Raw genomic sequence first — 44,241 nt, 5'->3', positions numbered from 1 at the left:
CCCCGCAAACGAACTTCAAAAGCGTTTGCACCCCGGGGGCGGTAAAAAGATAACAAGACTGCTTGCGTCCACTATGTGGTTCCCAAACAACAAACCAAACCGGTTCGTTGCCCAGGGAACACCACACAACTACATAACAACACCACAGCACCCGCAAGGGGAGCCCAAATTGTTGTAACCACAAGATTTCCCACCCCCCAAGCATCACAGGGGTGCGGAGCAAGGGTTACGGCGGTCATAGCGTGGGGGAAACGCCCGGTCCCATTCCGAACCCGGAAGCTAAGACCCACAGCGCCGATGGTACTGCACCCGGGAGGGTGTGGGAGAGTAGGTCACCGCCGGACAACCATTACGAGCAGGGCCCTGACAAACGACGTCAGGGCCCTGCCGCATTTAACAAACAAAACACCAAGGCGCCACGGCAGCCGGCCCACCAGATCCCGCCCCTGGTGGTGGCGATCCGCCATCACCTCCCGCACCAAACGCCGCAACCCGCCACCACCTCCCGCACCAAACGCCGCAACCCGGCATCACCTCCGGCAGCACGCACCGCCGTCGAACACCCCGCCACACACCCGCCCATTCGCCAAACCCACAGCAGCTGATGGGGCGTTCGACCGAAGGCTGCGGGAGGTGATGGCGCGCCCCAAGAAAATCCACAGCAGCTGATGGGGCGTTGCCAGGAAACTCGCAGGAGGTGATGGGGCGTCCGCTATGGGCTCAATGAGGGCCGAAAACCCCCAAGAATCTGGTGATTAACCTCAAAAAGTCGCGGAAACACGCGGAATTTGCGGAACGGGAGGGCCCAAGCTGGTAAGTTTTCGAACAGTGGCTTGTGCGCACGCCGCGTTCAGGCTCCAGAATCATGACCGTCCAGGAGGACATAAATGGCTAAGAACCGTAGTGAACTTGTTGCAGAGGTAGCGGGCAAGGCCGGCACCAGCCAGGCAGCCGTCAACTCCGTCCTCGACGCACTGTTCGAGGTTTTCGAGACTTCTGTCGCCGCGGGCGAGAAGATCACCATCCCGGGTTGGCTCGCCGTCGAGCGCACCGACCGTGCAGCACGCACCGGCCGCAACCCCCAGACCGGCGAGACCATCCAGATCGCCGCCGGCCACAGCGTCAAGCTGACCGCCGGCTCCAAGCTGAAGGCTGCGGTCTCCAACAAGAAGTAAAGCCTTTCCCCGGCATCAGGCCGGTGTGGCTAAAGGGGCGGCAACCACCTGGTTGCCGCCCCTTTCGCTTTAAGCCGATTCGCGGCCCGGGCAAGGGTATCGGACAATGGATAGGTGCCTTCTGCCGCAAAACCCCAATCCACAGCAACCCAGCCAACTCCCGGCAAGGGAGTCCCTGGGCAGGCCGGCAACGCCTTGGGCCTCACGGCGCCATGGCAGCTGGCAGGACTGGCGGCACTCTTCCTCGGCCTGGTAGCCGCTCTCGTTTTTTCCGGCGCGGCCGTTGCCCGTGAGGTCTCGGATCCCGGCGCCCTGGTCCGCTGGGGTTTGCCCATCAGCAAAGCCATTCACAACGTCTCGGTGGCCACGGTCATCGGCGGCCTGATCTTCGCCGTCGGCATCCTGCCCAAAACCCTTGGGCTACGCAGTAGGGACCGGGACGCTGACCGCGATGATGAGGCCCCCGAACATCCGGCGTTCACCCGTGCGATGGCGGTTGCAGCAGTTGCGGGGGCCGTCTGGACCCTGTCCGCAATCGCCGTCCTGGTGCTCACCTATTCGGACGTAGCCGGGCAAGCGGTGTCGGGCGACGCCCAGTTCACGCAAGCCCTGGTCTACTTCATGACGGACATCGAAACGGGCCGGGCCTGGCTCGCCGTCACCATCATTGCCGCTGTGGTGACCACCGCCCTGTTCGGCGTCAGGTCGCTTGGCGGTTTGGCGCTAACCCTGATCCTGGCACTCATCGGTTTGGTCCCGACGGCCCTGATCGGGCACTCCTCGAGCTCCTCGGACCACGAAGGCGCCATCAACTCCCTGGGGCTGCACCTGGTGGGCGTCAGTACCTGGGTGGGTGGCATCATCATGCTGGCGCTGCTGTCCGGGATCCTGGCAGGGGGCAAAGCCGGCGCCACTGCGGACATCACCGAATCGATACTTCGCCGGTTCTCCTCGCTGGCTGGCTTCGCCTTCGTGCTCGTCTTCGCCTCCGGCATTATCAACGCCAGCATCCGCATCACCAACTGGGGCGACCTCTTCGGATCCTCCTACGGCCAGCTGATCCTGGCCAAGTCCGCTGCAACGCTGGTCCTGGGCGGGATCGGCCTGATGCACCGGCAGTGGGTGATCCCGCAGCTGAACCGCAAGGGCGCCACCATGTCCTCGCGAAGGGTCCTCTGGCAGCTGGTCCTGGCTGAATTCCTGCTGATGGGTGCGACCTCCGGTGTGGCCGTGGCACTCGGCCGCTCGGCACCGCCCCAGCCCACCACGTTTGCCCCCGACGCAACACCGGCTTTTATCCTTACCGGCTACGAACTCCCACCGGAGCTAACGCCCGCGCGCTGGCTCACCGAGTGGCGGCTGGACTGGCTCTGGATCGCCGTGGCGCTGTTCGGGTTCGTCTCCTACTTTCTGGGTGTAGCAAAGATCTACCGCCGGGGCGACAAATGGCAGTGGTTCCGATCCGTGAACTGGGTGATCGGCCTGCTGGTGCTCACGTACATCACCTCCGGCCCGCCGTCGGTCTATGGCCGCATTCTGTTCTCCGCGCACATGGTGGACCATATGGCGCTGACCATGGTGGCCCCCATTTTCCTGGTCCTCGGCGCACCGGTGACCCTTGCCCTGCGCGCCTTGCCTCCTCGCGGAGATGGTTCCCGCGGTCCCAGGGAGTGGCTGCTGGTGTTTGTGCACTCCAGGTTCTCCCAGGTAGTAACGCATCCGCTTTTCGCCGCTGCCAACTTCGCCGGTTCCATCGTCCTTTTCTACTACTCGGACCTGTTCGGATTCGCCATGCGCGAGCACGTGGGGCATGAACTGATGATCGTGCACTTCCTGCTCACGGGATACATCTTCATCCTGAGCATGATCGGATCCGACCCGCTGCCCCGCCGGGCGCCGTACCCCATGCGCCTGCTCCTGCTGCTGGCCACCATGGGCTTCCACGCCTTCTTCGGAGTCGCCATCATGGGCGGAACCAACCTGCTGGCCGCCGACTACTTCGGCAACCTTGGCCGGGTCTGGGGACAGTCGGCCCTGCTGGACCAGCAGACCGGCGGTGCGGTGGCCTGGGGCATCGGCGAAGTGCCCACGCTCCTGGTGGCCATCGGCGTGGCCATCATGTGGTCAAGGTCAGACCAGCGGGAGACCAAACGCGTGGACCGGGCGGCGGACAGGAATAACGACGCCGATCTCACCGCTTACAACGATATGTTTGCCAAATTGGCTGAACGCGACGCCAGGCTGGCCGAACGAAACAAGCTGGAAGGACGCTGATGAGCGAAACCGTACGCACCCACCTCCGGGTCCGAGCCTCCGAACTGGTGGGCCGTAACTGGTTGAACACCGGAGGGAAGTCGCTGGACCTCGAAGCCCTTCGCGGCAAGATTGTGCTGCTGGACTTCTGGACCTTCTGCTGCATCAACTGCCTTCACGTCCTGGACGAACTGCGGCCGCTGGAGGAGCAGTACTCCGACGTCCTGGTCACTGTGGGCGTCCATTCGCCCAAGTTCGAGCACGAGGCAGACCCAGTGGCCCTGGCGGCCGCCGTGGAGCGCTACGAGATCCACCACCCGGTCCTGGACGACCCGGAGCTGGACACCTGGAAGGCTTACACCGCCCGCGCCTGGCCTACCCTTGTGGTCATCGACCCTGAGGGCTACATCGTGGCGCACCTTTCCGGTGAAGGCCACGCGGACGGACTCGCGGTGCTGATCCCCGAGCTCATCGCCGAACACGAAGCCAAGGGGACGCTGCACCGGGGCTCAGGCCCGTACGTGGCTCCTGAGCCCACCTCGGGAACGCTGCGTTTCCCCGGTAAGGCACTCTTCCTGCCCGCCGGGCGCGGCTCCGCCGCCTCAGATGCAACGTCCGACGCCGACGCAGCGGCGGGTGCCGCCGCCAACGAGGCAGCGTCCAACGGCGCAGCAAGCCAAGGCTCCTGGCTTGTGACCGACACAGGACACCACCGACTGGTGGAACTGGGAACCGACTTCCAGACTGTCCTGGGCACCTACGGCTCCGGCACCAAGGGTTACGCTGACGGCCCCGCAGCCGGTGAGGCGGCCGTCGCCCAGTTCAACGAGCCCCAGGGCCTGGTCCTGCTCCCGGAGGACGTGGCAGCCAAGGTGGGTTACGACGTCGTGATTGCGGATTCCGTGAACCACCGGCTCCGCGGGCTCTCACTGCAGCACGGGAAGGCGACCACCCTCGTGGGCAACGGCATCCAGCGCCTGCTGGAGACCGGCCCGGCCCGCGTTGACGAGGATGCAGCCGGATTCACCGGCCGCTTGAGCGAGCACCCGCTTGAGGTCTCCCTGAGCTCGCCGTGGGACCTCGTCTGGTCCAGCAAGCTCAACGCCGTGGTGATCGCCATGGCCGGTACGCACCAGATCTTCAGCTTCGACCCGCTGACCGGGGCCGTGGCCATTGCCGCCGGTAACGGACTTGAAGGCCTGCTGGACGGTCCGGCCCACGAGGCCTGGTTCGCCCAGCCCTCCGGCCTCGCCGAAGACGCGGCCGGCAACATCTGGGTGGCTGACTCCGAGACGTCCGCGCTCCGCAAGCTCGTGATTGACGATGACGGCGCCATCACCGTTGAATCGGCGGTCGGCAAGGGGCTGTTCGACTTCGGTTTCCGCGATGGCGCCGCGGCGGACGCCCGGCTCCAGCACCCGCTGGGTGTGACGGTGCTGCCGGACGGTTCTGTGGCAATCGCCGATACCTACAACGGTGCTGTCCGCCGCTACGACCCCACCGCCGGGACCGTCTCGACGCTGGCACGCGGGCTCCTGGAGCCCTCGGACGTGATTGTGGACCACACGCAGTCTGCCGGCTCCGAGCCGCTGCTGGTTGTGGTGGAGGCCAATCAGCACCAGCTGGTGTACGTGCCCATTCCCAAGGAAGCCCAGCAGGTGGACGAGGGTGCCTCGCAGACGCACCGGCCGAAGAGCCCGGTGGCACCTGGCCCGCTCGAGCTGACCGTGCGCTTTACTGCCCCCACCGGGCAGAAGCTGGATGACCGCTGGGGCGATCCCACCCAGCTGAAGATCTCCTCCACTCCGCCTGAGCTGCTGGTGTCCGGCGGCGGAACGTCAGTGGGACTGCTGCGGACCCTTGAGTTGTCCGCAGACGTGCCCGAGGGCGTCCTGCATATCACCGCCCGCGCGGCGGCCTGTGACGGTCCTGAGACCGAGGACGGGGAAATCCCGGACCACGCGGCCTGTCACCTCTACCAGCAGGACTGGGGCATTCCGGTGGTACTGCAGGGCGACGGGGACACCGAGCTGGTCCTGGACCTGCGCGGCATGGACTGACCAGCCGCCGTCGTGTTTTGACCGCACAAAGGGCTGCCGCCCGTGACGTAAGAGTCACGGGCGGCAGCCCTTTTCGCGTTGGGCCCGTAGCCGGACCGGCCAGGAACCGACCCTAGAAGCTCAGCATCGGCGTGACTTTGATGGTGTCCCCGGAGACGTCCAGGCGGGTGGTGAAGCTGAAGTCCACCTCTTCGTCCAGCGGGTACCAGGCGCCGGTGAACAGGTTCTGCTGGAGCGCCTCCACCTTCGCCTTGCCGTCCAGTGGCGCCACCACCCAGCGGCCGTCGAACGGCTCGATGGCCACGTTGGGATACTCGGTGACGGACCATTTGATGGTGCCGTCCTGGACCCGGTTGTTGCTGGCGTAGTAGAAGGGGCAGTCCGGCTGGAGCTTCTGCTCCTTGACTGCCTGGGCCGCACAGCCGTCCAGGAATTCCTTGACCTTTGCCGCCACGTCCGTCTTCAGTTCGTCCGTGGCCTGGGTCAGCAGGTTGAGCGGTGCCACCGGAACGTCGCGGGCGGTCACGGTGGCACGGGTGGCAGGCGCGGAGAAGTACTCCCCGTTCACCGTGGCTTCATATTCGCCCGGGTAGAACACGGCGAAGGAGCTCCGGCCGTTCGGCATGTTGACGTCCACGCCGTTGACGGTGGCCTCGCTGGCGTTGACCACGGTGACATCGACGGTGGGCAGCCGGGACGGGACAAATGCCCACGTGTTGAAGAAGATCCACTCGGTTCCGGTCTTCTGCAGCAGGAACTCGGTGCGGAGGCGGCTGCCGTCGATGGTGTATTCCAGGGGCACCATCACCTGGCTGCCGGGCCGCTCCTCGGCGTCTCCGATGTTTATATTGGACAAGCGGGATGCGGCGGTCTGCAGGGCCGTGCCGTCGAGCATGGCAGCGTTGCTGGGCGGTACCGTTGCCCGCAAAAGCCCCAGCGCCTTGCCGCCGTCGCCGCTCTGCAAAGCGCCCAGGTACTCGCGCACCGGCTGCTGCGGACTGGCCACAGTATCGTTCACGAGGTTCACGGCAACAATGGCGCCGGCAACAGCAAGCATGAGGCCCAGCAGCCATCCGGCCGCGATCCTCACCAACGCTTGACTCATCTGCACGTTCCATACGTTACCTGCCATGCGCCCGACGGCGGCAGTTGAGTCAGCTCACTTCGGCGACTGCGGTCAGCGGCGGCGCCGGGACGACGTGCCAAACACGCCCCGCAGCAGCTCACGTCCGAGCTGGGTTCCAATGGACCGGGCCATGCTTTTCAGCCCGCCGCCAAGTGCACCGCCGAGGACACCGCCGAGGTCGCCCATCGCGCCGCCGCCGGACTCCTGCCGGGTAGTCCGCGGGACATCAGCAGGGGCGCGGCGGCCGCTGCTCCTGGTGGGTGCGGGCCGGCTGCTGGGCCGCCCGAGGATCTCCTCTTCTATCCGCCGCGCCTCGGCATCGACGTCGGCGGCGCCGCCGGCACCACCGGCACCGTGGCTGCCGGTGCCGGGAACGGGAGGTTCGCCGGGCGCAGCCGGGCCGGTGGGAGCCGCCGCCCTACCGGTGAGCTTCTCGTAGGCCGAGGGGTTGTCTACGGCGGTCCCGTACTTGCCCAGCAAAGACGACCCGGCCACCGTACTTCTCACCAGGGCTTCATCACTGGGGCCCATCACGGATTCAGGGGCGCGCAGCCGGGTATGGGCCACGGGAGTGGGCGCACCCTTCTCGTTCATGACCGTGATCACGGCTTCGCCGATGCCCGCTGACGTCAGGGTCTCTTCGAGGTCGTAGTCGCTCATCGGGAAGGTGGAGACCGTCGCCTTGAGCGCCTTGGCGTCCTCCGGAGTGAACGCGCGGAGCGCATGCTGCACCCGGTTGGCCAGCTGGCCGAGGACTTCAGCCGGCACGTCCTTGGGCGTCTGCGTGACGAAGAAGATGCCAACACCCTTGGAACGGATGAGCCGGACGGTGGTGGTGATGGCCTCCAGGAACGCCTTGGACGCATCGTTGAAGAGGAGGTGTGCCTCGTCGAGGAAGAACACGAGTTTCGGTTTGTCCAGGTCGCCGGCTTCGGGCAGGTCCTCAAAGAGGTCGGCCAGCAGCCACATCAGGAAGGTCGAGAACAGCATGGGCTTGGTCTGCAGGGTGGGCAGTTCCAGGCAGGTGACCACACCGCGGCCGTCCGGGGCGGTGCGCAGCAGTTCGGCGGTATCGAATTCCGGTTCGCCGAAGAACTTCTCCAATCCCTGGGCCTCCAGGTTCACCAGTTCCCGAAGGATCACGCCCGCGGTGGCTTTGGACAACCCGCCCAACTCCTCCAGCTGGTCCTTGCCCTCCGGCGACGTCAGGAACTGAATGACCGCCCTAAGGTCCTTCAGGTCGATCAACTCCAGGCCGTTCTTGTCCGCAAAATAAAACACGAGCTGCAGGCTGGATTCCTGCGTATCGTTCAGCTCCATGATGCGCGAGAGCAGGATGGGGCCGAAGGACGTCACGGTGGCCCTCACAGGGACACCGTTGCCGTCACCGCCCAGCGCGAGGAACTCTACGGGGAAAGTCTTGCCCTGCCAGGCCTGGCCGATGCTCTCGGTGCGCGCAGCAAGTTTCTCGCTGCCCGTGGCGGCCGTGGCGAGGCCCGAGAGGTCGCCCTTGATGTCTGCCAGGAAGACGGGGACACCCGCAGTGGAGAGCTGTTCGGCCATCATGTGCAGCGTGACGGTTTTGCCGGTGCCGGTGGCGCCTGCCACCAGGCCATGCCGGTTCATCATGGCCAGCGGCAGGCGGACCTGCGCCTCCTTGTGGAGTTCGCCGTCAACGATGGCGGCGCCGAGTTCGATGGCGGCCCCTTCCAGCGTGTACCCCTTCTGGATGGTGGCAAGCTTCTCTGCTGTGGTTTTGTTGGCCATGCCGTTAGCTTAGCGGCGGGTGCCCAGCTCCTTCGTGAACGCAAGGAACTTCAACGTCTCCGGGTCCGCGTCCAGGTCAAACTGCGGCTGGTAGCCGGTGCTGAGATAAAGGTGCTTGGCTTCGGGCTGGCGGGGACCGGTGGTGAGATAAATCCGCGTATAGCCGCGGCTGGCAGCGAGGGTTTCCAGCTCGGCCATTACCACCTTGGCCAAACCGCGACGGCGGTGGCCGGAGTGGGTCCAGATCCGCTTCAGTTCCGCCGTTGTGGCATCGTAGCGGCGGAAGGCTCCGCCGGCGATGGATTCGCCGTTTTCCTGGATCACCAGGAGCGCTCCGCCGGGTGCCTCAAATTCCTCGGCGGGGTAGCGGTTCAGCTCGTCGGCTGCCGCCGTCCGCCCGAAGAGATCGCCGTACCGGGTGTCGTATTCGACGGCGAGCTCGTCCAGCAGCGGCCGGACCCGGGGATCGTGCATGGGGAGGTTGAGGACCGTCAGCGCGGCCGGGTCAAGCGGCCGGCGCGCAACGACGAGGGGCTGGTGCGCACCGTCCAGGGGTTGGCGGGCGAGGTCCGGTTCTGCTGTCACGGTTCAGTTCTTTCCGACGGCGGCTTGTTCTGGAGACATTGTGGTGGAAGTGCGGGAGGCGATGCCACGGGCAGCGGCCAGGATGGTCCGGGCCAGGGCATCATTTTCACGGAAGGGTGCGGCGTTGGTGCCGGGACGGGCAAAGGCTCCGGCGCCCCAGCCGGACGTGCCGGGGCCGATGCCAAAGATCCGCGGCTGCGGCTTCCCCTCGGCGCTTACCAGCTCGTGCCGGGCCGAGATCAGCAGTTTGCCCGTGGAGTGGATCCCGTCCGCGGTGAGCAGTTGCTGTTCCGCGCCGAGGCCGGTCCGGTGGAGGGACTGCAGCAGCGGGTTAAGCGACCGCGCCACGGTGGGGGAGGGCAGGCGGGCTTCGATCAGGGCTTTTGCCGCCACAGACGTCCCTGACTGCGCTGAACTGCCGTGGAACAAACCGGTGGATTCGTCCGCGTCCACCTCAAGGCCGGGCCCGAGGAAGTGCAGCAGGCCGGCACGGTGCAGTGCCAGCATCTGGCGGAGCCGGTGCGGCGGCGGCCCGGAGTCCACGAAGCTGAAGAACCCGTGCCACCAGCCGTGGACCGCCTGCTGGGACCGGGCGTTGAGGCGCTCCGGCGGGACGACGCGTCCTACTTCCATGTAGACGTGGAGCAGGGCCAGGAAAAGGGCGAGGGTTTCGGGGTGGTCGGGGCTGTCCCGGAGCACAAGGTCCTGCTGGATGTACTCAACCACCGCATCCTGCACCTCCGCGTTGCCAGCAAAGCGACGGCCGGCGAAGGGGCGGTCCAGCCGTTCCAGGTCCAAGTGCAGGGCGGGGTCCGGTACGGCAGCGGCCACGAGCTCCTCCCGGGCAGGGCTGTACCAGTCCAGGGCGGAGTAGCGGGCAGCGAACTCCTCCCAGCCCATGGCCGCCCGGGCGGGGCTGCCGGTCAGCAGCTCCCGGTAGTAGTAGTAGCCGGCTTCCTTCGCGATCAGCGGCCACAGGTCCCTGCGGAAATCCAGTTCATCGTGTTGGTCCAGCAGGGCATCCACGGTTGCGGCGGTCAGGAAACGCAGCGGCCCGGGCGCCTCGCCCAGGAGCGTTGCTGAGATCTTGGAGTGGTACGGCACGCCCCGGCGCGACCCGGCCCACAGCCTGGGTTCCCGCCCGGACGGAAGGTACCGCAGGCCGCCGTCGGGATTCTCCACAAAGCGGCCGCCGCGTCCCTCCATCAGGAGGACCAGGAGGTCAACGAAGGCCAGGCCCATGCCGGAAACGATTACGTCCTGTCCTGGAGCGAGGGGCGAATAGTCGACGCCGGTGGTGTAGCTGGGTGCCGCATGGAACCCGCCGTGCCGTTCGGCAAAATCGGCCCAGGCGGCAGAAGCGGCATCAGGACGGGAATCAGTGTGGCCCAGGGCGGTAACCACGACGTCGGCCCGCAAAGTCCTCCCGTTTGCCAGGGTAACGAGGTACTTGCCCTCGTTGCTGGCGGCATTGGCAGGGGAGACCGCGTCACGGGCCTGGCTGACAGCCACGGCGGTGGTCCGGTGAACCGTCACCTGACGGCCGAAGGACCTGGCTGCCCGGCGGAAGAACCACTCCAGGTACTGGCTCTGCAGCTGCCGGGTGGGAAACGTGGCGCCTGTCAGTGAGCGGAGCTGCTCCCACAAAGGCCGGGGAAAGTCCGGCACGTCGGTGATGGAGCCGTCCACCACGCCTGCAGCCCATTGGGCCAGGCTCGGGCCCTTGCCGGCAGGACCCTCGCAGGCAACCGAGGCGTCGGTGAACATGGTGATGTCCGCAGCGGTGGAGTTGAGCAGGAGGCCGGGGTCCTGGTCGTAGCGCCAGATGCGGCCGGAACCCGGGACGTGCGGCTCGACCACGTGGATCTCCAGCGGCCCGCTGAAGAGTTCCGGGCGGTTCGCGGCGATCCGCTCAAGGACGCCGGCCGTGCGGGGCCCGCCGCCCAGGAAGACGACGGCCGGGATGTTCGCTGGCATGGATGCTCCTGGTAGCGGCGGTTGGGGGCGGCTGGAGTGCCCATGCTAGGCAGCGTTTCCGACGGCGGTCGAGCGCCTGGTCACGGCCGTTAACTCCGCGTCACAACACGTCAAGAGACGCAAAAAACCGACTCATGACGCTGTGCGAACTCCGGTGAAGTTATGCAACCTGCTGCCTTGCTGCCCCCTTCGGGCCGGTCCTAGATTTGCAGCCAGCACCCGGGGCAACCAGCTCCGGCCCAACCAGAGGAACGAGGTGGCGCATGAGTTCAGCAGCAACGACGGTGGCGCAGTCAACAAAGTCAGCCCAGTCAGCTGAAGGCCCGGCGCCGGCCGCAGCTCCTGGAACGGCTGCTCATGGTGCAGGCGGGCTCCCACCCGAAGGCGGGACCGCCCGGGTAGCCACTGACTACTCCGCCTACCGTGTGGTAGCCGCCAAACACCCTTGGCGGTGGGTGGGAACCGCCGTCGTGGCCCTCGGAGTCCTCGCGGTGGCGTGGTCTCTGGCCACCAACCCCCGCTGGGAGTGGGGCGTGGTGGCGCAGTGGTTCACCGCCCAGTCCGTCATTAACGGATTGCTGGAGACACTGAAGCTGACCGCGATCTCGGGAGTCCTCGGCTTTGTGCTGGGCTTCATCCTGGCACTGATGCGGCTGTCCGCCTCGCCGCTGCTGGTCTCGGTGTCCTGGACGTTCTCCTGGATCTTCCGGTCCACGCCGCTGCTGGTCCAGATGTTGCTCTGGTACAACCTGGGCTACCTGTACGAAAAGATCAGCCTGGGCATCCCCTTTACCGACGTCCGGTTCTTCGAGGTGCAGACCACCACCCTGATCAGCCAGTTCGCGGCAGCTGTGCTGGGCCTGACCCTGAACCAGGCCGCGTACTCGGCCGAGATCATCCGCGGCGGCATCCTCTCAGTGGACCAGGGACAGCTTGAAGCCGCTGCTGCCCTGGGCATCCCGGCCTGGCGGAGGTCCACCCGCATCGTCCTGCCACAGGCCATGCGCGCCATCCTGCCCAACGCCTTCAACGAGATCATCGGACTGGTGAAGGGCACCTCCATTGTGTACGTCCTGGCTTACTCCGAACTGTTCTACACAGTCCAGGTCATTTACAACCGCACCCAGCAGGTCCTTCCGCTGCTCCTCGTGGCAACCCTTTGGTACGTGGTGATCACCTCGGTCCTCAGCGTCTTCCAGTACTACATCGAACGGCACTACTCCAAGGGTGCGGTGCGGAACCTGCCGCTGACGCCCCTGCAGAAGGCCCGCAAATTCTTCGCCACCCACGCAGTGGCCACCAACCGGGCAAGGAGCCTCTAATGACCGCCGCTGCACCTGCCGCCGCTACCCGCGGCCTCGTGGAAATCACCAAAGTCCGTAAGTCCTTCGGTGCCATCGAGGTCCTCAAAGGTGTCAGCCTCACGGTGGAGCCAGGCGGCGTGGCCGTCATCGTTGGCCCCTCCGGTTCGGGCAAGTCCACCCTGCTCCGCACCATCAACCACCTGGAAAAGGTGGACGGCGGCTTCATCTCGATTGACGGCAAGCTGGTGGGCTACGAAGTCCGCGGTGAGCGGCTGCTTGAGCTGCGGGAGAAGGAAATCCTGAAGCAGCGCACCGGGATCGGTATGGTGTTCCAGAACTTCAACCTGTTCCCGCACCTCACTGCTCTCGAAAACGTGGCCGAAGCTCCCGTCGTGGCACTGGGCCGCTCCAAGGAGGACGCGCGGCGCCGCGGCCTGGAGCTGCTGGACCGGGTGGGCCTGAAGGACCGTGCCGGCGCCTACCCCCGCCAACTCTCCGGGGGCCAGCAGCAGCGGGTGGCCATTGCCCGCGCCCTGGCCCTCGACCCCAAGATCCTGCTGTTCGACGAGCCCACCTCGGCCCTGGACCCCGAACTGGTCAACGAAGTGCTCGACGTCATCCGCGAACTCGCCACATCCGGCACCACCCTGATCATCGTCACGCACGAGATGGGCTTCGCCCGCGACGTGGCGGACACCGTGGTGTTCATGGACGAGGGGCAGATCGTGGAACAGGGCAGCCCGGAACACATTTTCACCAACCCGCAGGAACCGCGCACCCGAAGCTTTCTCTCCAAGGTGCTCGAACCGGCTTTCAACATCTAAAGGACTTCCCCATGGCATTCTCTTCACCTGCCGGCATCCGCGCCCCCCGCTTCCGCAACAGGCGCACTCTCGCGGCGCTGCCCGCCGTCGTACTCCTGGGAACTGTTGCCCTGGTTGGCTGCGCCGATCCCGGTGCAACAGCCGCCGGTTCCGCCAGTGATGGAGCCCAGACGACGGCGGCACGCAACGGCGTCGTCTACAACACCGCCCCGGACCAGCAGCGGATCCGGGCGGAAAAGGACGCGGCGCTCGCCGCTAAGGTTCCCGAACTGATCGGCAAGGACGGCAAGCTGACCATCGCCACCACCGCGGGATCCATTCCGCTGTCCTTCCACGCCACGGATGACAAGACGCCGATCGGGTCCGAGCTGGACATCGCGCAGCTGGTGGCCGACAAGCTGGGCCTGGAGCTGGATGTCCAGGTGACGTCCTGGGAGAATTGGCCGCTGAAAACCCAGTCCGGTGACTTCGAGGCCGTTTTTTCGAATGTGGGCGTCAACAAGGACAGGGTGAAGCTCTTCGACTTCGCCAGCTACCGGGCGGCTTTTATGGGCTTTGAGGCCAAAAAGTCCGCCACCTATGACGTCAAGGGCTCCGACGACATCTCCGGGTTGAAAGTGTCCGTGGGCTCCGGGACCAACCAGGAAAAGATCCTGCTGGCGTGGAATAAAGAGCTTGAAGGGAAGGGCAAGGCACCCGCCACCCTGCAGTACTACTCCTCGGATGCAGACACCATCCTGGCGCTGTCCTCGGGACGCACCGACCTCAACATCGCGCCCTATCCGTCCACGGTGTACCGGGAAAACACCCGAGACGACCTGAAGGTGGTGGGCAAGGTCAACGCCGGGTGGCCGTCCGAAACCCTTGTGGCTGCCACCACCTTGCGGGGCAATGGCCTGGCGCCGGTGATCACCGAGGCCTTGAACTCCGCCATTAAAGACGGCTCGTACGCCAAGGTGCTGGAGCGCTGGGGCCTGTCCGAGGAGGCACTGCCGGAGTCCAGGACCATCACCGAAGAAAGCTTTGCGGCCGCCCAGGGCGCTCCCACCCAGACGGCGAAAACCCCGTGAAGTTCCAGGTCCTGGACATCATCCCACACCTGAAAAACCCGCTGACCGGCGGGATCGTCTCCACTGCGGACCGGCTCAATCAGGTGGTGGAGACCGCAACAGCAGCTGGACATCCTGGAGCGTTTCGCCCTGGAAGTCATTCCTGCAGTCCGAGCTGCCGCGCCCACCACCCTGTGGGAGTCCGAAGATCCTTACGGCAGCCGCCCCGAATTTCCCCAGACCAAGACCATCAGGAGCAGCTATGTCTACGCACACTGACACCGCATTCGAATCCTTCGAAGCAGACTGGCAGGAATGGCACTCGGCCCATGAACGCCACCGGGCACACCCCCACGGCTTCCTGGCCGTCACCCACCTGCACTGGCTGGGCCCCGAGCCCGCCGCCCTGGACGGAGTGCCCGGAACCTGGAGCGCCGCCAACGACGTCGTCACCGTGGTCCTGGAGCCCGGCGAGATACTGGAACTGGAGCAGCAGGCCCTCCCGCCAGGGGAAACGGTCATCGGTCCCATCGCTGAACGCGGCGGCCTGAACCTCAGCTCCGGGCAAACCGTCATTGAGCTTGCCAAGCGGGGCGGCGAGTACATCGTGAGGCCGCGGAATCCGGAAAACGGGCTGCTGCGCGACTACCAGGGCACACCGGCCTACTCACCGGATGCGGCGTACGCAGTCCGGGGAACCTATGTGCCGTTCGAGGTTCCCCGCCCCACCACGGTGGGTGCCGCCGTCGAGGGCATCCAGCATGTGTACGAGGCGCCGGGCGAGATCCGCTTCAAGCTTGCCGGCCAGGAACTGGCGCTGACAGCATTCAATGGGCACGCGCCGGGATCCCTGCTGGTGCTGTTCACGGATCAGACCTCCGGCCAAACCACCTACGCAGCCAACCGCTCCCTGTCGGTGGTGCCGGCCGCGGACGGCTCAGTGGAGCTCGACTTCAACCGGGCCGTGAACCTGCCGTGCGCCTATACCGACCTCGCCACCTGCCCGCTGCCGCCCGCAGAAAACAGGTTGCCGGTGCCCATCGAAGCCGGCGAGAAGATCCCCTACGAACGTCAGGACCAGCAGTGAGCACCCCGGAAAAGAACACCTCAGAAGCGGGGCGGGCCGGTTTCCTGGCGATCGAGCTCGACGGCGCCGGATGGGACGGCGGGGACTTCGCAACACCCGCCGAAGCCGTCCTGGCCGCTGAATCCGCAGGGTTCCACGCGGCCACGTTCATTGACGCACCGGCTTCGGGCCGGACCAACGCCCTGCAGCGCGCCGCCTACGCCGGACCAATAACCCGGACCATCGCACTCGTTCCCGAAGTGGACACCGTCTACACCGAGCCGTTCCACGTCTCCACCCAGCTCGCGAGCCTGGACTACGTTTCCGGCGGCCGTGCCGGATGGATCGCAACCGCAGCGGAATCACCTGGGGCGGCGGCCGCCGTCGGGCGCAACAACGTCGCCGGCACCGCGCTGGCCCAGGAAGCCGCCGCTTCGATTGAGGTTTCCCGCCGGCTGTGGGACTCCTGGGAGGACGACGCCGTGATCCGTGACGTCGGAACGGGCCGCTATATCGATGTGGACAAGCTGTACTACGTCGATTTTGAAACCCCCGCCGAATTCGCTGGCAGCGGTTATTCAGTCAAGGGACCGTCCATCATTCCCAGGCCGCTGCAGGGGCAGCTGCCGGTGCTTGCCGCTTCAGCGTTGGTGGGCGAGGGGCAGGTTCCGGCGAACGACGTGGATGCCGTGCTCGTCACCGCACCGACGCCCGAATTGCTCGCCGCCGAAATCAGGGATGTCCGGAGCCGCCTGGGTGCGTCCGTGTCGGTCATCGCCGAGCTCGACGTCGTGCTTGACGCCCGCGGGCAGGCTGCGGCTGAGCGGGCGGCCGGTTCCGAAACCGGCCACGCACGCTACATCGGCACTGCTGCCGGCCTGGCGGACCTCCTTGAGCTGCTGCTGGCGGAGGCCGACGGCGTCCGCCTCCACCCGGCGTCGCTCGCCGTGGAACTGGACGAACTTTCACGGCTGGTCCTGCCCGAACTGAGGCGCCGCGGCGCGCTGCGGGCGCCGGTCCAGGACGGCACCTTCCGCGACCTGCTCGGGCTCCCGCGCCCGGCCAGCCGCTACCCAGATCCATCCCCGGCCACTGCTGCCGGAAACTAAGGGGAAGACCATGACACAGCACAGCGGTGCTCCAGCCGAAGTTTTTACGCCTACAGGCAAGCTGCAGTTCGGCGTCTTTTTCCAAGGCGTCAATTCCGGCACCATCTGGAAGGCGGCCGAGTCGGGCTCACAGACCGACTTCGAGTCTTTCCGCAGGATTGCCCAGACGGCCGAGCGCGGGCTGTTCGCCGCGTTCTTCCTGGGCGAAGGCCTTCGCCTGCGGGAACACCTCGGCAGGCCGCACGCCCTGGACGTGGTGGGCAGGCCGGATGCGCAGACCATGCTCGCCGCCCTTGCCTCCGTCACCAAGAACATCGGGCTGGTGGCCACCCAGAACACCACGTACAACGACCCCGCGGACCTGGCCCACCGGCTCTCGTCCCTCGACCTGATCTCCGGTGGCCGGGCCGCGTGGAACATTGTGACCACGGACAACGCCTGGACCGGTGCCAACTTCCGGCGCGGGGGATACCTGGACCACGCCGACCGCTACAAGCATGCGGAAGCCTTCGTGCAGACCGCCAAGCGCATCTGGGATTCCTGGGAGACCGCGGAAGGACCGGCGCGCCGGGTACTCCATGAAGGGCAGCACTACACAGTGGACGTGACGCCGCGGTTGCCTCGAAGTGCACAGTACCGGCCCGTGCTGTTCCAGGCGGGTGACTCTCCGGAAGGCCGGGACTTTGCCGCCCGCCAGGCGGACGTCATCTTCTCGGCCCATCCCAAGTTCGACGACGCAGTCGAGTTCCGCAAGGACCTCGTGGAACGGTCCCTGAAAGCGGGACGTGGCGCGAACGCCGTGCAGATCATGCCGGCCAGCGAGTTCATCCTCGCGCCCACCGCCGAAGAAGCGGTGGAGAAGAAGGAATGGGTCCGCGGCCTGCAGATCGGTCCGCAGCAGGCGGTGGCGTACCTGGAGCAGTTCTGGGGCCGTGAGCTCTCCGAATATGATCCCGACGGGCCCCTTCCGGAGATTGATCCCGTGGTGGAGGAAACCTCCGAGACCCGCGGCAGCGGCTTCCACGGAGCCAAAGCCAGGCAGCTGGCGGACCAGTGGCGGGCGGAGGCCAAGGACAAGGGCCTCTCGATCCGCCAGTTCGTCACCTCCCGGACAGCACGGGTGGACGCCACCTTCACGGGTTCCTACTCGGGAGTCGCCAGCCAGCTGGCTGAGTACGCGCGGGTTGGCGCGGTGGATGGCTTTAACATCTCCCCGTGGCTGATCCCCAGTGGCCTGGACGACATTGTGAACCACCTGGTGCCGGAGCTGCAGGAACGAGGCGTCTACCCCACGGACTACCCGGGCAGCACCCTGCGCGAAAACCTTGGGCTGCCGACGCCGGTGCGTGCTGATGAGGCGGTCCGCGCATCATGAGCGCGGCAGGCTATGGGGAAAGGGCCGACGACGGCACGGAGACTGCCGTCGTCGACCCTTCCCTAGGCAGCGTCAGGCTGCAGCTGACAGTATGGGAGCTGCAGCTCTAAGGTACTTTGACCTCCGCACCGTGGCTTTCCACCGGGCGTAGCCTGCGGTGCGGGGCCCGACGACGGATGTGCTGCGGAAGCCCTGCGCCCTGGCTGCGGCTATTGGTCCCGCGGCGGGGCGAACGCGATCTGCTCGGTGCGGGCAATACTTCTCTGGATGGCTGCCTTGTCTATGCCAAGAAGCGCCGTGAGCCACATGCCGTTTTGTACGACGACAATGTCGGCTGCCCGTTCCCTGCAGTGCTCCCACGGGAGCCCGGGGACGGCGTTGGAGACCAGTGAAGCGAGCCCGTCGAGGTAACGGTCAAAAGCTGCGGCATTGATCTCCGCATAGTCCTCATCGGCTTGCGCGAGGGCCCAAAGGTGCAGGCGCAGGGACAGGTACCGTGTGGTCAGCAGTTCGGCGCCCGCAACCCGCCGCAGGGCCTTGCGCAACTGTTCGTCTGGGGCCGACGAGGGGTCTGGTGCCACGAGTGCAAGGTCGTGCTCGTCTACCCGGTGCAGGGCCGCCCGGATCAGGCTGGCCTTGTCGTCGTAGTAATAGTTCACCAGCCCCAGCGCAACGCCGGCTTCGCGGGCAACAGCGCGCATACTCACCCCTGAGATACCGTGGCGGGACAGCAGATCGAGTGCCGCCTCGAGGATGCGCGACTGCCTGTCGACCTGTTCGCCGGAGTTCACGGTATTCGTCCCCATCTGGCCAGACTATGGCCAAACCTGCCCGGCGTGCACTTTCAGGGCGGGTGGAAGGGTGGATTAGGTCTTGGCGGTTACGGTGAGTCTTGCCCAACCCCCGCCGGGGCCCATCCCAGGGCGGGGCCCAATTTGCCGGCGATGTCGGTGAGGATCTGGAGGTAGTCCTCGTGGTCAAAGCTAAAGGGGAGTGCGAAGGCCACCTCATCCACTTCCTGGAATCCTGCGTGTGCGTACAGCTGCTCGGCAATTTCATCGCTGGTGCCGATGAGGTCCGGGGCGAACATCATGCCTTTTGGCCCCTGCGGCGCCCGTGTGCGGGGAGTGCGTTCATCGACGTACCGCTGGTACTTCTCCCGCTGTAGTGGTGACGCCGAATCGGTGGGGATGACCACCAGGCCCTGCGACACCCGGGCCGGTCCATGTACTTGGGCTGACGTTGCGGCGGCCTCACGGAAGGCACGAATCTGCGATTGCTGAACGCGGGCAAAGTCCGGTTCCTGATCCGCTTCGGGGAAGATCACACTGCTGGAGAGCAGATTGAAACCGTTCGCCCCGGCCCAGACGGCCGACTTCCTGCTGCCTGCCCCATACCAAAGGCGAGTCCGCAGGCCCGGCGAGTGCGGCTCGACGCGGTCGGAGAATTCCTCGACCACACCCTGCCTGCCCGAAAAGTCCCGCACCCTTTCCCCTGCGATAAGGCGTGCAAGCCGGTCCACGCGGTCGTAGCTGAAGTCCTCAAGCTCTGAGGTGCCCGGGTACAGCTCGTGCTTCACCGTGTCGTAGTGCATCGGTTCGCCCACGCTCAGCCCAGGATTGATGCGTCCCCCGGCAAGCAGATCCACGGTGGCCAGGTCTTCGGCCAGGCGTAATGGGTTTTCCCAGCCCAGCGGTGTCACAGCGGTTCCAAGCTCAATCCGGGAGGTGCGCTGGCTGGCGGCGGCCATCACCGCAATGGGGGAGGAGATTCCGAACTGCAGATGGCGGTGGCGCAGCCAGGCGCTGTCGAATCCAAGCCGCTCGCCACGTTCGATGATCTGCAAAGTAGATTCGTGGCCCGAGGCGGGATCTGCCGGATCGAACAGGCCAATAGTGAGGAATCCAAGCTTGCGCAAGGGATGTGTGGGGTGGGGCATGGGGCTCCTTCAGCATCGGGGGCGGCTCCTTCTCAGAATATGCGGCCTGACGTGACTGGTCTTCGGGCGATGAGGGTCGGGGCCAGCCCGGCGGCCAGCCCGGCTGGTGGCTCCTCGCGACGCGCCAAAACGTGAAGGATCCCCGCCTTGCTAAAGCGAGGCGGGGATCCATTCGTCGGCAGGCTTCCCTACTTTTTGGGCAGGCCTGCCGGGTTCAGTTCGGACTTCTGGATGGCCTCTGATGAGAGGCCCCAGCGGTCCAGGATCTTGGCGTACGTGCCGTTTTCAATCAGCTCATTGAGTGCGGCCTGTGCTGCTACCGCCAGGCCGTTGTCCTTCTTGGTGGTGAAGGCGATTTGCGCGGTCAGCGGCCACCCGCCGTTGAGGGTGCCAACCTGCTTGCTCTTCCCGTCCAGCGCGGCCTTGTAGGCAGACCCGGCATTGGGGCCGAACGTCAGGTCCGCGCGGCCGGACTGCAGGGCCAGCGTGGAGGCGGAGTCGTCGTCGTAATACTGGAACTCGACCGGCTTCAGGCCGTTCTTCTTGTTCTCCTCGTCCCAGCGCACCAGGATGGCTTCCTGGTTGGTGCCGGAGCCAACGATGATGCGCTTGCCCGCAACATCCTTGGCCTCCTTGATCTCGGCGATGTCCGAATCGCTTTTAGCGTAGAAGCCCAGGAGGTCGTTCCGGTAGGTGGAGAAGTCGAACTTTTCCTTGCGGGCTTCGGTGACAGTCACGTTGGACAGCACGGCTTCGTACTTCGCGGACTCAATGCCCAGGGGCCAGTCGGCCCAAGCCACGGGAAGGACCTCGACCTCCAGTCCGAGCGTCTCCCCCACCGCATAAGCGATGTCCACCTCGCTGCCGATCAGGGTCTTGTTGTCCGTGGCAAAGGTGCTGAGCGGCGCCGTGCCGCCAGTGCTGACAACCGTGAGCTTGCCGTCGGCTTTGATGGCATCGGGAACAAGTGCGGCGGCTTCGGAGTCGACGGAAACCTTGAAACGGTCCTGCTCAGGGGACAGATTGAAGGTCTTGCCTGCCGCCGTGGTGGAGGATACTGACGTCGGTGCTGTCGCCGCCGTCGCGCCCGGGTCGGAGCACGCTGCCAGCCCCAGCAGCGCGGTGATGGTGAGGGCGGCGGCAGCAGCAGGTTTCGCCTTGAAAATGGTCATTTGTCCTCCTTGGAGGTGGGTAGCGGATGCATCGGAGTGTGCTCGTTGCAGCAACTATCCGGCAGCCCGAGCAGGGGAATCAAAGGCGCTGAAACCCGGAGATACGGGGAGTAACGGCAGGTCACGGGAGGACCGCGGCGGTCACATTCGGAGCGAGTGCTGAACCGAAACCAAGTGGTGCCAGTCGGGGGCGGCATCAGAAGACGAGTACTTAAAGGCCAAAGACAGGTGGGGCATTACGCGTGTGCCCGTCCTCCGCCCGCCCGTACGGTTGGTCCAGGCAGCGGCCCGGGTGGGCCGCTTATTGGTCTCAACAGGAGTTCACATGCGCACTGCAGCGTCAAAGTCTGCCCTTTCCCGCCGTCTCGCCGCAGCTGTTGTGCTGCCAGGACTGCTCACCACCAGCCTTGTGCTGGTCCAGCCGGCGGTTGCAGCGACAACGTCCGTAACAGGTATGTGCAATGGCGTGGTGAACCAGTTGGCGCACCGGGGTGCCGTGCAGGAGAACCTGCTGAAGAACGCGGCCAAGAAGAATGCGGACGCGATCGCTGTGCTGCAGGCGGACAGGGCGAAGCTCCAATCCTCTGCAGACTCGCTCACGACTCAGGTTGCGGCAGCAGAGAAGGAATTGGCCAACCTTTCAGACCAGGAGAAGCAGCTCGTCGGTCAGGAATCCGCGGCGCAGGCCGAGGTGGACAAGCTGACCTCTGAGCAGGAGAACACAACGGCTGCCGTGAAGGCTGCCACGGCTGACCTCGCCGACCTGCAGGGCCAGCAGGCAAAGGTGGCAAGCGAGCTGGCGCCACTGCAGGACGAACTGGCAACAGCAGAGTCCGAATCTGCGAACCTCAAAATTACGCTCGCTGACCTTAAGGCAGAGCAGGCCGCGAACACTAAGTCCCTTGACGCCGCCAGGACGCAGCTTGACGAGCTGCAGGAGGCAGCGTCCGATGCCGCCTCCGCTGTTGCGGCCAAGGTCGTTGTAATTCAGCAAGCCACGGCCGACCTTACCGCGCTGAATATCGCGGCAGCGCAGGCGGCCGACGACGTGGCCGCCGCCCAGCAGGCAGTCAATGATGCCGACGCCCAGCTGCAAGCGCTTGAGGCGACTGGAACTGCCGCCGCAGCAGAGTTGCAGGCCCAGCAGGCCGAGGTCGACGCCGCGAAGGAGACGCTGGCCGGGATGCAGCGCGATGCCGCCGCCGCCGACGCCGCCGTCACGACGAAGAAGGACCAGATTACCGCTGCCCAGGCTCAGCTCACGGCCCTGCAGTCGGCGGCCTCAGCGGCCAAGGCAGCCCTCAACGCCAAGAATGACGCGATTACGACAGCCCAGACAGCTTTGGAAGCCCTCCAGGCCACTGCGGCGACGGCAGCGAAAGCCGTCAGCGACAACGCCGCCAAGATCACTGCGGTCAAGGCTGACCTCATCGCCCTGCAGGGACAGATTTCGGCGCTGAACAGTGAGATTTCAACGAAGCAGGCGCAGTTGGCGACCGCCCAGAGCGTGCTGGCCACCCTGACTGCGAAAAAGGAGGCCCTGATAAAGCAGATCGCTGACCTGACCAAGCAGATCGATGCGATCAACGGCAACTCCATCGCAAAGCGTCAGTTGGAAGCACAGCGCGACGCGGCCAAGGCCCAGTTGACGTCAGTGAACAGCGAGATCGCGGACAAGAACACGATCATTTCAGGTCTCCAGGGCAACCTGGCTGCACTCCAGACACAGGTGACTACCCTTAACGCTCAGTTGCTCACAAAGCAGCAGGAAAGCAGCGCGTTGCAGAAGAATGTTCAGCCCTTCCAAGCTTCGCTCGATGCCGCCAACCTCGCCGTATCAACCAAGCAAGAGGACATTGCAGCACTTAATGCCCAGGTGCCCGCGCTCCAAGCTGGAGTGAATCAGGCCAACGCCGCGGTTACCTCCAAGCAGACCGAGCTGAGCGCCCTGCAGGGCCAACTCCCGGCACTGGAACAGGCTGCGACTGCGGCAACCGATGCCGTCGCTGCCCAGGAGAAAGTGGTGGCAGACCTCAACGCAACCTTGTCGAACCTGACAGAAAACGTCGAGAAGGCCCAGCAGGACATCGCGGACCAGAAAGCGGTTTTGGAGTCCAAGACGCAGGCGTTGACCCAGGCGCAGGATGCGCTGACTGCAGCTAACAGGGCGGCCGAAACCAAGACGTCGGAGATCTCCACCCTGCAGGACGAGCGCGAGGGACTGCAGGCAACCTTGGACGCGGCCAACCAGGCAGTCACGGACACGACGACGGATGTTGAGGAGCTAAACCGGCTCGGAGATGGCCTGGTATCCAAGATCACGGCACTCAACGAGCAGATCGCCGACAAAGAAGCTGCTGTTCTTGCCCTGCATGCACGGGTGAAGCCGCTGCTGGACCAGCTCAACAGCTTGAATGGTCAGATCAGCGAGGTTGAATCAAAACTCGCCGCACTTCAGTTGCAGCTGACGAGCCTCGATCCGCAGCTCGTAGCCGCCCAAAAGAAACTGGCGGATCTTCAGGCGCAGAAGAAGCAGAACAATGACGGCATCAAGCTACAAAGGGACGTGGTAGCCGATCTTCAGTCGAAGCTTGCGGATGTCCAGAAGCAGATTTCGGCGATCGATCCCACCATCGCGAACGGGGGCTGCGCGGTCTAGCCACTAGGCGACGGCACCCAAGGATGTCCCAAGAGGAAGTGGCCCGGTCAGCGAGACCGGGCCACTTCTTTGTCAGAATCAGCGGGTGGGACAGCTCCCCTCCGAAGTTACTGGCCTGGGGCTTCGAGCTCCGCGTAGGTATCGGCGTCGAGCGTGATGCCCGCAGCGGCCATGTTCTCCTCAAGGTGCTTCACGGAGCCAGTACCGGGGATGGGCATCATCACGGGGGAGCGGCGCAGCAGCCAGGCCAGTGCCACCTGCGAGGTGGTGGCATCCAGCCGCTTCGCGGCCTCGTCCAGCGGCCCGCCCGGCTGCGCAAGCTCGCCCGCCGAGATAGGCGCCCAGGGGATAAAGCCGATCCCGTTCTCCTCGGAGTACCGCAGCACATCCTCGGAGCTCCGGTCCGTCAGGTTGTAGCGGTTCTGGACAGTGGAAACGGTGAAGTGCTTGCCGGCTGCTTCCAGTTCCTCCACGCTCACCTGCGAGAGGCCCAGCGCCCGGACTTTGCCCTCGTCCTGGAGTTCGCGGAGCACGCCAAACTGCTCTTCAGCATCCACCTTCGGATCGATCCGGTGCAGCTGCAGCAGGTCCAGGGTGTCCACCTTAAGCTTTCGCAGGCTCAGCTCGGTCTGCTGGCGCAGATATTCCGGGCGGCCAACGGGAATCCACTTGCCGGGGCCCGTCCGCGTGAAGCCCACTTTCGTGGCGATCTTCAGCCCTTCCTTGTACGGGTGCAGTGCCTCGGCCAGGATTTCCTCGCTGATGTTCGGCCCGTAAGAGTCTGCGGTATCGATGAAGTCCACACCGAGTTCAACGGCGCGGCGCACCACGTCCATGGCGGTGCGGCGGTCAGCGGGTTCGCCCCAGACGCCGTCGCCCACGATGCGCATGGCACCGAAGCCGAGCCGGTGCACGGTCCCGAGGTCCTTCAGGTCAATCGTTGCGGACAGTTCCAACTGTTTCGTTGTCTCTAGGCTCATAGGGGCGGCAACCTCATCAGCCTGCTGAGTATTCCGAACGTCACAGAAATAAGCCGGCCGCCGCCGTCGTTATGCAGTAAGTGCCCGCCGCGACCCGGCCGGCACATCCCTGCGAAACGTTTTGAAAGGTCGGCTCCCACCGTGGCACTTCCCCTCTCCATCCTTGACCTGGCAACCATCGGTAAGGGCCAGACGGCGGCAGAGAGTTTGGCGGGCAGCGTTGCCATGGCGCAGAGCGCCGAGAAGCTTGGCTACAGGCGGGTCTGGTACGCCGAGCACCACAACATGTCCTCCATCGCCTCCTCCGCCACCAGCGTCCTGATCGCCCACGTTGCCGCACACACCGAAAGCATCCGGCTCGGCGCCGGCGGCGTGATGCTGCCCAACCACTCGCCGCTGACCATCGCGGAGCAGTTCGGCACCCTGGAAACCCTGCACCCAGGGCGGATCGACCTGGGTCTTGGCCGTGCGCCCGGGAGCGACCAGAACACCATGCGCGCGCTGCGCCGTGACCCGATGTCCGCCGACAGCTTCCCGCAGGACGTCCTGGAGCTCCAGGGCTACCTCACCGGGCCCACCCGGATCCAAGGGGTGGAAGCAACGCCGGGCAAGGGCACCAACGTCCCGCTGTACATCCTGGGCTCGTCCCTATTCGGCGCGCGCCTCGCCGCCCAGCTTGGCCTGCCGTACGCGTTCGCCTCGCATTTTGCCCCCAACGCGCTGCAGGATGCGGTGGCCCTTTACCGCCGTGAGTTCAAGCCCTCGGCACAGCTGGATGCTCCGCACGTCATCGCGGGCGTGAACGTCATTGCCGCCGACTCTGCCTCTGAGGCGCAGGCCATGCTGCAGGAGACCAAGCGCGCCAGGGTCTCCCTGTTCTTCGGCGGCGGCCGCGAGTTCACGGACGACGAAGCGGACATGATCCTCGACTCACCGCAGGGCCAGCACGTCTCGCAGATGATGACCTACTCTGCGGTGGGTACGCCCGACGTAGTGATGGACTACCTGGACGAATTCGGCAGGCACGCCGACGCCGACGAACTCATCGTGGCGCACCAAAGCACGGGCACCGACGCGCGGCTGCGGTCCGTGGAACTCCTCGCTGAAGTGGCGGGCCTGGCCCGCGTGTAGCAGCTGGCGGTGGTCCGCGTCGGACTTCTCCACATGCGGACTTTTACACATACGCAATGATGGGGACTTTTGGGGGAAACCGCCCGGGCGGACCATGAGGAATGCCCCCTTCGGAGTTCCCTGCGGAACTCCGGGGAGGGGCACCACCCGATAGCCGTGGGCCATCCCTCGGCTGCCTTCCCGGGTGCGTCCTGCAAAGGGGTGCACGAATGGCGATGCCGTTGAACCAGAGCGTGGCGGATTCCGCGCTTCTAACCCGGTCCCTTCCGTTGGGGCTGCTCCGATCCTTCGTCCGGTCCGACGCAGCCGACGACGGGCTGACGCCCACCCTGATGGCGGAACTCAAGGTCCTCGCCCGGGTTCCGGGGCTGCTGGTGGCCTGCAATTATGGCGGAACGCTGTGCGATGCCGAGGGGATCTCCACCGAAACCCTCCCGCTGGGCAGCGCAGCAATCGCCCTGCGCGCCCTGGCTGCGCTGCCCAACACCCATGCCGCCGTCATCTCCGGCCGCTCCCTCCGTGACCTGGCGGCCGTGTCCCGCCTGCCCGCGGAGGTGCACCTCATTGGCTCGCACGGCGCTGAATCGGATATGGAGTTTGCCCACGTCCAGCCCCTGGCCACGGAAGCGGTCCTGCAGAAAGTCAGTGCAGCAGTCACTGAGGCGGTGGGCTTCCACAAGGGAGTCTGGATCGAGCGTAAGCCTGTGGCCGTTTCGATCCACACCCGCCCCGCCGCCGCAGAAGTGGTGGAGGCGGTCACGGAAACTGCCCGGGAGATTGCCCGTGAGCACGGGCTGTTCTTCATCGTGGACGGGTCCGTCCTGGATCTCTCCGTCGTGGAACCGGCCAAGGCCGAGGCGCTGGAAAATCTCCGGTCGCGGCTTGGCGCGAGTGCTGCCATCTACGCCGGGGACGCTTACAGCGATGAGCTTGCCATCGCCACACTGCGGGGGCCGGACATGGGCCTGCGGGTAGGGCCGGGGGAGACAGGCGCTTCACACCGGCTGCGCGACCCGGAGTGCTTTGCCCGCGTGCTTGCCATCCTGTTCGAACTCCGGCGGGCGTGGCTGTTCGGCGAGGACGCCGTGGGGCTTGAACGGCATTCGATGATCGGGAACGGATCGTCCACAGCCCTCGTCACCCCCGACGCCCGGATCTGCTGGATGAGCCATCCTCTGCCTGACTCCGGATCGCTCTTTGCCCACATCCTTGGCGGGGACGCGGCCGGACACTTTTCTGTTGAGCCCGTCAAAGCCTCCCAGGTGCTGGGCCAGCGTTACGTGGACAGCACCATGATCGTGGAAACCCGCTGGGCCGATGTTACGGTCACGGACTACCTGGAACCGGCCCCCGAGGGCATCACCAGCCTTGTCCGCGTGCTCTCAGGAAGCGGTGCGGCGAGGATCGTGTTTGCGCCCCGCCCCGATTACGCCAACGCTCCCTTCAGCATGGAGGCGCGCGGTGACGGGCTGCACGTGGTGGGAACCTCCGACCCCATCGTTCTCTTCGCCCCGGGCGTGACGTTTGCCATTGCCTCGGATGGCCGGCATGGCACGGCCACAGCCGCCGTCAACCTGCAGGACGGTCCAATAGTGCTCAACCTGAGGTGCGGTGACACGGAGCATCAACCCGTGGACCCCGGCGGCGAAACCGAGCGGCGGGCCGGCGTGGCGCTCCACTCGCGCAGCTGGGTGCAGCGCCTCGACCTGCCCAGCGTCAAGCCATCCCTGGTGCGCCGGTCCGCCTTGGTCCTCCGCGCACTGGTCCACGAGCCCACCGGCGCGGTGCTGGCTGCGCCCACCACATCATTGCCGGAAGGCATCGGCGGCACCCGCAACTGGGACTACCGGTACTGCTGGCTGCGGGACGGCTCCATGACGGTCAACGCGCTGGTGGACCTTGGTTCCACACAGGAAGCAGTGGGTTTCCTGGGCTGGCTCGGGCGGATCCTGGAGCACGCCCCCGGCCCGGAGTGGCTGCATCCCCTTTACTCGGTCACCGGCGCGCCACTCTCGACAGAAGCGGTCATCGACAGCCTCCCCGGCTATGCCGGCTCCCGCCCTGTCCGGATCGGCAATGCCGCCGACCACCAGGTCCAGCTGGACGTGTTCGGCCCCATCGCGGAACTGATCCACGCTCTCAGTGAGAGGGAAGCGGCCCTGAGCGACGGCCACTGGGAGCTGATGGTCCAGATGGCCTCGGCAGTGCTGGCCCGCTGGCAGGAACCGGACCACGGCATCTGGGAAGCCCGGCGGGCTCCCCGGCACCACGTGTTCACCAAGGTGATGTGCTGGGTGACCCTTGACCGGGCCCTGCGGACCGCGGCCCGGCACGGACGCAGATCCGAACCGGCATGGGAAGCCACGGCCACAGCCATCCGGGAAGAGGTGCTGACGGAAGGCTGGGACGAGTCCGCATCCTCCTATACCGTGGCTTACGACAGTCCGGACCTGGATGCGGCCGTCCTGCACATCGGCCTCTCAGGCCTGCTCGACGTCACCGACCAGCGCTTCCTGGATACCGTTACGGCCGTGGAACGGGAGCTGCGGGTGGGACCCACCGTTTTCCGGTACAGGTACGACGACGGCCTGCCGGGTTTGGAGGGCGGTTTCCACATCTGCACCACCTGGCTGATCGAGGCGTACGTCGCGGTGGGGAGGATTGAGGAGGCCTGGGACCTCTTTGACCAGTTGGTGAACCTCTTCGGCCCCACGGGCCTGCTGCCGGAGGAATACGACCCCGGCACGGAAACCCACTTGGGGAACCACCCGCAGGCATACTCGCACCTGGGTTTCATCCGCTGTGCCCGGCTCCTCGACGGGCACCAACACAGAAGGTAGTCGCGGTTCCGCTTCGGTCCCTAGAGTGGAGTTGACAGGGAAACAGGCAAACAGGGACCGAAACGAGACATATGACTACGCGAGCCCAAGGAGTGGGGTTCCGTTCAGAGCGGGGCCCCATTCTCATGGCACTGATGCTGTCCACCGGACTGGTTGCCATTGATTCCACCATCGTTGCCACCGCAGTCCCTTCGATTGTTCGCGACGTGGGCGGGTTCGAATCCTTCCCCTGGCTCTTTTCTGCGTACCTGCTGGCCCAGGCCGTCTCGGTGCCCATCTACGGAAAGCTTTCGGACATGGTTGGCCGCAAGCCGATCATCCTGGCAGGCATCGGTTTGTTCCTGCTCGGTTCAATCCTCTGCGGGATCGCCTGGAGCATGCCCGCCCTCATCGCTTTCCGGGCGCTGCAGGGCCTCGGCGCGGGAGCCGTGCTGCCGGTGTCCATCACCATCGCCGGTGATATCTACTCAGTTGAAGAGCGGGCCAAAGTCCAGGGCTACCTGGCCAGTGTGTGGGCGGTCTCCTCAGTGGTGGGTCCCAGCCTGGGCGGCATCTTCTCCTCGCTGGGGATCTGGCGCGGCATCTTCCTGGTCAACGTTCCGCTGTGCCTGTTGGCAGGGTGGATGCTGCTCCGGACCCTGCACGAAAACGTCGAGCGCGCCAAGCACAGCGTGGACTACGCCGGCGCTGCGCTCCTGGCAGGCTCGCTTACCCTGCTGATCCTTGGGGCCCTCCAGGGCGGACAGGCATGGGCATGGAACTCACCGGTTGGTATCGGCGTCTTCGCCGTAGGTGCCGCCCTCCTGGTCCTGTTCCTCCTGGTGGAGCGGCGGGCCGCGGAGCCAGTCCTACCAACCTGGGTGGTGTCGCGGCGGCTGCTGGGTACCACTGCGTTGGTGTCCTTCGGCGTCGGAGCAGTCATGATCGGACTGACCTCGTATGTGCCCACGTTCCTCGAAGGGGCCCTGTCCACCTCGCCGTTGATTGCCGGCCTGGCGCTCGCAGCGCTGACCCTCGGCTGGCCGATCAGCGCCTCGCAGGCGGGGCGGCTCTACCTGCGGATAGGGTTCAAACCCACAGCCCTGATCGGAATTGCCGTCACAGTGGCAGGCCTTCTGGTCCTTGCCCTAACTTCGGCCACTCCCAACGTGGCGCTGATTGCCACCAGCTGCTTCGTCGTCGGACTCGGCCTGGGCTTGGTGGCCACCCCGACCCTTATCGCTGCCCAGTCCAGCGTGGAATGGAATGAGCGCGGCGTCGTGACGAGCACCAATATGTTCGCGCGGTCCATTGGCAGCGCCCTCGGCGTGGCCGTGTTTGGTGCCATCGCGAACTCGGTGTACGCAACCACGGCAGGAGGCAGCGGTGAGGCGCCCGCCGTCGTCGCCGCTTCAGGGGCCGTCTTCCTGGCGGCGCTGGCCGCAGGCCTCCTCACTGTGGCGGCGGTGCTGTCAATGCCCGCGGTCAAGGCGAACACGGGAAAGCAGGCCGCGGGGAAGCCCGCCCAAGCCGAGCCGGTCGCCAGCGGGGCCGAAGACGGTCAGGAGCGCTAAAGGCTAGCGGGATGCGCGGAAGATCTCCGGCGCAGGCCGAGTGCCGGTGGCGAGGTCGGCAAGGATGCGGCCAACGACGGGAGTGAACTTAAACCCGTGTCCGGAGAATCCTGCGCCTATGACCACGGGGCCAATCCGGTCCAGGATGAAGTCCTCATCGGGGGTGGTGGTGTACGTGCAGCTGATGGCCTCGAATGAATCGGCGTCAACGCCGGGCAGCCACGCCCGGGCGTAATCCTGCAGGGCGGCGAGCTGTACGGGTTCCGGCTGGAAGGATCGCCGGTCCGGGTCCACTACCGGGCCCACGCCGTGCCACCCGGCCTTGATCCCCTCGCCTGGAGTCTGCATGCCATAGACGGGGGAGTACCAGCTCTTGTACTCCGCGCCCGCGCCGGGCATGTGGTTGAACCCCGGCCACCGGGCGCCCGCATCCGCCACCCGGAAGTGCGCCGGCTGCTCTTGGGTGACCCGCAGCTTCGGAATCCTCAGCTGGGTACTTCCCGAGGCGCCGGCCAGGAGTTTTTGAGTCCAGCCGCCGGCGGTGACCACCACCTGGGCGGCGGTGACCACTTCGGTGCCCGCGCCGGACTCAAAGGTGAGCCGGACGCCGTCGTCCATCACCTTCAGCTCCACCACTTTGGTGTGATGCCGCATCTCGGCGCCGCGGGCCACCGCGAGCCGCTGGAAGGCGGGCAGGGCCGCCTCCGGGTTGAGCTGGCCGCCGTCGGGCATATGGAGTACCTGCTGGTCGAAACGGATGCCGCGCCAGCGCTCGCCAGCCGCCGCCGGGGACAGGAACTCGGCGCGAATACCGGCCTGGTTCAGCGCATCGGCGACCTCCGGAAGCCGGGGATCGGGGCCGTGGCTGACGATTCCCGTTCGGGCCAGCAGCTTTTCGCCGCTGTCCTGTTCCAATTCGTCCCACAGGCTCAAACCTTCGGCCAGCATGGCCACGTATTCCGGCCGGTGGTAGCCGGGGTTTAGGTTGCGCGTGGCCCCGTGCGAGGCACCGATCTTGTGTCCCGGCCCGAACTGCTCCACCAGCGTTACCTGGCGGCCGCGGCGGGACAACGCCCATGCCGCAGCCGAACCCATGGCTCCGCCGCCAATCACCACGGTGTCCAGCATGTTCTCCATCAAACTCCCATCACGTCAGCAGCAGCGCTACGCCAATCATCGCCGGGACGGCCACCACGGTAGTAATCAGCACGGTGTCCTTGGCCACGGTGAGGCCCGTCTTGTAACGGCTGGCGGCCACAAAAACATTCTGCGCGGTGGGCAGTGCTGAAGTGACAACGACGGCAAACAGGATGTGGCCCTCCAGCCCCAGCGCGAAACGGGCAAAGACGTACGCAAGCGCTGGCTGGACCGCCAGTTTGAACGCGCTGGCCAGCAGGGTATCCACCCGCCGGGCGGTGGAGGCCTGAAGCGGGCGGGTGCCGTTAAGGCTCATGCCAAAGGCAATCAGCATGGCCGGAATCGCCGCACCACCGATCAGGTGGATGGGCTCCATAACCAGCGGCGGAACCTGCCAGCCCGTGCCTGCCACCAGCAGGCCCAGGGCGGACCCGACGATCATGGGGTTCTTGAGAATCATCACCGCAAAGCTCAGGGGAGTGGTGCGGTGCGAGCTGGTACTCGAGTCCAGGATCATCAGGAACAGCGGCGTGAAGAAGGCCAGTTGGAAGATCAGCAGCGGCGCCACGTAGCTCGCATCGCCCAGGACGTAGACGGCGATGGGGATGCCCAGGTTGGCGGAGTTCACCAAGGAGGCCGCCATCGAGGACATCAGGGACTCGGGAAGCGAGCGTTTCAGCCAGAACTTGGCGATGGCAAAGAAGAGTGCGGCCGTGGCGACGGCCGACACCGCGGCGACCAGCAGGGGAGCCGCAAAAACCTCGGCGAGGCGCGCCTTGCTCAGGGTTTCGAACAACAGCGCCGGGCTGGCCACAAAGAAGGTGAGGGAACTGAGGACCTGGCGGGCGTTGTCACCCAGTATCTTCTGCCGGCCCACGAACCAGCCCACCAGGATGATGCACCAGACCACAAAGAAGCCGGCAAGGACACCTAACAAGGGACAACCCGCTGGGAGTTGAACCGCTTGGAGTTAAATTGCAGGGCGCGGCGGCGGAGGGTACTGGGACACACGCTCCGGTTTAGAGGGAAGCGTTGTTAAGGGCAAAAGGGGGGCGGAGCAGCCCGGGCGTCAGTCCCTCGGCGGGGTCGTTACCCAGTTGGACAACGCGGTTGTTTCCGTCCACGTGGACCACCTTGGGCTCGTAGGCCTTCGCCTCTTCGGTGGTCATCTGTGCGTAGGTAATCAGAATGACAATGTCGTTTTCCTGCATCAGGTGGGCCGCAGCACCGTTGATGCCGATGACGCCGGAGCCGCGCTCGCCGGCAATCGTGTATGTTTCCAGCCTGGCGCCGTTGGTCACGTCCACGATGGACACCAGCTCGCCGGGAAGAATATCGGCAGCATCCAGGAGGTCCAGGTCGACGGTGACCGAACCTACGTAGTGCAGGTCGGCGTGCGTCACGGTGGCCCGGTGGATTTTGGACTTGAACATTGTTCGATTCATAACGGCATCAGTCTAGCGCCGGGGGCCATTCCGCGCAGTGACGCAGGGAACACCGCAGGCGGAAGTTGCAAACCGCGAAGTGAAGGGCCCGACGGCGGCCGGTCACCCGGCGTCGTCTGTCGCCACCGCCGCGGCGGCCGCGGCCAGCGTCTCCCTTGCTGCAAGGATGGCGGGCCGCTTGGCGCTGGAACGGCGCACTGACGTGAAGACTGTCCGGTGCGGTTTGCCCGGCAGCTCCAGCAGTTGGGCAGTGGTGCCGCGGTCTGTCCAGACCAGGTCCGGCATCAGGGCTACGGCGTTGCCGGACTCGATCAGCCGGATCTGCGCCTGCAGGTCGGCGGTTTCAAAGCGCACGTCCGGTTCAAACCCGGCGCTCCGGCAGGCCTGCTCCGCCCAGTGCCGCGATGCGGCTCCCCGCGGCTCCATAACCCAGGCGAGCTCTGCGGTGTCCGCCAGCGAGCTGATGGCGGGCCCGCCGTCGGACGCCGGTGGAACTGCCAGCCTGATCGCATCGGTGGTCAGCCGAACGCGGTCCAGCTCGGGGTAACGCGGGGCAGCGTGCCCCGGGTACTGTTCGGCGATGACAAGGTCGAAGTCCCGCGCCCAGGTCTCGTGCAGCGCGGTTTCCGGTTCGCGCTGGATCATCTCGATGCGGACCTCCGGGTAGGCTTTGGCCATCCTCGTCAGCGTTTCCGGCATCAGGGCAAGGGCCGCGGACTGGAAGACCGCGATCCGGACGGTCCCCGTGACAGTGGTCAGGGAAGCCGCGAGGTCGGCTTCGGCCTGTTCCATGGTCTGCAGCAGGCTCGCCGTGTGCGCCACCAGCACTTCAGCCTGCGGCGTGAGCTGCACCCGCCTGCCGGTCTTGCGGAGCAGCTCAACGCCTACTTCCTTCTCCAGCAGGGCAAGCTGCTGCGATACCGACGACGGGCTGTACTGCAGTGCCTCTGCCACCTCTGCAAGCGTTCCCCGGATGCTTAATTCCCGGAGCAACCGGAGCCTGCGCAGGTCAAGCATGGGGAATTCCTAACTGAAACTAACGAATATAGGTTAGAAGTAGTCACTTTATCTAATGCAAGCAGGCTTGCATACTGTTGGGACCGAGTTACCCCCGTCACAGCGCCTAACGGCGTGCCGCGGCGGGGTCGCACCCCAAGCAGGAGTTCCTGATGAGCACTAGAGATATGAGCCAGTCGATCATGAGGCGCAAGCCCATCGACGACATTGAGGAAGAAAACAAACACAGTGGCCTCTTTAAGTCACTCGGGCTGTGGCAGCTTACGGCTATCGGCGTAGGCGGCATCATCGGCGTCGGCATCTTCTCCCTTGCGGGACTGGTGGCAGCAGGAAGCGAAACCGCACCCGGGGTGGGGCCCGCGGTGCTGATTTCCTTCCTGGTGGCCGGCCTTGCTTCGGCGGCCGCGGCGCTGTCCTACGCAGAGTTCGCGGGCATGATTCCCCGCGCCGGCTCGGCGTACACCTACGGATATGTGGCGCTGGGCGAGATCATTGGCTGGTTCATCGGCTGGGACCTGCTGCTCGAATACATTGCCATCGTGGCCGTGGTGGCCATCGGCATTTCCGGTTACTTTGACGCTTTCCTCTCAGGCATCGGCATCAACATGCCCATCTGGATGACCTCCACCGCCGAGGAAGGCAGGGGTGGCATCGTGAACATCCCCGCCATCGTCGTGTGCCTCATCGTGACCTGGATCCTCTCCCGCGGCACCAAGGCGTTCGGCCGGTTCGAGCTCGTGGCGGTGGCCATCAAGGTCGTCCTGATCCTCTTCATTATTGGACTGGGCGTTTTCTACATCGACACCAACAACTACAACCCGTTTATGCCCAGCGGCTTCGGGCCCGTCCTTGCGGGTGCTGCCACTGTCTTCTTCGCCGTGTTCGGCTACGACGCCATGAGCACCGCGGCCGAAGAGGCCAAGGACGGCAAGAAGCACATGCCCAAGGCCATTATCCTTTCGCTGATCATTGCGATGCTCCTGTACGTGGCCGCCACACTGGTGCTGACCGGCATGCAGAACTACAAGGACATCGACCCCACCGCAGGCTTTGCTTCGGCCTTCACAGGTGTGGGCCTGCCGGTGATTGCCACCATCATCTCGGTGTTCGCCGTGTTGTCCATCCTCACCGTGATGCTGACCTTCCTCCTGGGTGTTACCCGCGTCTGGTTCTCCATGAGCCGCGACGGCCTGCTGCCCGGCTGGTTCTCCAAGACCGACCGCCACGGCACCCCGCAGCGCGTCACATGGATCGCCGGCGTGACGTCCGCCCTGCTGGCCGGGGTGTTCCCCATCAAGGCCGTTGCTGACCTCACGAACATCGGCATCCTGGCCGCGTTCGTCGTCGTCTGTTTCTCTGTGATCGTGTTCCGCTACAAGAAGCCGGATGCTCCCCGGTCCTTCCGCCTGCCCCTGATGCCGGTCATCCCGGCCTTCGGTGTGCTGGCCTCGGCGTTCCTGATGTTCCAGCTGCACTGGGAAACCTGGGCCCGCTTCGGTGTCTGGCTTGTTATTGGCCTGGCCATCTACTTCTTCTATGGCAAGAAGAACTCCCTGATGAACCCGAACAGCCCGCGGCACGACGAGATCGTGGAGATGCACCGGCCTGTCGGCTGACCCTCTCCGGGACGCTCTCCCACTTAATGTCGCTTGAACCCGGACGCTCTATCACCTTCCTCTGGAGGTGATAGAGCGTTTCCGTTTTTCCCGCATTAAGTGAGAGAGGGTGGCCTAAATGGTGCGGTAAGTGATGGGGCGTCTGAGGAGGGGTGCGGGGCCACGTTTGAGCGCTCTGAACCTTTGGGTTTTCTAACCTGTATTGCTTAGAAAAGATCGCTTTATCTTACGTGACAGGAAGCTCATACTGGTGGGTAAGACCTCCTCGAACCACAGGAAAGAACGAGAAAAGCCATGACCCACATTGCAATGGAACCGGCAGTTGCAACCAGAACTACGCCACGGACCGTCGACGTCGATGTGCCCCAGGCGAAGGCGCTGGCCAGCGAAGCGGTAGCGCTGGTCCGCCACTGGCTGACCGAGGCATCCAAGGTTCCCGTGGATGCTTCCGCCCAGCAACTTGCAGGGGTGCTGAAGGACCCCAATGGGCTCGAGTTCACCGTTGGCTTCGTGGACGGCGTGGTCCGTCCCGAGGACCTGAACGTGGCCGCGCGGAACCTCGCCGCGCTCGCACCCAAGGTCCCCGCGTTCCTGCCCTGGTACATGCGCCGCGCGGTGCAGCTGGGCGGGACCATGGCTCCGGTGATGCCGCAGGTTGTTATCCCCATTGCCCGCAAGGTGCTGCGCGAAATGGTGGGCCACCTGATCGTTGACGCCACCGACGCCAAGCTCGGCCCCGCAATCGCGAAGATCCGCAAGGACGGCATCAAGCTCAACGTCAACCTCCTCGGCGAAGCCGTCCTCGGCGAGCACGAGGCCTCCCGCCGGCTCGAGGGCACGCACACCCTGCTGGCCCGCCCCGACGTCGACTACGTCTCCATCAAGGTGTCCTCCACCGTCGCCCCGCACTCCGCCTGGGCCTTCGATGAAGCCGTTGAACACGTCGTCGAGAAGCTGACCCCGCTGTTCCAGCGCGCCGCCTCCTTCGCCGGCAACGGTAAGAAGGCCAAGTTCATCAACCTGGACATGGAGGAGTACAAGGACCTGGACATGACCATCGCGGTCTTCACCAGGATCCTGGACAAGCGAGAGTTCAAGGACCTCGAAGCCGGCATCGTGCTCCAGGCCTACCTCCCGGACGCCCTGTCCGCCATGATCCGCCTGCAGGACTGGGCGGCCGAACGCCGTGCCAACGGTGGCGCCGCCATCAAGGTCCGCGTGGTCAAGGGTGCCAACCTGCCCATGGAGCAGGTGGAGTCCTCGCTGCACGACTGGCCGCTGGCAACCTGGGGCAGCAAGCAGGATTCAGATACCAGCTACAAGAGCGTCATCAACTACTCCCTTCACCCGGACCGGATCCAGAACATCCGGATCGGCGTGGCCGGCCACAACCTGTTCGACATCGCCTTCGCCTGGCTCCTGGCAAAGCAGCGCGGCGTTGAAACCGGCATCGAATTCGAGATGCTGCTGGGCATGGCGCAGGGCCAGGCCGAAGCCGTCAAGAAGGACGTCGGCTCGCTGCTGCTCTACACCCCCGTGGTGCACCCGGCCGAGTTCGACGTCGCCATCGCCTACCTGATTCGCCGCCTCGAAGAGGGCGCGAGCCAGGACAACTTCATGTCTGCGGTGTTCGAGCTGAGCGAAAACGAGGTCCTGTTCGAGCGTGAGAAGCAGCGCTTCCTCGCCTCGCTTGCGGCGTTGGACAACAGCGTTCCCCCGGCCAACCGCCAGCAAAACCGCAACCTGCCGCCGGTTCCGATGCCCCATGAAGGCTTTGGGAACACCCCGGACACGGATCCCTCCCTGCCGGCCAACCGCGACTGGGGCCGGGCCATCCTGGGACGCGTCCCGTCCTCCACGCTCGGCAACGCCTCCGTGGAAGCCGCCTTCATTAAGGATGAGGCAAAGCTGAACGCGGCCATCACCACCGCCGTCGAAAAGGGCAAGGCCTGGGGCGAACTCTCCGGCGCCGAGCGCGCGGAGATCCTGCACCGCGCCGGCGACGTCCTGGAGGCCCGTCGCGCCGACCTGCTTGAGGTCATGGCCAGCGAGACCGGCAAAACCATCGACCAGGGCGACCCCGAAGTCAGCGAAGCCGTGGACTTTGCCCACTACTACGCCGAGTCGGCCCGGAAGCTGGATGAGGTCGACGGCGCCACGTTCGTCCCGGCCAAACTCACCGTGGTCACGCCGCCGTGGAATTTCCCGGTCGCGATTCCGGCAGGATCCACCCTGGCGGCACTCGCCGCCGGCTCCGCCGTCGTCATCAAGCCTGCCAAGCAGGCCGCCCGCAGCGGCGCCGTGATGATCGAGGCCCTGTGGGAAGCGGGCGTGCCGCGCGACGTCCTCACCATGGTGCAGCTTGGTGAGCGGGAGCTCGGCAAGCAGCTGATTTCGCACCCGGCCGTTGACCGGGTGATCCTCACCGGCGGTTACGAGACCGCCGAATTGTTCCGGTCCTTCCGCCAGGACTTGCCCCTGCTGGCGGAGACCAGCGGCAAGAACGCCATCATCGTCACCCCCAGCGCGGACCTGGATCTCGCAGCCAAGGACGTGGCATACTCCGCGTTCGGCCACGCCGGCCAGAAATGCTCCGCGGCCTCACTGGTGATCCTGGTGGGCTCGGTGGCCAAGTCCAAGCGGTTCCACAACCAGCTGATCGACGCCGTGACCTCCCTGAAGGTGGGCTACCCGGAGGATCCCACCAGCCAGATGGGGCCGATCATCGAGCCTGCCAACGGAAAACTCCTCAACGCCCTCACCACCCTGGGTGACGGGGAAAACTGGGCCGTGGAACCGAAGAAGCTGGATGACACCGGCCGGCTCTGGAGCCCAGGCGTGCGCTACGGCGTCAAGCGCGGTTCCTACTTCCACCTGACCGAATTCTTCGGCCCGGTGCTGGGTGTGATGACCGCTGAAACGCTGGAAGAGGCCATCGCCATCCAGAACCAGATCGAGTACGGCCTCACCGCAGGCCTGCACTCCCTGAACACGGCGGAGCTGGGTACTTGGCTGGAGACTATCCAGGCCGGAAACCTGTACGTGAACCGCGGCATCACCGGCGCCATCGTGCAGCGCCAGCCCTTCGGCGGCTGGAAGAAGTCAGCAGTCGGAGCCGGCACCAAGGCTGGCGGCCCCAACTACCTTGCCGGCCTGGGCGAGTGGACTTCCGCCGCGAGCACGGCGGATACGCCTGTGACCAATCCCGGTGTCGGGCGGATCATCAATGCAGCCGGTGCCGCGCTGGAACCTGCAGAACTCGAATCCGTCCAGCGCGCATTGGCCTCCGATGCTGAGGCCTGGGCCAGCGAGTTCGGTACGGCCAAGGACGTCTCCGGCCTCAGCGCGGAGCGCAACATTTTCCGCTACCGCAGCCTGCCCGTGACAATCCGCCTCTCGGGGGGCGCGCCTCTCGCACACCTCGTGCGGACCGTGGCAGCCGGCGTGCTGGCGGGCTCCGAGCTTACGGTGTCCACCGCAGCCGGGCTTCCTGCCCAACTGCGCGCGGTGCTCACCGCACTGGACATCGACGTCAAAGATGAGTCCGACGCCGAATGGCTGTCAACCGCCGGCCAGCTCGCCACTGCCGGCAGGCTTTCCGGAGCACGCATCCGCCTGATCGGCGGAGATGCTGCTGCCCTGGCGCACGCGACCGGCGGCCGGCCGGACCTTGCTGTCTACTCCCACCCGGTCACCGAGGCCGGCCGCGTGGAACTGCTGCCGTTCCTGCATGAGCAGGCTGTCAGCATCACGGCGCACCGCTTCGGCACGCCGAACCACCTCTCGGACGCGTTGATCTAGCTTTATTCGCAGGGGCACAGCAAAGGCCGGGCGGTCACCTTGACGGTGGCCACCCGGCCTTCTGCTGTACGGACTGGTTGGCTGTCCGCTAGCCGAGGTACCAGCCCGGCGGTGTCCATGTCACCGGCACGCTGTGAGCGGAAAACTCCTCGCAGCGGGTGCACGTATAGGCGACTTCGCCCAGGGCTGCAACAGCCCCGTCCCGCCGGTAGGTCGGGGGGATGTAGGACTCAAGGTAGATAAATTCATCAGTGCGGCACTTGTCGCAGGTGGGCTTGCCGACGTATCCGGAGTCCGTGGTGGCCAGTCCGGAGCCGAGGGTGGATTGGCGGGTGGCCAGTGGCCGCGCAGTGTTATGCGGGCGGGCATGTGAAGTGCTGAGGCGGGTGTTCTTGGCTGTCGTCATTGGCTGCCTGTCCCGAGCGCGCCACCTGCCGGGCAGGGCCGTGCTCGTATTGAAGAACGGCCAGCTGCTTGACCATGGGAAAACCAGCATAGGGGATGTAACGTTCCGGCATCAATGGAGAACGGGTTGTCTTCCAGCCAAAGCTTCAGCTGTTCAGAAACGACTTCAGGGCTGTTACCCAGGCTCCGGGGGCATCAAGGTGTGCGTCATGGGATGCCCTGGGAATGTCAACGCGCCGGACGTTATGGCCGCGGGCGACGAACTCCGCTTTCTCCTCCGCTGAAAACATTCCTTCTTCGCCATACACCACGAGGGTTGGCCCCGCGACGGCTTCCCACTCCTCCCAGCGGGGCCGGTTCAGCCCTTCCATCGTGCCCGCCATGACGTCAGCACAGAAGCGGGGCCAGTACCCGTCCTCCCGTTCTTCAAGGTCGGCCACCCACGCGTCCTGCAGGGGCCCGTTGCCCAGGAACTCTTTCGCGGCGGCCCGGCTTGGAAATGGAACCGGCCAGGAACGGAAGAATTCTCCGAGCTGCATATTCCCGGCAGCGCTGCTGCTGCCGGCACTGCTTTCCAGAAGCACGAGCTTGCTGACCAGGTCCGGCCGCTTCGCTGCAACGAGCATCGCGGTATGGCCGCCCATCGATTGGCCCACGAGTGCCACGGCGCCGCCCACCGCGGACTCGATCACGTGGACGACGTCGGCAACAAAGGCTTCCCGGGAAAGGTCGCTGGGCCGTGAGGTGCTTCGGCCGTGGCCGCGCAGGTCAACCAGGATGGTCCGGAATTCCGGAAGGGCGCCGGCGGTTTCGAAAAATTCCATTGCACTGCCGGCAAGGCCGTGCAGGATAACGACCGGAGAACCGTCCCCGCCCGTGTCGAAGTAGTTGATCCGGACCCCGAATCCAACGTCAAGGGCGAACTGCTGTACAACGCCGGTGGTTGCTGTCATGCGTACAACCTAGTCGGCGTGAGCCCGCAGGCGGGGACCGGCATCAATAGGTTCGAAGTGCCTAGGCCGGGCGGTTGATGGTCCGCCCCACAATGGACTGCGTCAGCGCATCGATCACCTCGGAGTTTGCCAAGGGGTTGCGGATCAGGGTGAAATCTACGTCGCCCACTGCCGGCAGGTCAAAGCGGCGGGTGATGATCTTCAAGTCGTCGGGCACCAGCGAGGACGGCATGACGGCGACCCCGATGCCGGCCCGGACTGCGGCAAGGACGCCGCTGATCTGGCGCGTGGTGCAGGTGATGCGCCAGGTCCTGCCGTGCGCCTCCAATGCATCGATGGCGAGCTTTCGGCTCAAGCTGGGTGAGGGGTAGGCGATCAGCGGGACGGGAGCCCCGGGTTCCAGCACGGTCTGTTCCTGGCCCACCCAGGAGAACGAGTCGTGCTGCACCACTGTGCCGTCCTTGGCCCCGGCGACCCATTTCACAAAGACGAGGTCCAGCTGGCCCGCATTGAGCTTCCGGTACAGCTGATCGCTTTGGCCGACGGTGAGTTCCAGGTTGATCTGCGGATAGATTTGCCGGAATTCGCGAAGGATCCTTGGCAGGCCGGTAATTGCCAAATCATCAGCGGTACCAAACCGGAGCCTTCCACGCATGGCGGAGCCGGAAAAATACCGTGCAGCGGCGTCGTGAGCCGAGAGGATGTTCCGTGCGAAGCCTGCCATCGCATCCCCGTTGTCCGTCAGCCGGACATCCCGCGTGTCCCTTGTGATCAGCACCCGTTTGGCAGCTGTTTCTAGCTTGCGGACGTGCTGGCTGACGGTTGGTTGGGCCAGCCCCAGCCGATCAGCAGCCTTGGTGAAACTCAGGGTTTCGGCGACCGCCAGGAAGGAGCGCAGCTGCGCAGGTTCAAACACTGTGGACTCCAGTGGGGCAGGGTGCGGATAGAGGCGGCATTGCAGTTTGCAATACGAGTTATAGGGACAATACGTCTCCATAATCACGTGCACCCAGCCTAGCGTTAACGGCATCCCGGACCGACCGCAATTTGAGGACACACCTGTGGCACCCCCTCCGCCTTCATCGGCAACCGTCACCCAGCCCGTCATCGACTCCACGAGCGCTGCGCCGCCGGATAACCAGACCCAGCCCCTCGCCGTCGTCGCTGACCAACTGCCGTGGAAGCACACCTTTATCTCGCTGAAGGTCCCGAATTTCCGGATCTTCGCGGTGGGTCACTTCATCGCCGTCATCGCCATCTGGATGCAGCGCATCGCCCAGGACTGGATGGTCCTGCAGCTTTCCGGATCCGTAACTGCGGTGGGCATCACCGTGGCGCTGCAGTTCCTGCCCTCCCTTCTGCTGGGACCCTGGGGCGGCATGGTGGCGGATCGATTCGCCAAACGGAAAATCCTGATCCTGTGCCAGAGTATGGCCGCGGTCCTGGCTGCCGCGCTCGCGGTTCTTGCGCTGACAGGGACCGTTGAAGTCTGGCACGTCTACGTCATCGCCCTGGTCCTCGGCCTGGTCACCGTGCTGGATCAGCCCGCCAGGCAAGTGTTCGTCAACGAACTGGTGGGGCCGAAGTACCTGCGCAACGCGATCAGCGTCAACTCCACCACCTTCCAACTTGGAGGACTGATTGGTCCCGCCCTCGCTGGATGGTTGCTGACCGCCGTGGGGGCCGGTTGGGCGTTTGCCGGCAATGCCGTGGCCTGTTGTTCCACGGTAGCCATGCTCCTGATCCTGCGGAAGGACCAGCTGTTCGTCAGTGCACCGACGCCCAAGAGCAAGGGCATGCTCCGCGAAGGACTCAGCTATGCCCTCAGCAAGCCCACCATCTACTGGCCGTGGCTGATGGCGGGGTTCATCGCGGTTTTTGCCATGAGCCTGCCCGTAGTGCTTGCCGCCTTCGCCGATCACGTCTTCGACGTCGGAGCCGGAGGCTACGGGCTGCTGAACGCCCTCGTGGCACTTGGCGCGCTAGCGGGAGCCGTGGCGTCGACGCGGCGCCGGCAATTGCGGCTCCGCTCCGTGGTGTTCTGCGCCGGCATGTACGGAATCATGCTCTGCCTTGCTGCCGTGGCACCGTCCATGCCGGTGTTCGGGGCGGTGATGGTGCTGTCCGGATTCTGGTGCCTGATGTTCCTGACGGGATCGAATCAACTCGTCCAAGTCAGCTCCAACATGAGCATCCGGGGCCGGGTCATGAGCCTGTACATCATGGTCCTGATCGGCGGCCAGGCAATAGGCGGGCCGATGCTCGGTTGGCTCTCCGAGCATGCCAGCCCGCACGTGGCCCTGCTGGTCGCCGGGGGAGTCCCGGCTCTCGCCGCCCTGACGGTCGCCGTCGTCCTGGCGCGGAAAGGCTCGCTGCTGCTGAGGGTCAGCCTCAAGGACCGCCGCCACCCCGTGAGCATCGTCAGCAAGGCGACGGCGGCGTAAGTCGGGCTACAGGGCTAGGTGCGGGTATGCGGCTTCCCGCTTCTGGAACTCGAGGACATCCTTGTTGCGGATGACGCCTTCGCGGATCTCAATGGCCCGGGTAATGGTGTCGTTCCCGGCCCACGCCTCCGGGCCGTCGATGACCGTTGCCAGGAACGGGAGCAGGGCCTGGCTGATCTCCCATGTGGAGGAGTTCCAGAGATAGGACGGGCTGTGGTCCACCGCGTAGTAGTTGACGTGTTCACCCAGGGTGAACATGGGATCTGCGAATGTGGTGGACCTGGCCCAGCTGAATCCCATTCCCTCGTCGCAGGAAACGTCCACGATCAGGCTGCCCGGGGTGAAAGCGGCAAGATCCTCTGTTTGCAGGTAGGTCAGCGGATTGTTGGGGTCCTGCAGGGTGCAATTGACCACGATGTCGCTCTCGGCCAGGAAGGGCGCCAGCGGCACCCGGCCCCGCTCGGTGATGACCTGGCTCAGGAAGGGTGCTTCGTCGTCGTGATCGAACTGGACGATATTGACCGAGTGAATAGGCGCGCCTACGGCGGCCACTCCGCGGTTGGTCAGTACCTGGACGTCGTGGATACCGTGGGCATTCAGGGCCGTCACTGCACCGCGGGCCGTGGCGCCGAAACCGATCACCACTGCGCTGAGCCGCCGCCCGTAGTCGCCGGTTGAACCGGTCAGCGCCAGAGCGTGCAGGACCGAGCAGTACCCTGCAAGCTCGTTGTTTTTGTGGAAGACGTGCAGGCCGAAGCCGCCGTCGCTTGCCCAGTGGTTCATGGCCTCGAAGGCGATCAGCGTCAGCTTCTTGTCGATAGCCAGCTGGGTGATGGCGCGGTCCTGGACGCAGTGCGGCCAGCCCCAAAGGACCTGCCCGTCGCGCAGTTCGGCGAGATCCTCCGGTTGCGGCTTCGGCAGGAGGACGACGTCGGCCTCCGCCAGCAGTTCCTCCCGGCCGGCCATCCTGCCCACCAGGGTGGAAAGGTGCGCGTCCGGGACGCCGAAGCGTTCGCCGTAGCCTTGCTCGAGGATGATGTGTTGGCGAACATCGGGCGCGATGCGCTCAAAATGCAGCGGGTGGATGGGGAGCCGGCGCTCGGCCGGTTTTCGCGTGGACGCCAGGACGCCCAGGGTCAGTTTGTTCTCGAGGCCGGTCACTTCTTCTTTGCGGCCTTGCTGGACGTCAGGTCCAGGGAGCTGGCCGGCGCGGAAGCGGCCTTCTTGTCTGCGCGCTTTTCCTTGATGGATTTGCCGGATTTCTTGGATGCTGCTTGACGCGGGGACTTGTCAGCCATGATTGCTCCTGTAGCGGAACCGAAGAGGTTCCTGACCTCTGACGATACACGCCGGTACCTAATGGACCCGGGGTCTGAGTGCCTCTTCCGCTGCACTCGTGGAGCGGCTGACGGGAATCGAACCCGCGTATCAAGCTTGGGAAGCTAGCGCTCTACCATTGAGCTACAGCCGCATCGCCCC

General features: G+C 65.3%; 33 protein-coding genes, 1 tRNA gene and 1 rRNA gene. 17 read left to right on the top strand and 18 right to left on the bottom strand.

Annotated features, from left to right (window positions below; genetic code table 11):
• The first annotated feature begins 227 nt into the window (after window positions 1-227).
• The 4 genes from rrf to AC5RUQ_RS15010 all read left to right on the top strand — a co-directional run bounded on the left by rrf (window position 228) and on the right by AC5RUQ_RS15010 (window position 5,488).
• Window positions 228-344 (top strand): 5S ribosomal RNA (rrf, locus tag AC5RUQ_RS15025).
• A 543-nt stretch (window positions 345-887) separates the two neighbouring features.
• The gene (locus AC5RUQ_RS15020) at window positions 888-1,175 is read left to right on the top strand and encodes an HU family DNA-binding protein (protein WP_009358243.1); all 288 of its coding nucleotides are present in this window, start codon (window positions 888-890) and stop codon (window positions 1,173-1,175) included.
• 114 nt (window positions 1,176-1,289) lie between these two features.
• The gene (locus tag AC5RUQ_RS15015; RefSeq protein WP_493948125.1) at window positions 1,290-3,449 is read left to right on the top strand and encodes a bifunctional copper resistance protein CopD/cytochrome c oxidase assembly protein; all 2,160 of its coding nucleotides are present in this window, start codon (window positions 1,290-1,292) and stop codon (window positions 3,447-3,449) included.
• On the top strand, window positions 3,449-5,488 hold the full coding sequence (locus tag AC5RUQ_RS15010) for an NHL domain-containing thioredoxin family protein (RefSeq protein WP_493948123.1): 2,040 nt from the start codon (window positions 3,449-3,451) through the stop codon (window positions 5,486-5,488). The genes AC5RUQ_RS15015 and AC5RUQ_RS15010 overlap by 1 nt, the downstream gene beginning before the upstream one ends.
• A 112-nt stretch (window positions 5,489-5,600) precedes the next feature.
• Here AC5RUQ_RS15010 and AC5RUQ_RS15005 read toward each other — a convergent pair whose 3' ends face one another.
• From AC5RUQ_RS15005 to AC5RUQ_RS14990, 4 genes are all read right to left on the bottom strand, one after another.
• Window positions 5,601-6,593 carry a hypothetical protein gene (locus tag AC5RUQ_RS15005; RefSeq protein ID WP_493948122.1) on the bottom strand — a complete coding sequence of 331 codons (993 nt, stop codon included), beginning with the start codon at window positions 6,591-6,593 and terminating at the stop codon, window positions 5,601-5,603.
• A gap of 72 nt (window positions 6,594-6,665) precedes the next feature.
• Entirely contained in the window at window positions 6,666-8,381 is a 1,716-nt protein-coding gene (locus AC5RUQ_RS15000) for a helicase HerA-like domain-containing protein (protein WP_493948121.1), read from the bottom strand.
• 9 nt (window positions 8,382-8,390) lie between these two features.
• Window positions 8,391-8,855, bottom strand: coding sequence for a GNAT family N-acetyltransferase (locus AC5RUQ_RS14995; RefSeq protein ID WP_493948150.1), 465 nt, complete (start codon window positions 8,853-8,855; stop codon window positions 8,391-8,393).
• Between the two features lie 114 nt (window positions 8,856-8,969).
• A complete protein-coding gene (locus AC5RUQ_RS14990) occupies window positions 8,970-10,943 on the bottom strand; it encodes an FAD/NAD(P)-binding protein (RefSeq protein WP_493948120.1) in 1,974 nt (657 codons plus the stop codon).
• A gap of 263 nt (window positions 10,944-11,206) precedes the next feature.
• Between AC5RUQ_RS14990 and AC5RUQ_RS14985 the strand changes: the two genes are divergently transcribed.
• The 6 genes from AC5RUQ_RS14985 (at window position 11,207) to AC5RUQ_RS14960 (ending at window position 17,670) form a co-directional block, all read left to right on the top strand.
• Window positions 11,207-12,265: an amino acid ABC transporter permease gene (locus tag AC5RUQ_RS14985; protein ID WP_493948119.1), complete on the top strand. Its 1,059-nt coding sequence runs from the start codon at window positions 11,207-11,209 to the stop codon at window positions 12,263-12,265.
• Window positions 12,265-13,071: an amino acid ABC transporter ATP-binding protein gene (locus AC5RUQ_RS14980; RefSeq protein WP_493948117.1), complete on the top strand. Its 807-nt coding sequence runs from the start codon at window positions 12,265-12,267 to the stop codon at window positions 13,069-13,071. Before AC5RUQ_RS14985 ends, AC5RUQ_RS14980 begins: the two co-directional genes overlap by 1 nt.
• An 11-nt stretch (window positions 13,072-13,082) precedes the next feature.
• On the top strand, window positions 13,083-14,141 hold the full coding sequence (locus tag AC5RUQ_RS14975) for a transporter substrate-binding domain-containing protein (protein WP_493948116.1): 1,059 nt from the start codon (window positions 13,083-13,085) through the stop codon (window positions 14,139-14,141).
• 241 nt (window positions 14,142-14,382) lie between these two features.
• Entirely contained in the window at window positions 14,383-15,207 is an 825-nt protein-coding gene (locus AC5RUQ_RS14970) for a DUF1684 domain-containing protein (RefSeq protein WP_493948115.1), read from the top strand.
• The gene (locus AC5RUQ_RS14965) at window positions 15,204-16,295 is read left to right on the top strand and encodes an LLM class flavin-dependent oxidoreductase (RefSeq protein ID WP_493948114.1); all 1,092 of its coding nucleotides are present in this window, start codon (window positions 15,204-15,206) and stop codon (window positions 16,293-16,295) included. The genes AC5RUQ_RS14970 and AC5RUQ_RS14965 overlap by 4 nt, the downstream gene beginning before the upstream one ends.
• A 10-nt stretch (window positions 16,296-16,305) precedes the next feature.
• The gene (locus AC5RUQ_RS14960) at window positions 16,306-17,670 is read left to right on the top strand and encodes an NtaA/DmoA family FMN-dependent monooxygenase (protein WP_493948113.1); all 1,365 of its coding nucleotides are present in this window, start codon (window positions 16,306-16,308) and stop codon (window positions 17,668-17,670) included.
• 209 nt (window positions 17,671-17,879) lie between these two features.
• Here the strand turns inward: AC5RUQ_RS14960 and AC5RUQ_RS14955 are convergent, their stop codons facing one another.
• The 3 genes from AC5RUQ_RS14955 to AC5RUQ_RS14945 all read right to left on the bottom strand — a co-directional run bounded on the left by AC5RUQ_RS14955 (window position 17,880) and on the right by AC5RUQ_RS14945 (window position 20,781).
• The gene (locus AC5RUQ_RS14955; RefSeq protein WP_493948112.1) at window positions 17,880-18,476 is read right to left on the bottom strand and encodes a TetR/AcrR family transcriptional regulator; all 597 of its coding nucleotides are present in this window, start codon (window positions 18,474-18,476) and stop codon (window positions 17,880-17,882) included.
• Between the two features lie 74 nt (window positions 18,477-18,550).
• The gene (locus tag AC5RUQ_RS14950; protein WP_493948110.1) at window positions 18,551-19,609 is read right to left on the bottom strand and encodes an LLM class flavin-dependent oxidoreductase; all 1,059 of its coding nucleotides are present in this window, start codon (window positions 19,607-19,609) and stop codon (window positions 18,551-18,553) included.
• Between the two features lie 188 nt (window positions 19,610-19,797).
• On the bottom strand, window positions 19,798-20,781 hold the full coding sequence (locus AC5RUQ_RS14945; protein WP_493948109.1) for an ABC transporter substrate-binding protein: 984 nt from the start codon (window positions 20,779-20,781) through the stop codon (window positions 19,798-19,800).
• Between the two features lie 325 nt (window positions 20,782-21,106).
• Between AC5RUQ_RS14945 and AC5RUQ_RS14940 the strand changes: the two genes are divergently transcribed.
• On the top strand, window positions 21,107-23,440 hold the full coding sequence (locus AC5RUQ_RS14940) for a coiled-coil domain-containing protein (RefSeq protein ID WP_493948108.1): 2,334 nt from the start codon (window positions 21,107-21,109) through the stop codon (window positions 23,438-23,440).
• A gap of 107 nt (window positions 23,441-23,547) precedes the next feature.
• On the opposite strand, the gene AC5RUQ_RS14935 is transcribed toward AC5RUQ_RS14940, so the two are convergent.
• Window positions 23,548-24,420, bottom strand: coding sequence for an aldo/keto reductase (locus tag AC5RUQ_RS14935; protein ID WP_493948107.1), 873 nt, complete (start codon window positions 24,418-24,420; stop codon window positions 23,548-23,550).
• Between the two features lie 141 nt (window positions 24,421-24,561).
• Here AC5RUQ_RS14935 and AC5RUQ_RS14930 point away from each other — a divergent pair, with 141 nt between their 5' ends.
• The 3 genes from AC5RUQ_RS14930 to AC5RUQ_RS14920 all read left to right on the top strand — a co-directional run bounded on the left by AC5RUQ_RS14930 (window position 24,562) and on the right by AC5RUQ_RS14920 (window position 29,944).
• On the top strand, window positions 24,562-25,551 hold the full coding sequence (locus tag AC5RUQ_RS14930) for an LLM class flavin-dependent oxidoreductase (RefSeq protein ID WP_493948106.1): 990 nt from the start codon (window positions 24,562-24,564) through the stop codon (window positions 25,549-25,551).
• Window positions 25,552-25,760: 209 nt separating this feature from the next.
• Window positions 25,761-28,391, top strand: a complete 2,631-nt coding sequence (locus tag AC5RUQ_RS14925; RefSeq protein WP_493948104.1) for a trehalase-like domain-containing protein — start codon at window positions 25,761-25,763, stop codon at window positions 28,389-28,391.
• A gap of 71 nt (window positions 28,392-28,462) precedes the next feature.
• A complete protein-coding gene (locus AC5RUQ_RS14920) occupies window positions 28,463-29,944 on the top strand; it encodes an MFS transporter (RefSeq protein ID WP_493948102.1) in 1,482 nt (493 codons plus the stop codon).
• 3 nt (window positions 29,945-29,947) lie between these two features.
• On the opposite strand, the gene AC5RUQ_RS14915 is transcribed toward AC5RUQ_RS14920, so the two are convergent.
• The 4 genes from AC5RUQ_RS14915 to AC5RUQ_RS14900 all read right to left on the bottom strand — a co-directional run bounded on the left by AC5RUQ_RS14915 (window position 29,948) and on the right by AC5RUQ_RS14900 (window position 33,543).
• Window positions 29,948-31,081 carry an FAD-dependent oxidoreductase gene (locus AC5RUQ_RS14915; RefSeq protein ID WP_493948101.1) on the bottom strand — a complete coding sequence of 378 codons (1,134 nt, stop codon included), beginning with the start codon at window positions 31,079-31,081 and terminating at the stop codon, window positions 29,948-29,950.
• Window positions 31,082-31,091: 10 nt separating this feature from the next.
• On the bottom strand, window positions 31,092-32,018 hold the full coding sequence (locus tag AC5RUQ_RS14910; RefSeq protein ID WP_493948100.1) for an AEC family transporter: 927 nt from the start codon (window positions 32,016-32,018) through the stop codon (window positions 31,092-31,094).
• Window positions 32,019-32,100: 82 nt separating this feature from the next.
• The gene (gene panD, locus AC5RUQ_RS14905) at window positions 32,101-32,526 is read right to left on the bottom strand and encodes an aspartate 1-decarboxylase (protein WP_493948098.1); all 426 of its coding nucleotides are present in this window, start codon (window positions 32,524-32,526) and stop codon (window positions 32,101-32,103) included.
• A gap of 102 nt (window positions 32,527-32,628) precedes the next feature.
• Window positions 32,629-33,543 carry a LysR substrate-binding domain-containing protein gene (locus tag AC5RUQ_RS14900; protein ID WP_493948097.1) on the bottom strand — a complete coding sequence of 305 codons (915 nt, stop codon included), beginning with the start codon at window positions 33,541-33,543 and terminating at the stop codon, window positions 32,629-32,631.
• A 152-nt stretch (window positions 33,544-33,695) separates the two neighbouring features.
• Between AC5RUQ_RS14900 and AC5RUQ_RS14895 the strand changes: the two genes are divergently transcribed.
• Together AC5RUQ_RS14895 and AC5RUQ_RS14890 are read left to right on the top strand one after the other, a co-directional pair.
• A complete protein-coding gene (locus tag AC5RUQ_RS14895) occupies window positions 33,696-35,159 on the top strand; it encodes an amino acid permease (RefSeq protein WP_493948096.1) in 1,464 nt (487 codons plus the stop codon).
• A 294-nt stretch (window positions 35,160-35,453) separates the two neighbouring features.
• Window positions 35,454-38,960, top strand: a complete 3,507-nt coding sequence (locus AC5RUQ_RS14890) for a bifunctional proline dehydrogenase/L-glutamate gamma-semialdehyde dehydrogenase (protein WP_493948094.1) — start codon at window positions 35,454-35,456, stop codon at window positions 38,958-38,960.
• An 88-nt stretch (window positions 38,961-39,048) separates the two neighbouring features.
• Here AC5RUQ_RS14890 and AC5RUQ_RS14885 read toward each other — a convergent pair whose 3' ends face one another.
• From AC5RUQ_RS14885 to AC5RUQ_RS14875, 3 genes are all read right to left on the bottom strand, one after another.
• Window positions 39,049-39,366: a hypothetical protein gene (locus tag AC5RUQ_RS14885; RefSeq protein WP_493948092.1), complete on the bottom strand. Its 318-nt coding sequence runs from the start codon at window positions 39,364-39,366 to the stop codon at window positions 39,049-39,051.
• 145 nt (window positions 39,367-39,511) lie between these two features.
• Window positions 39,512-40,318, bottom strand: a complete 807-nt coding sequence (locus AC5RUQ_RS14880) for an alpha/beta fold hydrolase (protein WP_493948091.1) — start codon at window positions 40,316-40,318, stop codon at window positions 39,512-39,514.
• Window positions 40,319-40,379: 61 nt separating this feature from the next.
• Window positions 40,380-41,234: a LysR substrate-binding domain-containing protein gene (locus tag AC5RUQ_RS14875; RefSeq protein ID WP_493948090.1), complete on the bottom strand. Its 855-nt coding sequence runs from the start codon at window positions 41,232-41,234 to the stop codon at window positions 40,380-40,382.
• Window positions 41,235-41,379: 145 nt separating this feature from the next.
• Here AC5RUQ_RS14875 and AC5RUQ_RS14870 point away from each other — a divergent pair, with 145 nt between their 5' ends.
• On the top strand, window positions 41,380-42,762 hold the full coding sequence (locus tag AC5RUQ_RS14870; RefSeq protein WP_493948089.1) for an MFS transporter: 1,383 nt from the start codon (window positions 41,380-41,382) through the stop codon (window positions 42,760-42,762).
• A gap of 6 nt (window positions 42,763-42,768) precedes the next feature.
• Here the strand turns inward: AC5RUQ_RS14870 and AC5RUQ_RS14865 are convergent, their stop codons facing one another.
• The 3 genes from AC5RUQ_RS14865 to AC5RUQ_RS14855 form a co-directional block, all read right to left on the bottom strand.
• Window positions 42,769-43,923 carry a N(5)-(carboxyethyl)ornithine synthase gene (locus AC5RUQ_RS14865; protein ID WP_493948088.1) on the bottom strand — a complete coding sequence of 385 codons (1,155 nt, stop codon included), beginning with the start codon at window positions 43,921-43,923 and terminating at the stop codon, window positions 42,769-42,771.
• On the bottom strand, window positions 43,920-44,060 hold the full coding sequence (locus tag AC5RUQ_RS14860) for a hypothetical protein (RefSeq protein ID WP_205484577.1): 141 nt from the start codon (window positions 44,058-44,060) through the stop codon (window positions 43,920-43,922). Before AC5RUQ_RS14860 ends, AC5RUQ_RS14865 begins: the two co-directional genes overlap by 4 nt.
• Window positions 44,061-44,159: 99 nt before the next feature.
• Window positions 44,160-44,233, bottom strand: a tRNA-Gly gene (locus AC5RUQ_RS14855).
• Between the last annotated feature and the right edge of the window lie 8 nt (window positions 44,234-44,241).

This window comes from Arthrobacter sp. MDT2-3, from assembly GCF_059090465.1.
Note: the sequence above shows the minus strand (reverse complement) of the source record. Positions and strands in the feature narration are given on the sequence as shown.

Coding starts and splice junctions, on each gene's coding strand:
- AC5RUQ_RS14915 (WP_493948101.1), bottom strand. CDS start 31,081: ATGGAGAACATGCTGGACACCGTGGTGATTGGCGGCGGAGCCATGGGT.
- AC5RUQ_RS14885 (WP_493948092.1), bottom strand. CDS start 39,366: ATGACGACAGCCAAGAACACCCGCCTCAGCACTTCACATGCCCGCCCG.
- AC5RUQ_RS14945 (WP_493948109.1), bottom strand. CDS start 20,781: ATGACCATTTTCAAGGCGAAACCTGCTGCTGCCGCCGCCCTCACCATC.
- AC5RUQ_RS14860 (WP_205484577.1), bottom strand. CDS start 44,060: ATGGCTGACAAGTCCCCGCGTCAAGCAGCATCCAAGAAATCCGGCAAA.
- AC5RUQ_RS14970 (WP_493948115.1), top strand. CDS start 14,383: ATGTCTACGCACACTGACACCGCATTCGAATCCTTCGAAGCAGACTGG.
- AC5RUQ_RS14990 (WP_493948120.1), bottom strand. CDS start 10,943: ATGCCAGCGAACATCCCGGCCGTCGTCTTCCTGGGCGGCGGGCCCCGC.
- AC5RUQ_RS14900 (WP_493948097.1), bottom strand. CDS start 33,543: ATGCTTGACCTGCGCAGGCTCCGGTTGCTCCGGGAATTAAGCATCCGG.
- AC5RUQ_RS14925 (WP_493948104.1), top strand. CDS start 25,761: ATGGCGATGCCGTTGAACCAGAGCGTGGCGGATTCCGCGCTTCTAACC.
- AC5RUQ_RS15020 (WP_009358243.1), top strand. CDS start 888: ATGGCTAAGAACCGTAGTGAACTTGTTGCAGAGGTAGCGGGCAAGGCC.
- AC5RUQ_RS15000 (WP_493948121.1), bottom strand. CDS start 8,381: ATGGCCAACAAAACCACAGCAGAGAAGCTTGCCACCATCCAGAAGGGG.
- AC5RUQ_RS15005 (WP_493948122.1), bottom strand. CDS start 6,593: ATGAGTCAAGCGTTGGTGAGGATCGCGGCCGGATGGCTGCTGGGCCTC.
- AC5RUQ_RS14985 (WP_493948119.1), top strand. CDS start 11,207: ATGAGTTCAGCAGCAACGACGGTGGCGCAGTCAACAAAGTCAGCCCAG.
- AC5RUQ_RS14935 (WP_493948107.1), bottom strand. CDS start 24,420: ATGAGCCTAGAGACAACGAAACAGTTGGAACTGTCCGCAACGATTGAC.
- AC5RUQ_RS14920 (WP_493948102.1), top strand. CDS start 28,463: ATGACTACGCGAGCCCAAGGAGTGGGGTTCCGTTCAGAGCGGGGCCCC.
- AC5RUQ_RS14880 (WP_493948091.1), bottom strand. CDS start 40,318: ATGACAGCAACCACCGGCGTTGTACAGCAGTTCGCCCTTGACGTTGGA.
- AC5RUQ_RS14940 (WP_493948108.1), top strand. CDS start 21,107: ATGCGCACTGCAGCGTCAAAGTCTGCCCTTTCCCGCCGTCTCGCCGCA.
- AC5RUQ_RS14995 (WP_493948150.1), bottom strand. CDS start 8,855: ATGCACGATCCCCGGGTCCGGCCGCTGCTGGACGAGCTCGCCGTCGAA.
- AC5RUQ_RS14955 (WP_493948112.1), bottom strand. CDS start 18,476: ATGGGGACGAATACCGTGAACTCCGGCGAACAGGTCGACAGGCAGTCG.
- AC5RUQ_RS14975 (WP_493948116.1), top strand. CDS start 13,083: ATGGCATTCTCTTCACCTGCCGGCATCCGCGCCCCCCGCTTCCGCAAC.
- AC5RUQ_RS14960 (WP_493948113.1), top strand. CDS start 16,306: ATGACACAGCACAGCGGTGCTCCAGCCGAAGTTTTTACGCCTACAGGC.
- AC5RUQ_RS14950 (WP_493948110.1), bottom strand. CDS start 19,609: ATGCCCCACCCCACACATCCCTTGCGCAAGCTTGGATTCCTCACTATT.
- panD (WP_493948098.1), bottom strand. CDS start 32,526: ATGAATCGAACAATGTTCAAGTCCAAAATCCACCGGGCCACCGTGACG.
- AC5RUQ_RS15010 (WP_493948123.1), top strand. CDS start 3,449: ATGAGCGAAACCGTACGCACCCACCTCCGGGTCCGAGCCTCCGAACTG.
- AC5RUQ_RS14895 (WP_493948096.1), top strand. CDS start 33,696: ATGAGCACTAGAGATATGAGCCAGTCGATCATGAGGCGCAAGCCCATC.
- AC5RUQ_RS14980 (WP_493948117.1), top strand. CDS start 12,265: ATGACCGCCGCTGCACCTGCCGCCGCTACCCGCGGCCTCGTGGAAATC.
- AC5RUQ_RS14890 (WP_493948094.1), top strand. CDS start 35,454: ATGACCCACATTGCAATGGAACCGGCAGTTGCAACCAGAACTACGCCA.